We start from the raw sequence: 57671 nt of genomic DNA, 5'->3' as shown, positions 1-57671 counted from the left end.
CGTGAACTTTAATGAAGTTCGTCTGAATGGACTCCGCCTCAAGTGAGGAAGCAATAAAATCTCCAGTAAACCCTCCGATAAACCCTAACGCCTCACTCTTATGTCCGAGTCGCTGTAATACTCTAGATACATTAATTCCCTTACCGCCCGGAACTTTTCTTTCGGCGTTAGAACGGTTAACGGCTCCTGCTGTAAAATGATCAACCTCCAAGAAATAATCAACTGCAGGATTAAGTGTAATCGTATAAATCATGATGGAAATACCTCTACTTTCGTTGCTTGGCTTATCTGGTTACGCAGTTCAGAATCAATTTGGGCACTTGTTAGAATGACGACTTCTTTCACATCGGCAAATTTTGAAAAGGATACTTCACCAAACTTCGTATGATCAGCTAACACAAAACTTTCGGCAGCAAGCTTGATCGCTTCTTCTTTAATAAAGGCCTCTTCTGGATCGGGCGTTGTACAGCCATCTTTCAAGCTTATACCATTCGTACCAATGAACGCTTTGTCAAAACGAAACCCTCTTAATGATTGAATCGCACCACGGCCAACAAATGCTCTCGTTCCTTTTTTCACATATCCTCCGACCACATGGGTTTCAATTTCTGCTTCAAGCAGCTCTGCAATATTATTCAACCCATTTGTGACAACGACGATATCCTTGCCTTTAAGAAAAGGAATCATTTCAACCGTACTCGTACCAGCATCTAGAAAGAGACAATCTCCTTCTTCAACTAAGTCTGCCGCTTTTTTAGCGATCATCTGCTTTTCTTGACGGTTTTTGACTGTTTTTTCTGCTACAGTCGGCTCAACCAGCTTCTTTTGAAATAATGTTGCTCCGCCATGTATGCGCTTTAATTTCTTTGATTGCTCTAGTTCCTTTAAATCTCTTCTAATAGTGGACTCAGAAGACCCTGTTATTTCAATGATTTCTTGAATTTTTATTGTTTCTTTTTCTTTCAGCAATGAAAGAATCGTTTCTTGACGTTCGATCGTAAGCATCATTAAACACCTCTTACGTTATTAATTACTATGAGTATACAACCAAATTCATTTATAATCAATCAAAAACATTCAATTATTCGTTCAAAATCAATCAACTCAATCAAAAAAAGCAACCATCTTTGGTTGCTTTTGTATTATTTGTTATAAACCAGTACTTGATTCCGGCCTTTTTTCTTCGCTTGATACATTGCTTGGTCCGCCCAGTCAAAGAGCATTTTACTGTCCCTGCAATGTTCAGTTCCTTCTCACTACATTGTATCGTATTACGTCGATTATGCGAGGGCTTTGTACAACTTCTTTATACCTTTTTTCTAACCTTGAAGCTCTTCAATGAGTATAGAGAGTTCTTCCCAGCGTTCCATCGTATGATTCAGCTCAGTTTCAACCTTTTCTTTCTCACTCATCAATTCACTTATTTTCCCGTAGTCACTTCCTGCTTTAGTAATCGCTTCTTCTAGCTCTGCTGTTTTCATTTCGAGCTTCTCAATTTTCTCTTCAATACCGTCCCACTCTTTTTGCTCGTGGTAAGACAATTTACGTTTTGTTTTTTCTACTTTAGGTGCTTCTGTTTTCTCTTTCACTTTTTGAAGAGCTGCATCTTCTTCTTGTGATTGAAGAAAGTCGCTATAATGTCCTTGGAAACGCTCTATGCTGCCTTCTCCTTTAAAGACAAGCAAATGATCAACCACCCGATCGAGAAAATAGCGGTCATGCGAAACGGTGACAACGACACCCGGGAACTGATCTAGGTAATCTTCAAGGACAGAAAGAGTTTGTGTATCAAGATCATTTGTCGGCTCATCAAGGAATAACACATTCGGCTCTCCCATCAGGATTTTCAAAAGATACAATCGACGCTTCTCACCGCCTGATAAACGTCTTACATACGTATACTGCATCGAACGAGGAAATAAGAAACGCTCAAGCATTTGCTCGGCTGTAATGACCTCATGATTAACAGTATGAACAACCTCCGCCACTTCTTTTATATAGTCAATAACACGAAGGCCTCCATCAATCTCTTCATCCTCTTGAGTGTAATATCCAATTTTGACTGTTTCACCAACAAGAACCTCGCCGCTTGTTGGTTTTACTCTGCCTGCGAGCAGTTGAAGCAGCGTCGTTTTCCCGCTTCCATTAGGGCCGACAATTCCAAGTCGTTCACCTTTTACGATCAAATAATTCAAATTTGTTATTAACTGTTTATCCCCAAAATGCTTTGTTAAACCTTTTACTTCAAGCACTTGCTTGCCGAGTCTCGTTGAACCGATAGCAAAATCAAACTCACGATTCAAAAACTCAGGTGTATCTTCTTTCAGCTCATCTACCCGCTGAATTCTTGCCTTCTGTTTTGTCGTTCTTGCCTTCGCCCCGCGGTGCAGCCAAGCAAGCTCTCTTCTTAAGAGATTTTGGCGCTTTCTTTCCTGCGTATGCTCTTGTTCTTCTCGTTCCGCTTTCAATGAAAGATATTCTTCATAATTCCCCTCATATGTATGAAGCCTGCCACGGTCAAGTTCAATCATCTTATTTGTGACGCGCGTTAAGAAATAACGATCATGCGTAATGACGATAAATGCCCCGCGGTACTGAGCGAGGAACCCTTCAAGCCATTCAATCACTGCATGGTCTAAGTGGTTAGTCGGCTCATCTAATAATAGAAGGTCCGCTGGCTGAATTAGTGCTTTCGCAATCGCAACCCGTTTTTTCTGTCCGCCAGAAAGGGAATCTACTTTTTCCGTGTAATCCGTTATACCAAGCTTCGATAAAATTGTCTTAGCAGTCGTATTCGCTTCCCAAGCATCAAGCTCGTCCATTTTCTGCTGCAGCTTCATTAAGGAAGCTAATTTCTTTTCATTAGCCGGATCACGTTCAAGCTCTAAGACCATTTCTTCATATGCTCTCATCGTCTTCATAATTGGTGAGTCTCCGTAATAGATCTGCTCAAGCACAGTTAACCCTGCTTCAAGCTCCGGCTGCTGCGGCAAATATTCAATCTGAAAATCATTCGCATGAATTAATTCGCCTGAATCCATTCCCTCAATTTTAGCAAGCACCTTCAATAGAGTTGATTTTCCAGTGCCGTTTATTCCGATCAATCCAATTCTCTCTTTTTGATTAATTGTAAATGAAAGATCATCGAAAAGAGTTTTATCCCCATATGTTTTGGTTAAATGCTCTACTTGTAAAATGCTCATTCTATCCGTCCTTTTCTGCGTAACTTCACAATATATTTATGCTGTCTAACATTTTATCTTTTACTGCTTCTTAATTGTATCGTAACGACCAATCCCTTGCACCATCATATAAAAAAGCATCCTTTCTCATTGCCGGACACTTTTGCCAGACACAATAAGAAAGCATACTTTTACTTGTAAGGCTGCTCTTGATAAAAATAATTCGGACTTACTACTTTATTATCGTAATCTTTATGGAAAATATGAGTTGCTGCAGGAGACATTGGCGGGATCAGCCAGCTCCACATCCCAGTAACCGGTCTGCCAGCATCCTCTTCTCTTTCCTCAAATCGCTTGAACTGCTTGGCTGCTGTGTGGTGATCCACAATGCTCACTCCTGCTTCTTTAAAAGAATAAAGCACCGCACGATTTAATTCAACCAGCGCTTCATCCCTCCATAAATAAGCTTCTCTCTCAGAATTGAGCCCAAGAATCCCCGCCACTTTTGGCAGCATATGATATCTTGTTTCATCTGCCAAATTCCTTGCTCCAATTTCAGTTCCCATATACCAGCCATTAAAAGGGGCTGCGACATAATCAATGCCCCCGATCTCAAGCCGCATATCTGAAATAAACGGCACACCATACCATTTTAAGTTCAACCCCTTAAATTGGGGCTTTGCCGGGTGAGTAATCGGCACTTCCATGATGCAATCTTTTGGAATCTCAAACCACTTTGGCGTCCGCTTGCCGCATTGAATGACTAGAGGCAGCACATCAAAAGGGGTCCCTTCTCCCTTCCAGCCAAGTTCCTCACATTGCTTCGTAAAGGCAATAGAAGCAGGGTCTCCAATAGTTCCACTCTCTGTTTCATACCCTGCATAACGAATTAATTGATGGTTCCAGATGCGGACCGGTACCTGATTGTTCGATGCAGGCTTAAAAACCGTTATAGTTGGGATGACTTTGCCTTCATTTGTCGCATAGGTTAAATGATAAAAAAGAGCGTCAGCAATCTCTTCCTCCTTACTCAAGCCTCTCTCATCAAGAACATGCATTGATTCCCAAAATAAACGTCCGATGCAGCGGTTACTGTTTCTCCATGCCATTTTTGCACCGTGCCTGAGCTCTTCTCTCGTGTGTGTATATGTACCCGTTTGCTCAATTTCTTGATTTACTTCATCTATCCGATCGTTTAATTGTATACTAGATAAGCCCAGTTCTGAGTAACATTGAGTTAAAAAGGAAGCCGCTTCACTCTTTAAATTAGTTGGATGATTACTCACATTCATTCCCTCGCCACCTTTATGATTCCTTTCTTAATATGATCCCGTTTTCTTATGATATCTATTTTACAGACAAAAAAGCTATTTGAATCATTAAAATGTATCCAAATAGCTACGATTTATTATTCGCCTAATAGTTCCTTAATTTCATCTTCCATTTTCTCAGGAGAAGTATTCGGTCCAAACCGTTTGACGACTTCACCATCTTTATCAACTAAGAATTTAGTAAAGTTCCATTTAATTTCTGAACTGAGCAGACCTTTTTGTTCTTTTTTAAGATGTTTGTAAAGTGGATGAGCATCCGATCCGTTCACATTAATTTTGGCAAATAACGGGAAAGTCACTCCAAAATTGATCTCACAAGCTTCTGTCATTTGTTCATCACTAACAGGCTCTTGGTTCATAAACTGGTTGCACGGAAAGCCAAGCACTGCCAATCCTTTGTCTTTGTACTGCTGGTGCAGCTTTTCTAACCCTTTAAATTGTGGAGCAAGGCCGCATTTTGTCGCTGTATTTACAATTAGCATTATTTGACCTTTGTAAATCGATAAAGAGACTTCTTCCCCTTTAGTCGACTGAACAGTAAAGTCATGTACGCTTGACATGGTTGTGTTCCTCCTTATAAAAACATTTGCATGAAATGTACAAATACATTATACAAAAACCATACACAACTACCTAATATATTGCTCGGATCAGATACAAACTGTCTAGGTGCTTAATTTTTGGCTAAGCTGCTGCTATTGTATATTTTCAAACCGTTTATGCGTCTGTCAGACAGCCGATTGCGCTTGTTCCCGGAGCAATTGCGTCATTAGCTGGCACAATTGCTCCGATCCCACGTTATTGCGCCTATCACGTCTTATTGCCCTGTTTCATCAGCATATTTCATCCACTTTACCCGGAATTTTATTCTTGTAGAGCGGAATTGCGTCAATCAATCATTACTCATTCCCTCACCCCAAAAACATGAAAAGAGCTGTCCCTATTAGGAAACAGCTCCTTCTCCTTATTTTGCACGTCTAGCAAAATCGACAAAGCGAAATTTATCTGGTCTATGTCGTGATTCGGTATACTGAAAAAGTTTGGCATCATCAAGATAGACATGACTTTTGACGACTACGACATTTGAATAGCCTTCAAGGTCAAGCAGCTCCATATCTTCCTCCGTCGGCTCTTCTACGGTAATTTCTTTTTTAGCAAAGCTGACGACAAGTCCAAGTTCTTCTTCAATATGAGCATAGATCGACTCTTCACAATCTTTCTTGGTTAAAACAGGCACCAAGTCAACTCGTAAGAAATCTTTGTCTAAAATAATTTTCTCCCCATCGATCTCACGGACACGAGCAACCGACCAAACCTCTTCACCATCCACGGCTTGAAGATGTTCGCGTAGAAAATCATTTACACGGTCACGACTAAAGGTTACAACTGTTGTTTTTGCACGCTTTCCCATTTTATCAGCCAGCTCCTTAAAGCTGACAAGTCCTGAAATAGGAAAGTCAATTTTACTAATATCTAAAACAATCGAGCCTTTCCCTTGAACCTTTTGAATGTAACCATGCTCAGATAAAAGCTTTAATGCTTTACGGATTGTTTCCCTGGAAGCCTGATACGTATCAGCTAACTCATTTTCTGATGGAAGCAGTTCACCAGCTTGAATCATTCCTTTTTGAATCTCTGTTGCTAATTGATCATAGATTAACCTAAACTTGTTCTTTGTCATGATTTACCACCCAACAGTATTTTATCACGATTTCTGTAAGTGATAAACGAGTGATTCGTAAGGACGGAGTGCTGTTAATTCAGATACTTCGGATGAATCATCATAATTGGATATCAGTAATTTCGATTGGTCATAACCCTCTATGATGGAATCTAATTTTACCGACGCTTCCTTCCCGTAGAAATTATTAACGACAAGCAGAAGCTCACCTTCGTATTCACGTACGTAAGCAAAGATCTGATCATCATCTTCTAAGATTAACTTATAGTTTCCATAAGTAATCACATCGTACTCTTTACGCAGCTGAATTAAGTTTTTGTAGTGATAAAAAATGGATGAAGGGTCAGCAACAGCATTTTCAGCGTTAATTTGCTTATAGTTATCACTTACGCCAATCCACGGAGTTCCTGTTGTAAATCCGGCATGCTCATCAGTATTCCATTGTACCGGAGTTCTTGAATTATCACGGGATTTGCGCTTAATGATCTCCATAATTTCCGCTTCATCAATGCCTTTTTCTTTCATGATTTTGTAGTAATTTAGTGTTTCTACATCACGATACTGATCGATGGATGTAAACTTAGGGTCAGTCATTCCAAACTCTTCGCCTTGATACACATAAGGTGTTCCTTGCATCATATGAACGGTTGTAGCAAGCATTTTGGCAGACTCTTTATGAAATTCTTGATCATTTCCATAGCGAGTCACAACGCGCGGCTGATCATGGTTGCACCAGAACAATGCATTCCAGCCTCCACCTTTGTGCATTTCCACTTGCCATTTAGTTAAGATCTGCTTTAGTGCCTGAAAATCAAAATCAGCAATAGCCCATTTCTCCCCATTTGGATAATCAACTTTCAAATGGTGGAAATTAAAGGTCATGCTAAGTTCATTTCGGTCTGGATTTGAGTATTTAATACAATGATCAATTGAAGTAGATGACATTTCACCTACAGTCATACTATCGTATTTTGAGAGCACTTCACGATTCATCTCCTGTAAATATTCATGCACACGCGGACCATCTGTATAAAATTTTCGTCCATCACCAGGTGCGACAGATCCATCATCATTAGGGAAAGACTGGTCTTTGGAAATTAAGTTAATTACATCTAATCTAAATCCATCAATTCCTTTATCAAACCAGAAGTGCATCATATCATATACATGCTTGCGAAGCTCTTCATTTTCCCAGTTTAAGTCAGCTTGAGTAACATCAAACAGGTGCAAGTAATATTGCTCTGTTTCAGGATCCCACTTCCAAGCATTCCCTCCAAACTTAGACTGCCAATTCGTCGGCTCAGCACCATCTACAGGATCCTTCCAAATATAAAAATCACGATATTTATTGTCTTTTGATTGCTGAGATTCCTTAAACCATTGGTGCTCTGTTGATGTATGGTTTACTACTAAATCCATAATTAGTTTCATTCCACGATTATGTGTTTCACTTAATAATCGATCAAAGTCTTCCATCGTCCCATACTCACCATGAATGGAATAGTAATCACTAATATCATATCCATTATCTTTTTGAGGAGACGCATATACCGGAGTTAACCACAGAACGTCTACTCCTAAATCTTTTAGATAATCTAGCTTTTCAATAATACCTTGTAAGTCACCTACACCATTTCCAGTTGTATCATTAAAGCTCTTAGGATAGATTTGGTAAACGACTGATTTTCTCCACCATTCATTCATGTTATCTACACACCTTTCTAATCATCAATAACTTGTATATACAAGTTTACCTTTATTGCGTTTAAAAAACAAGAAAGCCATTTGTACTCAGCCTTTATTCACTTTGAATAAGCTGATCTACAAATGGCTTCACGTACAATGCAACCCTTTACTTACAGGTTTGGCTTGCGGATTTTTGCAAATAAGAACGTTAATACAATCGGTACAATAAATGCGATCGCCATACCAATGGAGAAGACCATCCATTTTCCGCTTGTAATCGAGAATACTGCTGGCAGTCCGCCGACACCAATAGCTGGGGCAGTCACCGCATTAAGAGTAATCCATACTGCTGCAAGGGCCGAGCCGATAATTGCACAGATGAATGGGAAACGGTAACGAAGGTTTACCCCAAACATCGCTGGTTCTGTAATACCAAGATAGGCTGACACTGCAGATGTAAATGATAGTCCTTTAACTTTGTCATCACGTAGCACAAAGTACATCGCTAGCGCTGCAGAACCTTGAGCAATATTTGATAAGGCCACAATCGGCCATAAGAATGTTGCACCTGTACTTCCGATTAACTGTAGATCAACCGCAAGGAATGTGTGGTGCATACCTGTAATAACCAGCGGCGCATAAATCGCACCATATAACAAGCCGCCAATCGCAGCGAAGTTATCAAAAATACCTACAAATAAATCTGTAATCCCATTACCGATCGCAAAAGTAATTGGACCAATAACAATGAAGGATAAGAAGCCAGTAACAAGAAGAGCAATAGGTGCTACAACTAATAGCTGAAATCCATCAGGAATACGTTTTTTAAGGGCAATTTCAATTTTTGCAAGGACAAATGATGCAATTAAGATCGGAAGAACCTGACCTTGGTATCCAACTTGCGCTATATCAAGTCCAAACAAGTTCCAATAAGGAATTTCTCCTGCTTCTAGTGCTTCCCCGTAAGCCCAAGCATTCAATAAATCTGGGTGAACGAGCATTAAACCGAGTACAACCCCGAGGAGTTCATTCCCGCCAAACCGCTTGACCGCTGACCAACCGATTAGTGCCGGCAAGAAGACAAAGGCGGTATTAGCAATTAGGTGAATGATGTTCGCGAAATCTGCCCATTGCGGGAACATCTCAACAACCGATTCACTTCCAAAGATCCCAGGTGCTGTCAGAATGTTGTTGATCCCCATTAACAAACCAGCTGTAACAATCGCAGGAAGGATTGGGATAAACACATCAGCTAGTACTTTTATAGCACGCTGTATGGGATTTAGATTCTTAGCTGCTGCTGTCTTAGTTTCTTCTTTAGACGCTTCAGAAATACCAGCAAGGACAACTAATTCTTTAAATACCTTATCGACTAAGCCTTGTCCAATAATGACTTGGAACTGCCCATTTGTTGAAAATGAACCTTTAACAATGTCGATATTTTCTAGTTTTTCTTTGTCCACTTTCCCTTCATCATGTAAAGCAAAACGCAGACGAGTTACACAATGTGTAGCTGAAGCAATATTCTCTTTACCACCGATAGCCTCAAGTATTTGCTTAGCAGCTTCTTTGTTAGCACTCATTTTCCTTCCCCCTCTGTTAACGTTTTCATTTCCTTCGTAAAAATGAAAAATGACATCGTTTTTTCCTATAGTGTTTCTTAACTACAAATAAATATGTGTCTTGTCTATATTTGTATATACATGTCTTGATTACGTTTTCATTTTATCTTGTATATACAACTTCGTCAATCTTTTTTTTCGACAAATTTTTCACTTTCTTCTCTTTACCCTGAATAAAAAAAGATGAACACGAATGTGCTCATCAAGGTTAAAAATATTTTAAGCTTGTTTTCTAAGCAATATGCTTAAGTGAATTTTCTTGGTGATGGTCATATAGTGCATTAAGGTGAGCAATACTGCCCCTAGATTCATCCCGATAATGATCCCGCCCATTCCAAATTCCGGACGGGAACCTAGGACAAACATCAAAATAAAAGATAAAGTGGTAGACCACACAGCGTGCCAGAATGCATCTTTAACAAGTCCGAGTCCAATTAAGTACGCCTGCATCGGCATCACAAAGTAATGGAATAGAAAATAAGGAACGAGCAGCTGCAAATACCCTGCAGCAGGAGAATCTTCAAAAAAGAGACTTGTCAGCGGTTCTGCATAGAAATAAAATACGTAGACAGCAGGAATGCCATACAGAAAAGTCGTCAGCATCACTCGTCTAAGTAATTTCTGAAGCCTCTCTATGTCTCCTTTAGAATAGGCTTCGGACACAGCGGGAATAAGGACAATTAATAATGAATGAGCAATGAAAGCTGGGAAAAAGCCAATCGTAAAGGCAACGCCTGCAAGCTTGCCGTACTGAACCATCGCCATGGTATCTATCATCCCAGCTCTAACTAAAGCTTCTTTAATGAGAAACGGTTTAACAGCAAAAGAAGCGGCGTGAAATATTCTCAATCCTGTGGTCGGCAAGGACACCTGGAGCAGTGATCTGCGTACAGAACTCCCTGAGAGCTTAGCTTGCGGCTGCTTTTTTAATGTGTTCATCTGTAAGTAAAAAGATATAAGTAAGTAGGTAAGTACAATCATTTCGGTGGCAATAAGCGCACATAATGAAACAAATATCGCCGTACCCACTTCAAATGAAAACAAAGAAAAAACTAGAACTAACAACACAAGCTGGCCAGCTCGCCTTAAAAAGTTGGCCGCAGCCACTTTTCTCATATTCTGAGCACCCATAAAATATCCTCTAGCAACGGAGGAAAAGGCAATAATCGGGATTAAAGTAATAAAAAGCATCGGTGTAGCTGGATGATAGTGGTTAAATAAAGGAATCATCGGCAAAATTACAAAAGCTAGTACAACAAAAACGACAGTACATACCGATGCAAAACGCAGGGCATGAGAAAGCATGCTTCGGTGGTAAATGGCTTCTTTTTCCGCTACAAATTTTGAAATAGATATAGGCAGCTCTAAACTGGCAATGACGACGACAAATAAAACGGTAGGAAGGATCGACATATATAACCCTAGTCCTTCTTCCCCTAATTCTCTTGCAAGTACCATATTGATCAAAAACTCTAAGCACTCACCAACAAACGCGACAATAATCAGTAAAACAGCACCTTTAACAAACGTATTCATACAAGCCCCACTCCCTCACCTTCTTATATATGAGACAAGTAGAGAGAATATGGGTCCTTTTTACAATCAAAAAAACACCTACGGATAAGTAGGTGTCTAAAGGGAATTACTGGCGGTCTCTCTCCGCTTGTTCATCCCAGCATTCTGTATTTTTCAAACCAGTAATATTTCTTGCATAAAACACAGGATTTTTCCCTGCCTTGCGCTGAGATGTGTAATCTTTCAACACATCAAGCGCTACCTTACCAATGAGGAAGATCACGACTAAGTTTAATACAGCCATTAATCCCATAAATAAATCTGCCATGTTCCACACAAGAATAATTTCTGCAACAGAGCCGAACAGAACCATTAGTAATACAGCTACACGATAAACGGTTTTCCACGCAGAGCTCTCGCGAATGAATTCAATATTTGTTTCACCATAATAGTAGTTACCGATGATTGAACTAAAGGCAAACAATAAGATAGCAATCGCTACAAAGCTTGGTGCCCACGAGCCAATATGCTGTGTTAGCGCACTTTGCGTTAATACAATTCCATTTGATTCACCTGTTTGATACACATCTGTAAGAAGGATCATGAAAGCCGTTGCCGAACAAATGATCATCGTATCAACAAATACTCCAAGGGATTGTACTAATCCTTGTTTAGCCGGGTGGCTTACATTTGCCGTTGCTGCAGCATTCGGCACACTACCCATACCGGCTTCATTCGAGAATAAACCACGGCGTACCCCTTGCATAATGGCAGCACCGATTCCTCCTCCAATGATTTCATTAATTCCAAATGCATTAGTGATAATTAAGTTGAAAACAGCTGGAATTTGCGTGAAGTTTGTAATAACGATAAAGAAGGCAATCACTAAATAAATAATAGCCATCACTGGAACAACAATCTGTGTCACACTTGCAATTCGTTTAACGCCGCCAAAAATAACTAAGCCTGCTAATCCCGCAACAATAATACCTATCACAAAACGATCAAAATTAAATGCGTTTTCAAAAGCCAGCGTAATTGTGTTAGCTTGTACCGCATTAAAGATCAAGCCAAAACATAGAGTAATTAAAACAGCAAAAATAATTCCTAAGCCACGTTTATTTAAAGCCTTCTCCATGTAATAAGCCGGCCCGCCGCGGAACTGCTCACCGTCTCTAACTTTATACACTTGTGCTAACGTACTTTCAATAAAAGCTGTTGCCATACCAATAAGTGCTACTACCCACATCCAAAAAATCGCACCAGGTCCCCCAAGCGCAATTGCAATGGCAACCCCTGCTAAGTTACCAGTACCTACACGGGAAGCCGTACTGATCGTAAACGCTTGGAAAGCAGATATTCCTTTGTTACCATCTTTTTTCTCTGTGATCACTCGGAACATCTCACCAAAAAGTCTTACTTGTACAAACTTCGTAACAATGGTGAAGTATACGCCAAGCCCAAGCAGCAATGCAATTAAGACGTACGTCCACAGCAGGTTATTTCCGCCATCAACGATCCAGTTTAACCCGTTTAAAATACTCTCCAAATTTACTCACCTCTTTAATTTAGTATCTTGTCTATTATAAACAAGCATTCTGTAAAACGATATTTTTCTGAAATTTCAAAATACACAACCCTTATATTGACAGGTCTCTCTTCCCCTCTTACAATAAAATTAACAGATGAACACATAAGACAATCATTTTTATATCAAAACCTAGTTTATAGGAAGTGGATTTTTCTAAGAGAATCATCTCTTATTTTCGCCACACAACTGCTTTTTGGCAGCTGTGTGGCTTTTTTATTTTGAAGGGAGAGTTTCGAGATATGAAATCATGGATATACCCCATCCTTATCTTAATCGGCGGATGCTGTTTAGGAATCTTATCAACGTTCGTTAAGCTGGCATATGGTGCAGGATACACTCTTAGTATTGTGACACTAAGTCAATTTGCTTTCGGCATTGTTTTCCTCTGGATTATTTTCCTCTTTTCTCCAAAAGTTAAACTGCCTATTACATCCATTTTGACGATGTTTGCAGCAGGTATACCGATGGCTTTAACAGGCTTATTTTATTATCAAGCTCTAGAAACACTGGATGCTTCCCTTGCTATCATCTTTCTTTTTCAATTTGTCTGGGTAGGGTCCTTACTTGAATGGCTCTTACAAAAGAAGCGTCCGAGCAAAGTAAAGCTGGTCTCGATTGCTGTCTTGTTAGGTGGATCTGTTCTTGCAGCTGGGATTGGGACGAACGGAGGCTCATCTTTTACTTGGATCGGAGCCTTTTGGGGATTTCTATCATCCATCACCTTTTCTTTATTTGTGTACTTAAGCAGTTCAGCAGGCACACATCTTCCTGCTATTCAGCGCAGTACACTATTTGCTACAGGAAGCTTTATTTTAGTTCTCTTTATTTTTCCGCCGACGGTCGTTCTTCACACACCGTTATCAAGTGATATTGTGTTCTATGGATTAATGTTAGGTTTATTCGGAGTCGCCCTGCCTCCATTATTATTTTCCATTGGCATGCCGCATGTCGGCTCGGGTCTTGGAACAATACTGACGTCGGCCGAACTGCCTGTCGCTGTTATGATGTCCTATTTCGTACTTGGCGAAGCGGTTTCCATTTTTCAATGGCTCGGTGTCATCATTATTTTTCTAGGAATTATGGTTGGAAACCAAAAAACCGTCTCTGGCAAGATTCAAGCAAACGAAAAGGCTGCGAGTTAATTCGCAGCCTTTTTAGTCGCCCATATTAAATTTCCATAAGTCTTCTCTAGAGGTTGTAATGGCTACCGCTCCTGCCTCAAACGCTCTCGTGGCATCCTCTTCTGTTTCAATTAACCCTCCCGTTATGACTTCAGTCTTCGTGTCCTTTCTGACCTTCTCGATATAGTGAGGAATCACGCCTGGAAGGACTTCAATAAAATCCGGCTCTATCTGTTCAACCAGCTTATAGCTTGTCTCTAGGGCAATCGTATCTAATAAAAATAAACGCTGGATAGCTAATACGTTATTTTTCTTAGCTGTTCTAAGCACATCGCCTCTCGTTGAAATAAGACCGGCCGGTTTAATTTGCTGACATAAAAACTCAGTGGAATATTTATCATTTCTCAGCCCTTGAATCATATCAGCGTGAAGAATCACTTTTTTATTAGCCCTTTTCGTTTGATTCATGACTGCACCAAGCTGAGCAATATGAAGATCTAACATGACCATATATTCGTCATTATTAGATAACACCTTTTCAAAATCTTTCATCCGCTTGATGGCGGGCAGCACTTTTTGACCGTTAAAGTTCATATGGTTCACCCTTACTTTACGTAATAATTAATGGAAGCAAGATAAAAAAGGACCACAACTAAACTTGATCAATTCATTAACGTATCACTTAACGAAAATCATTAATCAAAAAAGTTGCAGTCCTCTCCTCATAGACTCTTTATTAACTTACCCCAAGTATAGCAAGTCTTATTTATCTCGTAAATAATAACCGGCTTTATGGGCGTCAGAGTGCAGGAACTATTTTGCTTTTGGTTTAAATCCCATTGTTGATTTAACAGCTTGCTTCCAGCCATCATATAAAGGCTGCCGCACGTCATCGTCCATCTCTACTTCAAACGAGCGATCGATCTTCCAATTATCAGCAATTTCTTGTTTATCTTCCCAGAAGCCTACAGCAAGTCCAGCAAGATAAGCAGCACCTAGAGCAGTCGTTTCATTTACCACCGGACGCTCAACCGGCACATTTAGAATATCACTTTGGAACTGCATTAAGAAATTATTTTTAACAGCACCGCCATCTGCACGAAGCTTCCTTAGGTTAATTCCTGAATCAGTTTCCATTGCCTGTAGCACGTCCTTTGTTTGATAAGCCAATGACTCAAGCGTCGCACGAATGAAGTGCTCTTTTGTAGTGCCTCGAGTCAACCCAAACACTGCCCCGCGAGCTTCACTATCCCAGTATGGCGTTCCAAGACCAACGAAAGCCGGAACCATATACACTCCGTCAGTAGAGTCTACTTTTGCTGCATATCCTTCTGTATCCGATGCTTGATTAACCATGCGCATCCCATCACGCAGCCATTGAATAGCAGAACCTGCAACAAAAATACTTCCTTCTAGCGCATATTCAACTTTTCCATCTAGTCCCCAAGCGATCGTTGTTAAAAGACCGCTCTTAGATGGTACGGCTTTATCTCCTGTATTCATTAACATAAAGCAGCCTGTACCATACGTGTTTTTAGCCATTCCTTTTTCAAAGCAAGCCTGTCCAAAGAGTGCCGCTTGTTGGTCGCCGGCAGCACCTGCAATCGGAATTTGTTCTCCAAAGAAATGATAATCAACCGTTTCCCCGTATACTTCAGAAGAAGAGCGAACATCAGGCAGCATCGTTTTTGGAATCGTTAATATCTCAAGCAGCTCATCATCCCATTTTAAGTCATAGATGTTGTACATTAGTGTTCGAGATGCGTTTGTGTAATCTGTAACATGCGCCTTGCCGCCGCTTAATTTCCAAATCAACCACGTATCAATCGTACCGAATAGTAAATCTCCAGCTTCCGCCTTCTCTCTTGCCCCGTCCACGTTATCAAGAATCCATTTTACTTTCGTACCGGAGAAGTACGCATCAATTAACAATCCAGTTTTGCTGCGGAATAACTCATTATGCCCGCTTGCTTTCAATTCTTCACAAATGTCTGCTGTCTGCCTTGATTGCCAAACCACTGCATTATACACAGGCTTTCCAGTATGCTTGTCCCACACAACGGTCGTCTCGCGCTGATTTGTAATGCCGATCGCAGCAATCTCACCAGGTGTCACATCCGCTTCAGATAAAACGCTTGCAATAACCGAGAGTACCGAACCCCAAATTTCATTCGCATCATGCTCTACCCAGCCTGGCTTTGGAAAGTGCTGTGTAAATTCCTTTTGTGCAGAATGAACAATTCCTCCTTTTTTATCAAATAGGATAGCACGCGAGCTTGTTGTTCCTTGGTCGATTGATAGAATATATGTTTTCTCCATGTCTTCCCTCTCCTTTAAATGTTATGAAACGTTTTCTGCGTTATTTTGATAATGTGTTGTTACCTTTGATTCAGATGGCATCCATTTTGACGCTGCACTAATAGTGATAAGAAGTGCAATAAGAATAAATAACGGTACAACTGATCCACCGTTAAACATAATGTGATAGAACTGTGCTCCTAACACACCTCCAATTGCAGGTCCTGCAATCGGCACCCATGCATACTTCCAGTTCGATGAGCCTTTTCCTGCTATCGGAAGAAAGAAATGTGCTATACGCGGCCCAAGATCCCTTGCCGGGTTAATAGCATAACCAGTAGTGCCTCCTAGTGACAACCCAATGGCTACGATAAGGAACCCGACAATTAAAGGATTTAACCCTTCTGTAAATTGATTCGCTCCAATAGCAAGCAGCCCAAACAATAATACAGCCGTTCCAATCGCCTCACTAATTAAGTTAGATGGCGTATGCGCAATTGCTGGATCTGTTGAGAAAACCGCTAATTTTGCCCCTTGATCCTTTGTTTCTCTCCAATGTGGCAGATAATGAATAAAGACAATGCACGCACCAATAAATGCACCAATAATTTGAGCGATGATATACCCTGGAACTAAACTCCAAGAAAATTCTCCTACCGAAGCGAGTCCTAGCGTTACAGCAGGGTTTAAATGTGCTCCGCTGATTCCACCGACCGCATATACAGCAAAAGCTACGGCAAATCCCCATCCAAATGTAATGACAATCCAGCCAGAGTTTTCAGCTTTTGACTTTTTAAGTACGACGCCGGCTACAACCCCTCCACCAAAAATAATTAAAACCATTGTACCAATTAATTCAGCTAAATAGACACTCATACATCTCTCCCCTTTCTTGGAAGCGGTTACCGATGGGTACAAAAAAAGAGACAACTTTTTGCGAGGTACGATCTTAGTAGATCGCATCTCGCAAAAAGCTGCCTCTCAATTGAACTCATCAGCTTCAATATAAACTTGCCTATAATATACATGACTCTATGAATCTTGTAAAGAGGTCTTTAAAAAAAGGGATATATTTTCAGAAAAATAAAATAATATTCGACTTTTTTATGAATCTCTAGTACACTACTATTTATAGGAGGTGGTACGAACAACTTCTAATCCCTCATCTAAGATCCTTCATCAAGACATTAAGTTCTTCATCTGTTAATTCACGCCATTGTCCATATGGCAGTCTATCTATTGAAAGGTTCATAATTCGAACGCGCCGAAGTCTTGTCACATAGTATCCGAACTCTTTTGTCATGCGTCTAATTTGACGATTTAAGCCCTGCTTTAAGATAATTCGAAACGTCATTTCATCGATTCTCGTAACAGTACATGGCTCTGTCATCTGATCTAGAATCTCAACACCACTCGCCATACCCTTTAAAAATGAATCAGGATAAGGACGGTCAACGGTTACAATATATTCTTTTTCATGGCCATTTTCGACTCGCATGATTTTGTTTACAATATCACCATCATTCGTTAAGAGAAGCAGGCCTTCAGAATCTTTATCGAGACGTCCAACAGCAAAAATCCGTTCAGGATAATTCATGTAATCAATCAGATTATTTTTGACCTGCCTTTGGGCCGTACATACAATGCCCGTTGGTTTATGTAACAAAAGGTAAATATTTCGTTCCTTCATCGGAACCGGCGAACCATCTAATAAAATACAGTCATCTGTATCAACAAATGTATCTTTTGTCGCTGTTTTACCATTAACCGTTATTCGACCAGCAGCCAATAGTCTTTCTGTTTCTCTTCTTGAGCAATAACCAGTGTTGCTCATATATAATTGAATTCTCACATTTACAGGTCCTCTCTTATAAAGGGTCTCAATCTATTTTATCATGTGGATGTGATCTCTGTTTATACGTCTATTATTGCAACCGCTTTCATAAATTAAATCTTGGACAAGTGATGTTCAACACATTTATATCAACTTACTTAGGAGGAGTTTACATGGTCTACAAAAACCCAAACACTGAAGGCGCACTTATTCACTTTAAGGATCGTTACGAAAACTATATCAACGGAGAATGGACACCTCCTGCAGGTGGGAAATACTTCGAAAATATTACTCCTGTAACCGGACAGGTGTTTTGCGAGGTTGCTAGATCTTCTGCTGAAGATATTGAGCTTGCACTTGATGCAGCGCACGCCGCAAAGGACAGCTGGGGGAAAACGTCTCCTGCAGAACGCGCGAATATTTTAAATAAAATTGCTGATCGTATGGAAGAAAACCTTGAAATGCTTGCTGTAAGTGAAACATGGGAAAACGGTAAAGCTGTCCGTGAAACCTTAAATGCGGATATCCCGCTTGCTGTTGATCATTTCCGCTATTTCGCTGGTGTCCTACGTGCTGAGGAAGGAAGTATTTCGCAAATTGATGAGAATACAGTCGCTTACCATTTCCAAGAGCCTTTAGGCGTTGTCGGACAGATCATCCCGTGGAACTTCCCTCTTCTTATGGCAACTTGGAAATTGGCACCGGCCCTTGCTGCAGGAAACTGCGTCGTATTAAAGCCAGCCGAGCAGACTCCTGTCTCAATCTTTGTTTTATTAGAGCTGATTGAAGATCTGCTTCCAAAAGGGGTATTAAACGTAGTTAACGGTTTTGGTGTTGAGGCAGGTAAGCCGCTTGCTCAAAGCAACCGTATTGCTAAAGTAGCATTTACTGGAGAGACAACAACCGGCCGCTTAATTATGCAGTATGCTTCTGAAAATATTATTCCGGTCACTTTAGAGCTTGGCGGCAAGTCTCCAAATATTTTCTTCGCCGATATTATGGATAAGGATGATGCGTTCTTAAATAAAGCGGTAGAAGGCTTTGTCATGTTTGCCCTAAATCAAGGTGAAGTATGTACATGCCCGTCCCGCGCCCTCGTTCACGAATCCATTTATGATGAATTTATGGAGCGTGTCATTGCTCGTGTTAAAGAAATCAAAACCGGAAACCCGCTAGACCCAGATACTATGATGGGTGCACAAGCTTCACAAGAGCAGCTTGAAAAAATCCTTTCTTACTTGGATATTGGAAAACAAGAAGGCGCCACTTGCCTTGCCGGCGGCGGACGCAACCAGCTTGAAGGCGATCTAGCTAACGGTTATTATGTTCAGCCAACTGTCTTTGCTGGAACAAATAATATGCGTATTTTCCAAGAAGAAATTTTCGGCCCTGTCGTTTCAGTTACTACATTTAAAGATGATGCAGAAGCTTTAGCCATTGCTAACGATACGTTATATGGCCTTGGAGCAGGTGTATGGTCACGAAATATAAACACAGCATACCGCTTCGGACGTGAAATCCAAGCTGGACGTGTCTGGACGAACTGCTACCACGCCTACCCAGCTCATGCTGCATTTGGCGGATACAAAAAGTCAGGTATTGGTCGTGAGAATCATAAAATGATGCTAAGCCACTATCAGCAAACGAAGAACCTGCTCGTTAGCTACAGCGAAGATGCACTTGGATTCTTTTAAATCTAGAACGGAGGGATGCTGATGGTTGAGCGTGTTGTAGCAACCGACGCGACTCTAGAATTCATACACTACCTAAAAGACATTCACGGACCTTTGATGTTTCATCAATCGGGGGGATGCTGCGATGGCAGCTCCCCGATGTGCTACCAACAAGGAGAATTGAATATTGGCGATCAAGATGTACTGCTCGGCCATATCGCCGATTGTCCTTTCTACATTGCCAAAGATCAATATCAATATTGGAAGCATACGCAGCTTATTATTGATGTCGTAGCAGGCCGCGGCGGCATGTTTTCATTAGAAGGACCTGAAGGTAAACGGTTTTTAACGCGGTCACGAGTGTTCACAAACGAAGAAAGAGCCGAATTAGGATTAACATAATACAAACAGGAGATTTGGTTTTTATCACCAATTCTCCTGTTTTCCATAACAACATTTTCGCTTCACTACATTGCTTCTTTTTTCTTATCATTAATCGAATGAATCGTTGCTAGCTCTTTTTGAACAGGTAGAGAAACAGAGACTGTGGTACCTACTAATTCTTTACTTTTAAAGGTAACCATCCCGGCCATCGCCTCAATAATGCGAATCGATACCATTGTCCCGAGACCAGTTCCTTTGTCTTTCGTAGTGTAAAATAGAGAACCAATCCTGCTAAGCTCTTCTTTATTCATTCCCTTTCCTGTATCAGAGATATGAACAGTCACCATGTTACCAGCCTGTTGAACAATCAAACTGACATTCCCGCCATTAGGGGTCGCTTCAATAGCATTTTTGACAAAATTAATTAAAGCCTGCTTTAATTGATTTCTGTCAGCCTTAACTAAAAGCCCTTCTTCAATATCATGCAGTTCATTTAAATGTACTCCCTCTTTAATCGCATACGGCTGAAGCAGCGCCTGGATTTCTTGTACAGTCTCTAGCAGCTTCACATTTTCAACACTTTTTAATTCTGGCTTCGCAAAGCTCAAGTAGTCATTAATAATGTTTTCTGCCCGACCTAATTCATTGAGTACTAAAGAAAAATACTGCTGATTCGTGCTCTTGTCATCTTCTTTCATTAACTGCAGAAATCCTTTCACTACCGTTAGAGGATTTCTCACTTCATGAGCAATCGATGCGGCGAGTCCCGCTAATGTGTTAAATTTCTCCGCACGAATAATTTCTTCTTGCATTCGTCTTCGTTCATTAACGGCTTCATGCAAGAGTGTGATGAATCCTGCCGCAATGATTATCACAAATACATAATAAAATAAGTAGGTTGCTAAGACCGATTCGTCCATAACCGGCAACGCATGCTGACTAACTAAGATCATTGTAATCGTCACCTGTATAACTACCGGGACAAGTGAGAGCGCTATCGTAAATAATACCTTTTTCCATTTTGTCACCACTTGCTGATACTTGGCTTGAAAAAAATAGGCGGCTAGTGCAGCAGATGTAATACAAAGATAGGCAAATGGTAAATGGTCTCCGCCGTAAATGGTTCTTGTCAGCATTAAAACAGCGAATACCACCCAGCCTGTCCTCACTCCTCCATACAAAAAAGCACAGACGACAATCACATAGCGCAGGTCCCAATACAAACCGAATGTTTGGTAGGAAAACACGATGCATAATACTCCAGCCAGCATGTAAAATATCATCAAAAAAGGAAAGCGAGGTTCTTTTTTTCCATTTGAAATGACACTATATATTAGAACAGGAGATAAAACAATTAGAACTTGTAGTAATAACTTCTCTATGATCATCTCTCAATACCCCTAGTTTATATTTTTCTTTTTCGTACATTCGACATAGAGTGAGTGATTCCTTTAACTTTCCTCACACAATTTTCGACAAATTCCGAAACTAAGGTCCTAAAATAAAGAGCTGCCCCTAAAGGACAGCTCTATCGATCATAGTATATGGACTCTATTTATTATGAAGTAGTAAGCGTACAGCCTTACTCCTAATCCCCTTCGTATAATTTCTGGTAGTAGCCTCTTTGATGGCTAAGTTCTTCATGTGTTCCTTGTTCAATAATCTTCCCCTCTACTAAGACAAAAATTTTATCTGCCTTCTCTATTGTATTCAATCTGTGCGCAATGACAAAGCTCGTTCTTCCCCTCATTAACCTAAAGAGTGCTTCTTGTATCTTCAACTCTGTGACAGTGTCAATACTGCTTGTTGCTTCATCTAAAATCAGGATAGAGGGATCAGCTAATAAAGCACGAGCAATCGATATAAGCTGCTTTTGACCTTGACTGATTCCTCCCCCGTCTTGAGAAAGGATCGTGTCATATTGTTCCTCTAGGTGTGAAATAAAGGAGTGGGCATTTGCTTCTTTGGCTGCTTGTTCGACTTCATCATCAGTCGCACTTAATCTCCCATACCGAATGTTCTCTCTAATCGTTCCCTCAAATAAAAACGGGTCTTGAAGAACATAACCCAGCTGCCTCCTTACTTCTTCTCTGTCATACTTGTTCACCTGTTCTCCATCAAACAAGATCTCTCCTGAATCCGGGTCATAAAAACGAGAGATCATATTAATAATGGTTGTTTTCCCTGCTCCGGTCGGCCCTACGAACGCAGCGGTTTCACCTGATTTCACAGTAAAGCTAATGTGATCGATGATTCTTTCACCTTTTTCATAAGAAAACGAGACATCCCTAAAGTCTACATTCCCTTTAAATCTCGGGACAGGCAGGCTGTCTTTTTGATCTTTTTCTACCGGCTCATCAATGATTTGAAAGACTCTCTCAGCCCCTGCAACTGCCGAGAGAAGCGTGTTGAACTGGTTAGCTAAATCATTTAACGGCCTAGTAAACTGTCTAGCATATTCAGCAAAAATAACGATGACCCCTATAGTAATTGCATCTTGAAGAACGAGCACACCGCCAACACCTGCAATGACTGCAAAGCTCAAATTATTAAGTACATTCATTACCTTTGGAATAAATCCAGAATACGTTTGAGCCCAAAACCCAGATTGCTTTAATTTCTGGTTCTTCTCTTCAAACTCGCTAATAACCCTCTCCTCTTGAGAGAACACCTTCACCATGGACTGCCCTGATACAGTTTCCTCAATAAATCCATTTACATCTCCTATATTTCGCTGCTGCTCTTTAAAAAAGACACTTGTTCTTCTTGTGATCCATTTCAGCCCAAGTACCATTATTGGAATAATTAGAAGTGTCAAGACTGTCATTAAAGGACTTAAGTAAATCATCACTCCTAGGATGCCAATAAACGTTAATACACTTGAGAGAATTTGGATCACAGAACTATTTAAAGTAGAACTGACATTTTCCATATCATTTGTGACACGACTCATTAATTCCCCGTGCTGCCTCTTATCAAAGAACGGGATCGGCAGCTTTTGAAGATGTGTGAATAGGTGCATCCTTATTTCGTACACAGACTTCTGTGCTACCTCGACCATCCAGTAATTTTGCAGCCAAATGCTCACTGAATGCCCAATATAGATAAGAAATAAAAATACCAGCAGTGTCGTTAGACCGTTTAATTCATTTGTCACAATAAATCGATCAATCGAAACTCCAACTAGAAAAGGACCAAGCAAGCTCAGTACCGAACTTGCTACCACCATAAGCACAACAAGGAAAAGCTTGCCCTTATATACGGCTAAATAAGACCAAAGCCTAGACAATGTGCCTGACCAATCCTTCGCTCTTTCCTTTTTCTTACCCTTTGTTGCTGGTTCACTCGCTCTCCAATCAATTGGTTGATACTTAAATGGACGAGTCAAAGGATCAAACATGGTGTGTCTCCTCCTTTCCTAGCTGAGATTGAGCGATCTGCTGGTAAAGATCTGAGTACTTTAACAGTTCTTCATGCGATCCCTCAGCAAGCATCCGGCCTTGATCTAAAAGGAAAATCCGGTCAGCTGCCATCGCGGTCTTTATTTTTTGTGTAATAATAAGGGTCGTACAAGGGTATTCTTCTAATGCTTTCAAAAACTTTCTTTCTGTTTTCATATCAAGCGCGCTCGTACTATCATCGAGCAGCAGGATATGCGGCTGCCGGATAAGAGCTCTGGCAATCGAAATCCTTTGCTTTTGCCCTCCAGAGAGATTGACACCCTTTTGCCCAATTCTTGTTTCATATTGTTTTGGTAGAGCAGCAATCGTATCGTGAATTTGAGCCGCTTTCGCAGATGCCTCCATCTCTCTTTCTGTGCTTTCTTTTCTTCCCCAGCTTAGATTCTCTTTTATAGAACCTGTAAACAAAAGGGATTCTTGCGGCACATAACCCATCACCTGGCGCAGCTTACCCATTTCCCATTCCCGCAAGTCGATCCCATCAATAGAAATGGAGCCTTTTTGCGGATCATACAACCTAGGAATGAGCTGGAATAAGCTCGACTTCCCTGAACCCGTTGCCCCTAATATAGCGACTGTTTCCCCTCTTTTCACATAGAAGGAAAGATCCTTTAAGACATCTTTTTGGCTTCTTGGATAGTTAAACGTTACATGATTAAATTCGATATGTTTGTCACTCTGTTTACTTTGTTCAATAGCTGTCTCAATGCTTCCGTCTTCCATTCCTGTTTCAGTTGAGAGAACCTCATCAATACGGGCCGCTGAAGCTCTTGCTCTTGAAAAGACGATGATGATCATTGAAAATACCGTCAAAGCTGAAGTGATTCTTGTTGCATAATTAATAATTGCCACTACTTCACCGACTTGAGCTTGATTAGCCCCAACATCGATCGCTCCAAACCAGAGCACCCCAATAATCGCACCGTTCATTAACAATAAAAGGACAGGCATGGTCACTTCCATTAACCGCAGCGCTTTTATCGTCTGATCTTTTAATCGTTCATTGTCCTTGTTAAATCGTTTTCCTTCATGGTTTCTACGTACAAAAGCTTTTATAATGCGTATTCCTTTTAAATTTTCGCGCATGACATGATTCAGTTGATCAAGCTTATTTTGTACTTCACGAAACATGCTGCCGCCCTTTTTCATCATCCAAATAAGAAAGAAGATAAGAATTGGGATTGTGACCACAAGAAATAACGCAAGCTTTGCATTCACCACAAAAGCCATAATGGTCCCCCCAATGACCAGCAACGGGGCTCGCATCATAATTCGCAAACTCATAAATATCGTATTTTGAATTTGTGTCACATCATTTGTCATTCTTGTAATAAGAGACGAGGTTTCAAAATTTTGCAGTTTAGAATAGGCAAATGACTGTACTCTTGTATACATGCTCTGCCTTAAATCATACCCTGTACTTTGCGACACATGGGCAGCATAAAAAGAATTAATCACTCCTGATAGAAAAGCCAATAATGACATCCCTATCATGATAAGCCCCCACCTTATAACTATATCTATATCTCCAGCAACAACACCTTCATCAATAATCCTTGCTAATAGAAGGGGATGAAAAAGTTCAACTGCTAGCTCTACTAACATTAATACAATGGCAATCCACATCGGAAATCGATATGGCTTAATAAACGAAAAAATCTTTCTCATAATCTAGACACCCCGGCTTTTTCTTAGTAAAACGAAAGATTACTTTCTATCATACCTCAAAATAAAGATTTCAACTAATTTGAATACACAGAAAAGTGATCAGGCAATTGGAGCCTGATCACCTTGCTTACATATACAAAGAAGCGAGTATGATCGCTTGTGCACCTTCATATAACTTCGGATAATCGGAAAAAGGAAGCGGGTTTTCCCCTAAACCGAGTTCCACTGTATACCCAGGTCTTCTCCACTGTTCAATAAACCAATCCTTGTACCCAGCATAACTATCAACATACTGAATCGGTCTAAATCCGCTCACTCTAGCAAACTCTTCTACTATCACTTCAGACTCTGGCGGTTCAAACCCTTGAAAGCCCCAAAATATGACCTCTCCTTGTGTATGAAAAGCGAGAACCCGGCTAAAATCACTATCTATTGTAAGTTCTGCAATAGCTATTGATTCCGGTTCTGTTAATGGAGCATACCCAGGAAAATCTCTAGATGCAGGCTGAGCAGGTTTTGTCGCAGCTTCTTCTTCCCAATTAGCTGGATACTGATTATTCAAATCAACTCCCTGAATATTGGCTCTCCAGCCGGAAAAATCGGTACTCCCATTATTTATTTCAAGCACAACGCTTCTATATGGCTCCTCATCTGGAAGCCCATCAATGACTAAATCGACTCCATCAGGATTAACCATTGCGACAATCGATAATTCTACTTCATTGTAAAATGGCAGAACAGGTATCTCTCTTATGGTTTGCTGATTCGTCATGGCAAGCAGGTACTCATTTAAGAAATCTACTAATACAGGCGTTGTAATCCATTCATGGGCATGGAAAGAGCCATTCAAATGAACTCGTTTTGGACCATTACCCACCTTAATTTCTTCGATCGGTTTTCCCATGACACTCCTTCCTATCACTCTTCTTCGGATAAAGGGGTAGATCTCAGTTAATTGATCCAAGTCTGCAGTCATTTTAGAAAATCGATAGTCATCTGTTATATCAGCTATTTTAGCTGTGACTCTTCTTGGGAGATGTAAATTAGTTCCAACTTGAAGCATAGTAGGGTTCGTTTGCTGATTTAGCAAAAAGATAGAATCGATTGGCAGACCAAACTCTCTCGAAAGCGTCCAAAATGTATCTCCTGATTGAATGGTGTAAGATTGTATCGTATATCCTGGGATTCTTGCCAGTGCTCCAACCTGCAAGGCATTAGGGTTTACCCCACCATTTGAATCAATCACTAATTGGAGCGGAAGCCGAAACAACTGGCTGTAGTACCACAAATTATCTCCTCGTCTAACCCGAACAAGCATAGGTCTCCCTCCATCCCGCCAATAGTCGATATAACAGAATATGAGGCCGTGCGCTAATTCATGAGTTATGTTTTCAGCTAGCTCCTATACAGACCATTCATATAAAGCTCTGTCAGTTGTTCGCTTAACTGTTTAATTGAATGACGACATTCTCCTGTGACACATTCCCACATGAACATCTCATTGGCATAAAACCATCCCCTTGCAATAAGCGCTGCGTCAAGACGCGGCGAAGCTAATCCATTTGTCTGAGCAAAGGTGATATCTTTTGTAATGCTTTTAATAAAACGCTCACGGATCTCATTCCACTTTTCATCAATGACTTCAGATGAGCCTCTTGCCTCTTTTAATACGCTCATTAAACGGCTTTCTTTTTGGGCAAGCGTTAGAAACAATTCAACCTGTTCTCTAATACTACCTGCTGCTTCTTTAGTTGAAGCGGGGGTAAAAGAACGTTCCCCCACTTCATAAAAGGCATCCATTAATTCATCAACAAGCTCTATAAATAATTCGTCTTTATTCCGAAAATAAACATACGCAGTGCCATATCCTAATCCGGCATGTTTAATAATTTGAGAAATGGTCGTTTTCACAAATCCTTGTTCAATAAAAACGTCTTCGGCAGCTTGAAGCAGGCGCCCTCGTGTCTGAATCGCCTTCTCTTCCCTAACAGATCGTTTCTTCATTGCAGCCTTCCTCCTAATAACTCTCTCATTCATTTCACTGACATAATGTCATTGACGTCATGTCAGTTTCTCTTATACAATAATATCAAAAGTATTCTTACTTTTCACTCGATAAGTTTATCAGTGAAATAAGGAGGACCATAATGACAAAACAATTAACATCCGACAACGCGCTAGAGCTTGATCAACAAGATCTACTTGGACGTTTCAGAGAAGAATTTTATTTAAATAAAAACAGCATTTACTTAGATGGAAACTCGTTAGGACTACTATCTAAGCGGGCAGAAAAAAGCCTGCTGGACCTGTTAGATTCATGGAAGACACTTGGAATAGACGGATGGACTGATGGGGATAATCCTTGGTTCTATTTATCAGAAACAGTAGGAGATAAGATGGCTCCATTAGTCGGAGCAGCACCTGAAGAAGTGATTGTAACCGGTTCCACGACAACCAATCTGCATCAATTAGTTTCTACCTTTTATAAGCCGGTTGAAGGACGCACAAAAATTTTGGCTGATGAATTGAACTTCCCAAGTGATATTTATGCGCTGCAAAGTCAAATTACGTTAAAGGGTCTAGACTACCACGATCATTTAATTGAAGTGAAGAGTAAAGACGGGCACACTTTAAATGAAGACGACATTATTGAAGCGATGACTGAGGACATAGCGTTAATTTTGCTTCCAAGTATTCTTTATCGGAGCGGGCAGATTCTAGACATGAAACGTTTGACCAAAGAGGCTCATAAGCGCAACATCCTTATTGGATTCGACCTTTGCCACTCGATTGGTTCGATCCCTCATAAATTAAGCGAATGGGATGTAGATTTTGCTTTTTGGTGCAACTATAAACACTTAAATGGCGGCCCCGGCTCTGTTGGAGCACTATATGTGAATAAGAAGCATTTCGGTACAATGCCAGGGTTAGCAGGCTGGTTCAGCTCACATAAAGAAAAGCAGTTTGATATGGAGCACACACTTACACCAGCTGATGATGCAGGTGCTTTCCAAATTGGAACTCCTCACGTATTAAGTGTTGCTCCGATCCTCGGCTCTCTTGAAATATTTGAAGAAGCAGGCATTGAAAAAATTAGAGAAAAATCACTAAAGATGACTCGATTTATGAAAGATGTCATGATCCAAGAGCTTGATGGGTACGGCTTTGTATTTAGAAACCCGGATGAAGACGAGCGCCGCGGAGGCCACTTATATATTGAACATCCAGAAGCCGCTCGTATTTGTAAGGCATTGAAAGATAAAGGAGTAATCCCTGATTTCCGTTCGCCTAACGGAATTCGTTTAGCACCTGTAGCCCTCTACAATTCCTATATGGATGTATGGAACAGCGTGCAGATCTTAAAAGAAATTATGGACAATGAACTCTATAAAAAGTATGAAAACAAGCGAGGTGTCGTGGCCTGATGAAGGATAATCAATGGATTGATATTTCACAGCCATTAGATGAGAAACTGGCCCATTGGCCTGGCGATACCCCTTTTCACTATGTGACCGAATATACAAAAGAGCAAACAGGTTCAGTGAATATTGGTAAGCTGACAATGAGCTTACACTCTGGTACACATATTGATGCCCCATTCCATTTTGATAATGACGGGGCTCGCGTACTTGACCTTGATATTAACCGGTATACAGGCTCAGCTCGTGTTATTGATGCGTCTGCTTTTGAGAAATTAGACGAGCATGCCTTCAGCCAATTTGATTTATCAGGTGTCACAAGAGTCCTTGTTAAAACATCGGTTCCAAATAATCCTGCTCATTTTCCGGAAGACTTTCCGTACGTGACTCCGTGCGGGGCCGACCACCTGAAGCAATGCGGGATCCAATTAATCGGAGTAGATGTGCCGTCAGTGGACCATCCGGTTAGTAAGGAGTTAGAAGGACATCATGCCTTGCTTAAAAATGATATTGCGATTTTAGAAAATATTATGCTCGATCATGCAGAAGACGGTGATTATGAATTAATTGCCCTTCCTCTGCCTATTAGAGAAGGGGATGGAAGTCCAGTCCGGGCGGTTATTCGCAAACAATCTTAGATTCTAAAGGAGAATGAACATGACAAAAGAGTCTTATTCAACAAAAACGACAGCCAATGAAAAAGGCATTCATACTGATTTCATTAATAATATGACGTATGGCGAATATCTTAAGCTCGATCAAATCTTATCTGGACAAGAGCGATTATCTGATCATCATGATGAAATGTTATTTATTGTCATTCATCAGGTCAGTGAACTTTGGATGAAGCTTATTTTGCATGAGACAAATGCAGCGATTCACTCTATCCAATCAGGTGATATGCAGACGTCCTTTAAACAGCTTGCTCGTGTATCTAAAATTCAATCACAAATTATCCAAGCGTGGGATGTATTATCTACTCTGACACCAGCTGAATATATGGAATTCAGAGATTCACTTGGTCAAGCTTCAGGCTTCCAGTCGTATCAATACCGTTTAATTGAGTTTGCTCTTGGCTACAAGACTCCTCATATCTTGAAGATTTATGAAAAAGATGCTGAGCTTCACAAGCAATTAAAAGAGGCTTACGAAGGTCCTGGACTTTATGATGTAGCTATTGATGCGCTAGCTGAAGCTGGATTTAAAATTAATCCTGAAGTGTTGAATCGTGATTACTCAAAACCATATGAAGAAGACGACAGCGTAAGAGAAGCTTGGCTTACTGTCTATCGTGATGTAGAAAATTATTGGGATTTATATCAGCTTGCTGAGAAGTTAGTAGACATTGAAGATTGGCTGCAGCAATGGCGTTTCCGTCACATGAAGACCGTAGAACGTATCATTGGCTTTAAAGTAGGAACAGGTGGATCTTCCGGGGTTAATTACTTGAAAAAAGTTCTTGATCAACGTTTCTTCCCTGAGTTATGGAGTTTACGAACTGAAATCTAAAAACATACTAAGGGGGAAATAAGATGGGAGAACATCGAGAGCAATGGTCATCTAAACTAGGGTTTATTCTCGCATCAGCCGGGGCCGCGATCGGTCTTGGCGCCATATGGAAGTTCCCTTATGTAACAGGCACAAATGGCGGAGGAGCGTTTTTCCTCCTCTTTATTGCCTTTACACTTCTGATTGGACTTCCTATGCTGATTGCGGAATTTGTAATTGGACGCGGTTCAAAAAAGGAAGCGGTTACAGCGTACAAAAAGCTTGCACCAAACAGCGGCTGGACATGGATTGGTAAGTTCGGTGTACTAGGCTGCTTTCTCCTTCTTTCGTTTTATAGTGTGGTGGGAGGATGGGTATTAACCTATACAGTCCTAGCCGTTACAGGGCAGATTATCGGCAATACACCTGATTACGGGGCTTTATTCGGGATGGTTACCAGTACAGCGTGGATAGGACTACTCGGGCTCTTTGCTTTCATGCTTATTAATGTACTCGTTTTGTCTTTAGGTATTAAAAACGGAATTGAGAAAGCAAATAAATTTCTTATGCCTTTGCTGTTTGTATTCTTTCTTATTTTAGTTGCACGTTCACTGACCCTTGAAGGCGCAGGTGAGGGTGTTCGTTTCTTCTTACAGCCAGACTTCTCTAAAATAACAAGCGAAGGCGTGCTTTATGCACTAGGACAATCCTTTTTTGCCTTAGCTGTCGGGTTTTCATGTTTAGTTACATATAGTTCGTACCTTGATAAAAAAGAAAGCATCCCATCAGCAGCTACGTCTGTTGTCGGAATGAACCTATTTGTCTCCTTACTTGCAGGACTTGCTATTTTCCCGGCTATCTTTGCCTTAGGGTTTGAGCCTACAGAAGGACCTGGTCTATTGTTCATTGTCCTGCCTGCAGTCTTTGCTGAAATGATTCTAGGTGAACTTTTCTTAGCCTTATTTTTGCTGTTATTTCTCTTTGCTACACTTACTTCCTCTTTTAGCTTACTTGAGATCATCATTTCTGCTTTTACAGAAAGCAATCAGCGCAGTCGAAAGAAAGTAACTGGCTATACTGGACTGGTTGTATTTCTAGCAGGGATTCCAACAATTCTCGGATTTGGCTTGCTATCAAATGTCACGTTCTTTGGAAGACCGATTTTTGATGCGACCGACTTTTTAGTAAGTAATATCATGCTGCCGCTTGGCTGCTTATTCATCGCTTTATTCATTTCCTTTAAAATGGAGAAGCGTTTAATGGAACAGGAATTTTTGAGCGGCAATGGTTTAGCTAAAGGGTTCTTTTCTCTTTGGATTTTCTTAATGAAATATATTGTTCCTATCGTGATTATTATTGTATTTATTAATACGTTAGGAATTGTTTAATCGAAAAAGCTCATAAAAAAGCCCGGTCACTCTTGTGATCGGGCTAATTCCATCAATACCTCTGTACATACTTCAAGCTGATCAATTTCTACGTATTCGTCCACAGCGTGTGCTTGATCTAAATCCCCTGGACCAAAGACAATAATGTCCTTATTTCCATTTCGTAAACTGATCATGCTGACATCTGTATAAGCAGGGAATCCCGTTTCCTTAATGCGCTCGCCTTTAACTTTTTCATAGCTCTGAGCAAGCATTTTAACAAGCGGACTATCAGCATCCGTCTCAATAGGAGGCCTTTGCCAGCCGTAGTGCTTGATGAGTGCTTTCGTTCCTGGTACAGACTCGCACCCTTCCCTTACACATGCTTTCATAATGGCATTTGCTTCTTCCTTTGTCATCGGTGGGACGAGGCGGAAATCCAGCTCGACCCGGCATGATCCTGCCACCATATTTGTTTTATGTCCTCCCCTAATACTTCCTACTGATATCGCAGGCTTACCGAATATCGGATGATCATAAGGAAGTGCTGCGACCTGCTGCTTTAAGCGGCTGATCACTTCAGAAGCGGCATGTACAGCATCTGCCCCTAAGTGTGCGTTTCCGCCGTGCGCACTCTTTCCCTCAACATTCAGTTCATACCAAATCGTTCCTTTATGTGAAGTCGACATGGTGAGGCTCGTTGGCTCCATTGCTACTAATAGAGCATCCTCTGGAATGAGATGTTCTTTTTCTAAAGCGACAGCCCCCTTCATATAAGGACCTTCTTCATCAATACTTGCGATAACAACGACATCCCGTTCTAATTCAACCTTCGCCTCAGCTAGATTTTTTAAAGCTATTAAGGCACAAGCTAAACCGCTTTTCATATCACAGGCGCCTCTTCCATAAAGCTTTCCATCCACAATTTGTCCGCCAAAAGGATGGTACGTCCAATCTCCTTCAACCGGCACCGTATCCATGTGACCGATGAAGACGAGGGGACGACTCGTCTTCATCGAAGAATGATAAGCAGCGATTATATTACACCGTCCCTCTTCTACCTCGTGAACACTCACTTCAATTCCATTGATTCTTCTCAACCACGATTCAATATATCTCGCACAAGCCAATTCATTTCCGGTTGGGTTTTCTGAAGGAATTTGAATGAGTTCCCTTGTTAAGTTTACGACTTCTGTTACGCTCACACTTATCACCACTCCATTTTGTATTTCCTATAGAGCTTCTCTTTTTGTATCGATTTCACCATCTACAAGCTCAGGATGATACAATTTGTTGTATTCGTTTCTAGCCGTATCAAATCGACTGACTACCTCTTTGTCTGTTCGCTTAAGCATTAAACTAATTCCTATAAAGAGAACCGTATTAATTAGTAATCCCCACACACCGGCATGGAACCCGAGAGGATTTTTTAATACTGGAACAAATGTGAACAAGAGAACGACTGCAATACTGACTACAAGCCCCCAGATCGCCGCTGTAGGATGAGCACGACGCCAGCTGATTGCTCCAATGGTAGGTACTAAGAGCTGAGCCGTTCCTGCAAGTGCTGCAATCCCAATTGTGACAAGAACTCCCGGTACAACAAGAGCCATGACATATGCAATCAGTGAGAAGACAATTAATGACCAGCGGCCTACTTTAATGATGCTTTCTTGGCTCGCTTTAGGATTTTGATAACGTTTATAAATATCCATTGTTACAATAGTTGAGATTGCATGGATTTGTGAGTTCGCTGTCGACATCGCCGCTGCTGCACCTGCTGCTAAAATAAGAGAGGCCAAGGCAAATGGCGCATATTCCATTAACATGACCGGAAGAATTTGGTCTGGATTTGCCAGCCCCGGCTCGAGCAGCACCCCTGTAAAGCCCGCAAGCAGTGATCCCATATAGGCAATGGCCGCAAACCCTAGTAAAAACGGCATCAGGTTAAACAGCTTCCCGCTTTTTACCGAATACATTCTAAGCCAAATCTGCGGTCCCATAAATGCCCCAATTGCTGTCACTGCGAATAAACTGAACCACATCGGATAGCCCATCGCACCTTGCGGGCCAGGAAGTGTGAGGTGTTCTGGACTTGTTGCTAGCAATCCCTCAAATAATCCGCTCGGTCCGCCGACATGCTGAGAAATATAATACCCTGCATACATCATTCCAAAGAATAGCAGCGCTCCGTAAATAATATCGGTCCAAGCAACGGCACGGATTCCCCCTACCCATACATACGTTACAATAATAAAATAGAACATTAATGCTGCTAACCAAAAAGGTATAACTCCGCCTGAAGCTACCTCAATCAAGTAGGCGCCCCCGGTTAATTGAATTTGCAAATAAGGAATCGTAAATACGAGCAAGATTCCAGCGACGATCATCCGCAGCTTTTCATTATTGTAGAAATCCCCTAATAAATCTGATGCAGTGATGTAATTAAATCGTTTCCCTAAGAACCAGACCCGTTTTCCCACCCAATAGTACATAAACCCAAAGAGTAAGTTCCATGCAAGAGCGGTTAAATAAACAGGACCATTCGTATAAAACGTAGCATTTGAACCTAAAAACGCAAAGGAGCTCCACCAAGTTGCTGCTACGGTAAAGAAGACTGCAATCGCACCCATTCCCCTGCCTTGAATAAAGAAATCCTCACTTGTCTTGGTCGATTTCGTTGCAGCGAAGAACCCAATGACAAGCGGAATAATCATAAATGCCGCAATAATTAATACGCCTATAGTCAACTTGCATCCCCCCTACATCTTAACTGATATCAGCCTCTTTACTTTCAGCACTTCCCCAATTGATCATATAGCCAATGAAAAATAATCCAGTGAGGACAAACCACCAAACTAAATTCCAAAACAAGAAAAATGGCATTCCTAAAACAAATGGTTCAGTCGTATTCGCTAATAAGATAAGAGGAGTTTCAAGTACGATAAAGCATAGGATGATCAAGCTGTACAAAATTTTCTTCTTTTTCGGATATCGTTTAAACATCAACCTTCCCCCCTCATATGAAGTGCTCTACTTTGCAGCTCTTTTTACAACCGTCTGATACAAAAGCTCTGTACCAAGTGTAATATCATCGAACTCTGCACTCTCTTTTGGGTTATGACTGATCCCATCTTTACAACGGACAAAGATCATGCCGTAATCACATACGGTCGACATCGCTAAGGCATCATGGAATGGTCCGCTCATTAATTCAGGGACAGCATTTCCAAACATCTCAATCGCAGAAGCACGCATATCATTCATAATCTCTTCTGCACAATATCTAGGGTCACTCTCTGTATCAATACGGATCGTATGGGTTACTTGATGTTTCTCACAAATATGATCAATCGATTGATAAAGAGCCGCTTCAATATCTCTCCTTCTCTCGAGGTCAATATCACGCAGATCAATGGTCATCCGTACTCGTTCTGGTATGATGTTTCTCGAGTTAGGGAATACCTCCATTTTTCCAACCGTCGCTACAGTCGGTGCTTCCGGGTCCATTGTGGCCAGCTCATTTAACGTAAGCGTAACCTCAGCTGCCGCAACGAGCGCATCTTGACGATAAGACATCGGAACAGAGCCCGCATGTCCGGCAAACCCTTGAATGTCTAACGTCAGCCAGAGCGGACCAGATATACCTGTCACAATTCCAACCGGCACCTCGCTGCGATCAAGGATTGGTCCTTGTTCAATATGCAGCTCCAGAAATTCACCAATCCGCCCCTCTGGGTAAACAGATTTTGCTAATTCATCTGGATTGCACCCAAACTCAATTAAGGCTTCTCTGCGTGAAATCCCGTCCTTATCCACCCGATCAAGCTCTCCCTTTTCTAGCTGATTCAAGATACCTCTTACTCCGAACAAGCCTTTATCAAAGCGGCATCCTTCTTCATCACTAAATGCGATAACCTCTATTGTACGATTAGGCTGAACCCCTTTCTCTCTCATTGTTTGTACAACTTCAAGAGCACCAAGAACTCCAATGACTCCATCAAATCTGCCGCCATACGGCTGACTATCTATATGAGAGCCTACGACTAGGATCGGAAGGCTGTCATCAGCGCCTGCCCATTGCCCGATTAAGTTTCCACAATCATCTATTTTCGTCTCGAGACCAGCTTCTTCCATCCAGCCTTTTACTTTTAAGACAGCTTCTTTATCTTCTTTTGATAATGTCAGTCTGCATACTCCAGTTTCTGCAATCTTCCCAATTTCAGCGAGCTCCTCAATACGTGACTGCAGTCGTTCCTTATTTACGGTTAAGCTTGAAGCGGTGTATGTGGTTTTCATTCTGATCCCCCCAATAAAAGTGTTACCTTTATTCTATTCTAAATATTCAAATATTTAATTGTACAAGATGTTTCTAAAATAACGAGAATGATTTGACACTTTGTAAAAATGACTGCTTTAGATAGCGTCTGTGGTGTCAGATCATTTAACAATTAGTCCGATTTGGTTCAAACAGACTAAAAAATACCCTATCATCACCTGATAGAGTATTTTCGCTTAGCCTAATGTCTTCATATAATCATGCAGCTGATAGATAATGGTTGATAGAGTATCAAGCGTTTGGGCAGCATTCTTAACAAGCTCAGTCTGCTCAGTTGTCAGCCCTCTTATCGTGGATAAACTATCAATCATCTGTTCTAAGTTTCCTTTAATGAGCGTAATGGATTCATTAATTTTATCTGATGAAGCTGCTGTCTCCTTAGAGATCGTACGAACTTCATTTGCAACAACAGAGAATCCATTCCCAGCATCACCAGCTCGTGCCGCTTCAATATTAGCGTTTAAACCTAAAATATTCGTCTGTCTTGAGATCTTATTCATCAATTCAAGAATATGATTAACCTCTTCAGAATTCTCTTTTGATCTCTCAGACAGCTGATATAATTCATTATTCGTCTCTTGAAGCTGATCAGCTTGAGAAATGATCTGTTCAATTAACTTCTGAATGCTCCCTGTTATGTCATTGAGCTTCTCTACATTTTTCTCCATTTTCATTAATACTTCAATATTATAAGCCATCCCTATGGCCCCAATCACTCTGCCATTGTTCATGATCGGCGTCGTTTTCCCAAAGAAATGAATGCCGTAAACCTCAAACGGAGGCCGCCCCATCTCGCTCTTTCCATTTAAAGCACTTTGAATGACTGGATCTTCTTTAGATACAGGGTCACCGGTTTTATTACCAAGAACTAGATTAGGGTGATCTAGCTGCAACAGCCATGTTTCATGGTCACATATAGATATGGCAATTTCTTCTTTAGCCGCCTTTTGAATAAATGGAGCTGCTGTTACAATGGAATCTAATATTTCTTGATCTGTTTTACCCGTACTCATTCTTCCACCTCATCCACTTTTACACCATACAATAGATATAGGTAAATAGTTTTATATTCTATTGATATCATGTCTTTGCGGTAAGTACAAGATAAAACAATTATTACTAGAAGGCAGGCCTTAAATGAATGGCTTACTAGAGGGATGCCGGCTGATGCGTTTCTTCTTTATACTTTACTAACGCGCGCTGAAGCATATCTAAGCCATCGTCAATTTGCTCTTTTGTCACGCTAAGCGGCGGGATCATTCGAATGACCTCTCCTTCATTGCCGCATAGATAAAATAAAACACCTTCCTGCAGGGCTAAATCTAATATCCTCAGCACTGCAGCTCCGTCCGACTTCTTTGTGTGTGGCTCAATGATTTCTATCCCAATCATCAACCCAACACTACGGATGCTTCCAATCATCTCATACTTCTCTTTTAATAAATTGAGCCTCTCTCTTGCATAGGCACCGACTTCTTTAGCATTCTCTAATAGGTTTTCTTCTTTTAGAACGTCTAAAGTGGCTAATGCGGCTGAACAAGCTATCGGGTTTCCTCCAAATGTTGTCCCGTGGCTACCGAGCGGCCATTGCTGCATCAGCTTGTGGTTAGCTACAGTAGCACTAAGCGGCAAACCTGATGCAATTCCTTTAGCAATTGCCATAATATCTGGAGTGACCCCGAATGTTTGAGCCGCAAACCATTCTCCTGTGCGGCCAAACCCTGTTTGGACTTCATCAAATATCAGTAGTATACCGTGACGGTTACAAATCTCCCTTACCTTAGCTAACCAAGAGGCAGGCGGGATTATATATCCGCCTTCTCCAAGAACGGGCTCTAAGATCACCGCTGCTACTTCCTCAGGTGATACTTGATATTTAAATAGGTTCCTAAACTCTTCTTCTAGCAGCGCACACGCTGACGATTCTACCACTTCACCTTCCTCATCAAGAAATCTTGGATCAGACGGATTAAAATAAGGAACCTGGTAAGTTAACCCATTTGGCTGAAGGAATTTTCGATACTTACTTTTAGATGTGCTTACCCCAAGTGACCCTTGTGTCCGGCCGTGAAAACATCCTGTAAATGAAACGACATAAGGCCGCTTCGTTACAAATTTAGCTAACTTTAAAGCCCCTTCAATCGCTTCAGTCCCGCTGTTTGCAAAGAAGAAACAATCCAGATCACCCGGCAGGATATCAGCGAGCTCATCTGCTAATTTTAAAATGGATTCATATTGAATGACACCAATCGGTCCATGGGTTAAATGATCAGCCGCTTCCTTAATGGCCTGAACAACTTTCGGGTGGCGGTGTCCCACATTCGTCACTGCAATTCCTGATGTGAAATCTAAATATTTCACCCCATCTACCCCGTAGTAATAACAGCCCTCTTCCTTTACAACAGGCAAATTAGGATGATCTTTTGCCATGCTTGGTGCTAATCGTTCAGCTGATTTTTCTCGCAGGTAACTCCAATCCGCTGTACTCATATGCCTCGCTCCCTTTTACAAATAATTGATGATCCGTTCACTTAGAAGAAAAAGACGTGTGCCATGAACACAATAATCGGCAATGTAATAATCGTACGCTGGAAAAATACAATGACTAGATCAAGCAGGCTCAGAGGAATCTTTGAGCGAAGCAGTAAAATACCAATCTCGGACATATAGATAAGCTGAGTCATTGAAACTGCCGCAATAACAAAGCGAGTTAATTCACTTTCAATTCCGCTCCCGACCACTGCAGGTAAAAACATGTCTGCAAAGCCTACAAGTAACGCCGGGGCAGCAGCTTGCGCCTCTGGGATTCTAAGTAATTCTAGGATCGGTACAAAAGGATAGGATAAATAAGTAAAGACAGATGTGTATTCGGCAACAATTAAAGCAATCGTTCCTAATGCCATAACAAGCGGAATGAGCCCAAACCAAATATCTAAGACATTTTGAAAACCTTTTGTTGCTACACCTTTCACACTTTTCACTTTTGAAGCTGTAGCTACAGCTCTTTCTAACGCCCACTGTCTGCTCGTTTTCCCCTCAGGCACTTCTTCTGAAATTTGTTTTCCAGCCCCCTCATAGTACGTATCCGCTTTTCTTGAGAGCGGCGGAATTCTAGGACAGATAATGGCTGCAATCAACCCTGCCACGATAACCGTCAAATAAAATGGAATAAACATATAATCAAGACCGATAAAACTAATGACGACTAAGCTAAACGCGATTGATGCAACAGAGAAATTCGTCGCAATGACCGCTGCTTCGCGTTTTGTATAGAATCCTTCCTCATACTGCTTTGTGGTTATAAGCACCCCTACCGTACCGCTTCCCATCCAAGAAGCAACCGCATCAATGGAGGATCTGCCCGGAAGACGGAATAAAGGGCGCATCACTTTTCTAAGTGAAGTTCCAATAAAGTCCATTAATCCAAACTCCAGCAATAAAGGCATAAGAAGGCCGGCAAATAGAAACCACATCGTGAGTACAGGAACTAATTCATACAGAACTGTCCCTCCTGTATAAGCATCCCAGATAAAGGCAGGTCCTATTTCAAAAATGACCATAACGGCAAACAATGCCCCTGCTGCTCGCATCACCAGCCAAAAGCCGCTGACATGAAACAAGCCTTTAAGAAAAGCAGAGTTCATGATCCATTGAGGCTTGGCTACGTTTGCTGCGATTGTTAATACAACCGATAACAAGAGCACTGCTACCATAAAGGCTGGGAGATAATCAGCAGTTATTCCCTGAGCAGTTTCAGCTAAAATTCCGACTCCAATGGTCCATTTCCCACCATAATTTAATGGAATAAGGAATAGAAACAAACCCACTATTGATGGGATAATGAATTTCAACTTGTTGGTTGTGGTCATCGTTTCTTCTCGTTCAAACTCTGAAACTAAAATCTCCTTTTTCTCTAACTCCATAAAAGCACCTCACCTTACCCTTTAGTTTTAGACCTACATGCTTCTCTAGATGTGTAACTTTTTATAATGCAATAAATGTACCAATTAATCATTTTATTTTATATTTGCTTAATTTTCTGACTATTGTAGGTTGACTGACACCTAAATATTTTGCCATCTCAACAGTGGTTCTATATTGAGTTTTAGCTTTTTGGAGAACCTCTCTCTCGACTCCTTCAAGGATCTCAGGGAGCGTCTTCTCTTCTAGCTTTAAAGCTTGTCCATACGGAAGATAATAAGATTCAGGCAAATCATTAATTGTAATGATTTCTGAAGTAGAAACAACTACGAGCCTCTCAATTAAATTAATGAGTTCTCGAATATTTCCTGGCCACGGCTGCTTAAATAATTGCTGTTTCACCGCATCATCAAGCAGCCTGCTGCGGTTATATTTCTTTGAGAACTGTTCAACAAAATGGTCTAGCAGGGGGAGAATATCGGTTGTTCGCTGCCTTAGCGGCGGTATACGGATTGGAACAACATTCAATCTAAAATAAAGATCTTCTCTAAACTTCTTTTCTTGAACTAACTGCTCTAACGGCTGGTTTGTTGCAGCAATCAGCCTGAAATCAACCGTTCTTGGTTTCGTACCTCCTACCCGGTAAAACTGTTTTTCTTGGATAAAACGTAAGACCTTTACTTGTAATGGAAGGGACAACTCTCCTATTTCATCTAAAAAAAGCGTTCCCCCTTCGGCTAGCTCTGCTAAACCAAGCTTTCCTTTTTTATTTGCACTGGTAAAAGACCCTGCTTCATACCCAAAGAACTCTGATTCAAAAAGACTTTCAGGAATAGCTCCGCAGTTCACTTCAATAAACGGCTTATCACAACGCCCGCTCTCCCTGTGAATGAGCTTTGCTAAATGAGTCTTCCCTACACCCGACTCTCCTAGAATGAGAACGTTCACATCAACTTCCGCCACCTGTTTTGCGACGGATAAACATTTTTTCATTTCATAAGAGCTCCCAACAAAGCCAGTGTTTTTCATCTGTTGATTACGCAGTACCTCGATTTCATTTTTTACCCTTTCCATCTCATCTTGCATCTCAGCTAAAAAATGCTTCATATTCACCATTTCAGTAATGTCATGAGAATACGATGCAATTCTGTATACCTCGCCTTCTTCATCGAAAACAGGCACTCCGGTTATTAACAGCTTTCTGCCTTTATTTGTCGTTTGAATGATATTGACTCGATCCTTCTTTTTTAGCACAAGAGGCGTCACGATTGGAGTAAAAACCCCTTGTCTTTCTAGGTCATATACAGAAGCCCCTACAATCTCTCTCTCCTCTATTCCATATAATGCTTTTGTTTCTTCGCTCACCCTTAAGATTTGACCATTTTTGTCTGTTACTAGTAAATCATCTTTTAGTGCATTTAATATTTCTTCACTCTCTTCCGCTTTGCTCATCCTCATGTCATATCCTCCTGAGTATTATTCATCTATGAATAAAATACTTATTTTATTTTTATGTATTTTCAGAATTTATCTTATTGTACACTGGCTTTATTCATTTTTGAATAGATAATACATTTTTGCATAAAAAGAGAACTTCTCGTTAAAACGAGAGAGTTCAACCCTTTGCTTAGTTTGCCAATGATATGGCCCTATCATCATCAGCGGATTTTATTTAAATACTGTCCGTTAGTCTATGCAAATCTGCTGAATCTACGTACACTGTATTATTCTTGATGAATGTGAGAAACATCAAGGGTCAGCAAACGCTCTATTATTCTTTTATTTTGACTTATGCGTTGCTGCATAAAAACTTTCTCCGCCAAACCTCCGTCATGACCTCCTATTTTTGAGCGCCTTCATCAGGGCGCTTTTTTGTTCTGAAAAGCCAGAAGGACACCGCTGGACACGCGCACATTGAAAGAGTCCCTCCTGCCATAAGTGTTGATCTCCGCTGCAAGCGCACGCTTTCCGCGGGCGGTCCGGGAGCCTACACGTCGTCTCTACTCATAACAGATATAAGTCCACTGAAAAATGGGTCCCCCTGCAGTAATTGTTGATCTCCGCTGCAGGCACACGCTTTCCGCGGGCGGTCCGGAAGCCTCCTCGGGCTTACGCCCTGTGGGGTCTTCCCTGGCCACGCACATCCCGCAGGAGTCGGTGCCTTCCACTCCAATCAACGGAGCGAGAAGGTTGTACAGTGCTCCCTCAATATAAGTAGCACTTAGTAAATAGAACCGAATCTATTAACTACATCATCCACTCGATTCAGGGAGAAAGCAACAACCCAGCGGATGAAATATGCGAATGCTCCTGCGGTGCCTAGAGCAGGGCTGAGATCCCACAGGGTCAAAGCCCGAGGAAGCTCAGCAGCTCATGGCGGAAAGCGAAGCATAGTTCAGGAGCGGCGATACAACTCTAACATACTAGAGTTGTATTCTAAAAAAGCAATTTAAAACTAAACAAGACGACACCCATTTAATGAATGTCGCCTTGTTTTACATTATTTATCAGGTCGTTTTACATGCACTCTCCATCACTCTAATCCAAGTCTTCTTGCTACTGATTAAATAAACTTAAATTCCAGCGTTCTGATATATTTCTTAATAAGCGTATACCGGCAATACTATTGCGGTGTTCATTTAAATCTGGCCCAAGTACTCCTATGCCCATTCTGCCTGGTATGGCTGCCATGATTCCTCCAGAGATTCCGCTTTTAGCTGGAATTCCTACATCTACAGCAAACGCACCGGATTGATCATACATCCCGCAAGTAACCATAAATGTCTTTAATACTCTCACAACATCTCTTGGAATCAGTTCCTCACCCGTTTCAATATCTACGCCGTAATTAGCAATGACAGCAGCAATCCTTGATAATTCCTTAATATTCATTTCAATCGATGTCATCCGCCAGTAGACAGGAAGCACATCTTCAAGGTCATGCTTCTCATTTATATATCCCCCGTAGCGATTATAATAGAATAAGGCACGATTAAGGTCATGTCCTTCTGCTTTTACAATCTCGGGGTTATAATCAATTTTGTCGTTGCCAGCGAGTTTACGAGTCAGGTCAAGGATCCTGCCAAATTTCTCATCCACGGAACTTCCTTTTACTTGACCGACAACAGCAATCGCCCCCGCATTTACCATCGGATTCAACGGCCCGCCGTCTTCTTGCAGCTCCATCTTGCTTAGTGAATGATAAGGGTCTCCAGTCGGCTCTTTGCCGACATGCTTAAATACTTCTTCTTCTCCTTGATCCATTAAAGCCACAGCGAGTGATATGATTTTAGATATACTCTGGATTGAAAAGGTCCCTTCATCATCACCAGCTTGTACGTATCTGCCATCTAGTCCCATCATGGCCATAGATACTGCTCCGTGATCCTCATTGTCTACTTTTTCAATGTATTCAGGGATCTTGCCGTCCCTTGCTGCTTGCTTTTCTTCTTTTATGATCTTTTCTAAATAATCCTTAATATCTTCTTTTATTTGATTCATCTTTATTCCTCCCCTGTATACTTCATTGATTCCCTGAAAACACCTTGCTTAACCAACTTTTTCACCAGAAAGATAAGACCATCTTCCGTTGAGATAACCTTCTCCTAATCCGCTCATAAGACTATTTACTCATTTATAGATTGATAGGTTTATAGAAAAGAGAAACTGGCAAATATATAGGTAACAAAACAAAAAACAAATACTAAATATAAAAACACTACATACACAAGGAGGAGTTATCATGAGTTTAAAAGAGTATATCCAATCAATTAACAATATGTTAGAGGAAGCTAAGAAAGAGGTTGTATCTACACAGAAGTAATCATGTAGAACTAAAAAAAGCCAAGAGGTCTGCTTTTGATAAAAGTCGACCTCTTGGCTTTTTTTGTGCGCATGTCTTGACCAGGCTAGTAATTGGTGCAATACTTTTTCTGGTAGATTTTTAATTGGGTGGGAGGCGTTCATTATAAAACAAGCATTTATGAAAATATTATTATTTGCAGGCATGTTCTTGTCAGCTTTCTTCATTATATTTATCGCCTACATCACAGCGAGCGAATTTTTCGTGGAAAAAGCAGCTGACATAAGTACACTTCTCGGCTATATATTTTTCATTTTAATTATTAGCTATCTATTTGCAGCAGCGTTAAAGAGGTTAACTTCTTATACGCTCAATTTTCTTGACAGCTTAATTATACGCGTGGTTCATGGATTAACTATTTTTCTCTCACTCACCATTCCTATCACGATTGCTTATAACTCACTTGCTTCTATTATTCCGTTTTCTTTCCACTTGTACATTTTATTCTTCATTGGCTTCCTGCTGCTTCATATTTGGCTATTTACAAAGTGGGACATTATTATTTTCACGAGAGATATCCACCATTCAGAGATGACTTTATCAGATGATGATTGGTATAAGCTTTATGTAGAAAGAAAAAAGGATTATGAAAAGCATAAAAAAGCAGAACAAGAAGAACCACAGTTTCACCTTAATGATGGTGAAACCATAATTGTGACGTACAGCCGGATAAAGGGAGTCTTAAATCTATTGTTTCAATTTGCGATTCTTGCTCTATTTGGTTTCATAATGTACATATTAGTGGTAGTTGATTTTAATTTATTTATTTCCTTAACCTTTGGATATTTAGTGTTACTTGGAATCTACCGTTTTTTGATACGTATCTTCTACACTACTATTTGGCTGTTCAGAAAAGATACGGTTCTTTTTAGGTATGATCAGCACAAATTGATTTACAACGATCAAACCTTCTATTTTCATGACATGACTTACTTCTCATTTGGAGCACAGCCACCGTTTTCGCTAAACCTCCATTTAAAGAAGGATGAAGAGATCCGCATTCCTACTTGGAATCTACTTTTCACTAAACGATTAAATGATCATCTAGGTGTGATGGCAAATTGTATTAGGAGAAACAAAAGAAAGCATTCACCTAAAAAATAGATGAATGCTTTTTATCTTTATTCACTTACTTGTTTAGCAACAATGGCTACACCTTCTGCCATTACATTCCACTCTTCCGTTGATTCAAGCGTCACTCGAACAGGAAGTTTTTCGCCTTCTTGATAACTTATGACCCAGATCCCTTCACTACCCGGCAAGAAGAACGTGATGTTCTCTAGATAGGGATCCTCATCAATCGAAGGAATATGAAAGAATGAGATATTATGAAGAGTCCATGCATGGTTATCTAAATCTGTCAAAAACGCTTGGAAGTGTATTTCCTCTTCTGGCGAGAGATCTGCAAGCATCTGCACCTTCCTTACATTATCTCGCACACTCAGTAAGTCAAACGCTTCATCAGATAGGGCAAACGTTCTTTGTACATCCGGCCGCTTCTCGCTAAATGCATAATAATCTTTGATCATCTGAGGCATTTCATCTACAGTCATATAAGCAAATTCATGAATGATATCGCGGTCGATTGAGTGAAGCAGCCATGTTTGTCCTTCGATATGATGCAGCATTGCCGCATGTTGATTTGGCGCATCAGGAATACGAATCATATAATTTGACTCAACATAGGATTTGATAAACATCTGCATTTCCTCGCTTAATGGAATCCCTCCGTTACGTTCAGCTTCTTCAACCCAAAGGTCTTTTACCATTAATTGATGAGCTGTCGCCTTCATCACAGCATCCCACTCTTGTTGAGTTTTCGTCCCTAGCCCTGTCTCTAGAATTCCTTTTGCTACATTCGGAAATCCCGTTAACGATACGAGCAGCGCCAGCTCCTCAGTCGAACACTTCATTACAAAATTCATTTGCCTATAACACATCCTTCGGTATTGCTCATCGTTTAGGTATCAACAAGCTTATTTATAAAAAAATCGTTCTACACTACTGTTAATGTATTAAAATATACTTATTCACCAGACCCATTCTTATTTCAAAAAGATCATCTCTAATACTCCGAATAAAATATAATAAAAAAAGATTGCTAAAATTCCTGCTAAAAAATACGTAATAATGTATATAAGTTTTGCTATAAACCAATTATGTTTCTTAAAACGATTAAAGAAATAAGGGCCTCCTCCAACCGTTGCTTTCATAAAAAAATTAGTGGATTTTTGAAATCGCGTTTCTGGCGGTTCGAAAATACCCCACTCATAATATTCCACCAAAAACTTTCCTAACAATAGCACACCGAAACCAAAACCGAATTGAGAAGCTATCATAAGTCCATATAAATTTTCGAAAAATGTAATTACACTCTCTGCATTCAAAACAAATACTCACCTACACTCAACTTTAATTAAACCAACTTTGAACATACTTCAAACCTTTTCCAACAGGAGTATTTGATATTTTCTCCATTGAATTTTTTCCAATTTCCCCGCCAATATCTTTGATTTTTTCACCAGCTGCAGTACTCACAATTCCTCCTACTAGGCCTCCTAAAGCACCTCCTACTACAATACCAACAGGACCACCAACACTTCCAATCGTAGCACCAACTTTAGCTCCGGCAGCTATTGCTACAGCATCGGTGCCAATCCCCGCAAATGCTCTACCAATGCTTTCTCCAAGGCTTCTATCTGCACCTTGACTTCCAAAAATCTCTGCTCCATTCGCTACAAACGAAACCGCTGTCCCTACAATCGGAACCCTTCTCCCCACAGTCTGCAAACCTTTCACATCAAACACTTGCTTTACAATTTCTTTCGTTCCTGTTGTCATCCTTGATTGGAACGTGGTTTGTAAAGTTGAACCTACGACAGAGCCTGTGTGGTTTTTAGGGAATCCCGCCAAATGGCTCAGCATATGGGACGGGCTGTTGTAGCTTGCTGCAAATCGCTGCAGTCCTTGTGCCATTGGATTGGTTTGCTGGGATCTTGAGAAGTCTAGTAAGAACTTTGCTGTTTTTGAGCTGTGCTTGCTTTTGCTCGTCCACGACTCATGAGCACCCACCGAAAAACGATAGTCTCCTCTTAATCTTTGCATAATACTCGGTGTTTTATCAGGTAGATACTTAACTTTTAATTTTCTCGTTAAATAGATGGTAGAAGTCGTCATTGCAGCTTGGGACCCTACTACAGCTAAATCAGAGAACCCGATCGTTTGGTTCGCTCTATTGAAATAGTCTAGCACTCTTCCTACCCAAGATGGTGATTCTTCTTTATTTTGTGTACTTTGTTCTATACTTTGACCCGTTTTTGATAGAAGCGTTTCATTTACCATTTTATAGCTAACATCTTCCTTTAATTGACCCGATATAAAGGATGAGATCGCAAATCCTTGCTGGGCAAACATATTGGAGATCGTTGTCAGGTATTGACTCATGATTCGTAAACTTTCTTCTACCGTATGCAAGGAATTTGTTTGTTCATAGTCGAAGTGCATAATGTTCTCACTTGTCTCAATCACATGCTTTTTCGCTTGATCAATATGCATCAGTACGTCGTCATCGCTAACACGCGGCAGATGTAGAATATCTGATACACGCTGCATAATTGAATTCGCCTGATCAGTCAGATACATGGTTGTATTTCTTGCCTGCTCTAATCCTTGGTTTAAGTCATCGTCTAAAAATTGTTGATGAATAAAACCATTCGGTGCTGGCTCAAACGAATACATTGCCCCTTTGATCTGATCAAGAATCGAGGAATACTCATCAATGACGGCTTGGAATAACAATAAAAATGGCTGGTGGCATTCTTCGTAAAACGAACGAATAGCATCAGCCCCGCTCCCTTTAAAGGAATCTTGAAGTGATGTGAATGATTTTATTGCTTGTTCAATTTGCTGGATCTGTTCGCTTTGTTTTGTGAGAGTGCGTTTTGTTTCATCAATGGCAAAATCAAGAGCACTCACATCTAATACTTTCATTTCCCCCATCACCCACTTTAGATTTTTTAAAGAGACGTTTCTGTTTAAAATCGCTTATTATATTTAAGCAGTTTACGATTTATTTTTAGATTTTCCCTTATATTCCACTTCTTTAGAAATCGTTATTTATTCACCATAATTAGCATCTTTTTAACTATAGCACGCTCATTTTATAAACCAATGGGATAAATGGATTAAATTGCCTTAATCAGTTAAGACCTTAGCACCAATTCGAGTTTTGACCGTCTTTATTGTTAAAAAATAGACAGATTATAACCAATATTTGCTACGATTTAAGCACTGGATGAAGGTTCTAGGAGTGATAAATGTTGATTACGTTTACCCGTCAATTTGCAAGCAAGGAAGCCGCTTCTTTTCTTGCAAGATTAAATGGTTTAAAGGAACATCATGTCGGCTATTGTGGAGAATCTGCTGATGAAATTGCCCATACTTTGGAACAAGAATTCTCAGACCTGCCATTAGAACGTTCCTGCATCGCGGCTTTTGAAGATGGTGAAATGGTTGGCTTTCTAGGTCTAGATATTGACCTGAATGAAAATGAAGCAGAAATTTGGGGACCTTTCGTATCTGTTCAAGATTGGGAAGGAGTTGCTTATGCGATGTGGGAACAGCTAGCAGCTGACCTCCCTCCGCTAACCTATAATGGCTTCTACAACCAGGCTCATAACTATGCTCATCCTTTTATGACCCATATCGGTGCTAGAAAAACTGGACAGCATACGATTTTGACTGTACGTAAAAATGAAGCTGCTCTAGGTAATAGGAGTGTTGTATATCATAAGCCCGCTGAGCATCATTTTGCCTCTTTTAAAGCACTGCACGATAAAACGTTTCCTAACACTTACTTCAGCGCTGAAGAGATGTGGAAGGCCCAATCTAGCACCAACCAGCTTCTGGCTGCAGAAGAAAAAGATCAGACCATTGGGTATATTTATGTGACGGCGAGCCCCTCTTTTAAGGAAGGGGATATCCACTTCTTAGCTGTTGATGAGGCTTATCGAAGAAAAGGAATCGGCGCACAATTGCTGCAAAGCGGGATACGAGCATTATTTTCTTACAAGGAGATCGAGGAGATTACTCTATGTGTCAATAATAATCAAAAAGCTGCACTTCATTCTTATCTAAAAGCGGGATTTACTGAAGTTCATCAGTTAACTGCTTATAAATTAAAGCAATAATCACCTATAACTATTTCATGTAACACAAAAAGAGAGTCTCCGGACTCTCTTTTTTACGTGCTATTTTACAGGAGCGATCGTAATCCCTTCGTTTGTGAGGACCTCTCGTAAGGTTTGCGCAAAAGATAATGCATTCTCACCATCTCCGTGGATGCATACCGTGTCTGCTTTAATCTTAACGATAGAACCGTCAACTGCTGTAACGGTGCCTTCTTTCACCATCTGCAGTACCTGCTCTACCGCTGCATTTGTATCATGGATTAATGCATTCGCTTCTGTGCGCGGTGTTAAAGAGCCATCCGGCTGATAGGTACGATCAGCGAATACTTCATTTGCCACCGTTAATCCCAATTCTTCTCCTGCCTTTGTAAGCTCACTTCCTGATAGGCCAAATAACACAAGCGACGGATCCGTATCATGGACAGCCTGTGCGATCGCCTTCGCCATCACAGGATCCTTTGCCGCCATATTAAATAGTGCACCATGTGGTTTAACATGCTTCATTGAGACATTATTTAAGTGACAAAAACCTTTCAGGGCATTAATTTGATAGATAACAAAGTGATAAATATCCTCTGAACTCGTTTGGATCTGCCGTCTGCCAAAGCCCATTAAATCTTGAAAGCCAGGGTGAGCTCCGATGCTCACTCCTCTTTCTTTAGCCATCTTAACTGTTTGTGCCATCACATTATGATCACCAGCATGGTAGCCGCAAGCCACATTTGCCGAGCTGATATGATCTAAAATAAATTCATCCTGCCCTATTTTATAAGCTCCAAAACTTTCCCCTAAATCACAGTTTAGATCTACTCTCGTCATCCTCTCACTCCCTCAAAAAAGTTCATTTTTTCTCTATCATTAGAATAGCTGTGGAATCATTTGAGTCAACGTGTGAATACCTAAGTATGTTGTTAAAATAACAATGATCGCACCAAAGATCGTCATCCAAATAGGGTGCTTATAATCGCCGACAATTCGTGAACGGTGTGCCGCAAGAAGCACACATGATAACGTTAATGGAAGAATTAATCCATTGAATGCCCCCGCTAAAATTAACAAGGTAACAGGGCGGCCGATAAAGGCAAAGACAGCTGTTGAGAAGACAATGAAGCCGATCGTCCAATAATTTTTATTTTTCTCAATGCTTTTATGGAATGTTGTTAAGAAGGATACAGATGTATAAGCTGCACCAATAACAGACGTAATCCCAGCAAACCATAACACTAAACCAAAAATACGGTAACCAACCTCACCTGCAGCTATTTGGAATACAGAAGCAGTAGGGTTCTCTGCATTTAAAGCAAAGCCTGCTGAAACCACCCCAAGGACGGCAAGGAATAAAATAAAACGCATAATAGAAGCAACAACAATGCCTGAAATCGCTGTATTTGTAACGTGACGGATATTTTCTTTACCAGAAATACCTGCCTCAAGCAAGCGGTGACCACCGGCAAACGTAATATAGCCTCCAACCGTACCACCTACGACTGTAATTAACGCCAGAAAATCAATTTCAAGCGGTGCCACTGTACGGATAGCAGCCTCTGCATAAGGAGGATTACTTACAAACATTACATAAAGAGTTAGTAAAATCATAACAGCGCCTAAATAACGCACAATTTTATCCATTGCTACATTCGCTTCTTTAAGCGTAAAAATAACGATACAAATCACACCGGTCATTACAGCACCGATTCTTGGATCAAGCCCCATTAACGCATTGACCCCAAGTCCGCCCCCAGCGACATTCCCGATATTAAAAGCAAGACCTCCTAGCACTATAAAGAAAGCAACAACGTAGCCAAGGCCCGGCAGAACCGCATTCGCGATCTCTTGTCCGCGCATTTTTGAAACAGCAATAATACGCCAGATGTTCATTTGAGCACCAATATCTAAAATAATTGAAGCTAAAATAATAAAAGCAAAACTAGCTAACAGCTGCTCGGTGAATACAGCTGTCTGCGTTAAAAAGCCAGGCCCTATAGCTGAGGTGGCCATTAAGAAAGCCGCTCCCATCGTGGCGCTTAAACGCTGCTTCGCTGTCATTTTTCCTTGCTGTTCATCAATTGGATTTTGATTCATATGTATCACCCTTTCACCTTAGTTGTTTATGTAGTGACTTCACCTCTATGATGTAGACAGCTACGAACACGTTTAATACAATAAAGAGGAACTACTCATACATAAAAAGGAGCGTTTCTCTTGCAAAACACGAATAAAACAGTCATTAAATCGATGAAGCTCCTACATTTATTCCGTACAAATCCGACCCTTACTTTAAATGAAATGGTCGATGCAGCAGGACTTCCAAAAACGTCTGTGCACAGAATGGTTACCTCATTAGAAGAAGCCGGCCTTCTGCAAAGAGACGGGGCAGGTTCGTATAAATTAGGGCTTCTTTTTCTAGAATTCGGACAGCTCGTTACGGAACGAATGGATTTGAGAAAGATCGCCCTGCCTTATATGAAAGAGCTTCGTGATCAAATCGGAGAAGCCGTTAACCTTACCATAAAAGATCAATCAGAGGCCCTCTATATCGAAAAGCTTGATACGACCCATCCGGTGAGGCTATTTACGAAAGTAGGCAGACGTTCTCCTTTATATGCCGGAGCTTGCTCACGAATCATTTTAGCTCACATGGCAGAAGAAGACGTAGAGACGTATCTACAAGAGCAAAAGCTAACAGCATACGGAAATGGAACAATAACCGATGCTGCAAAACTCCGTGATATTCTATCTGACTCACGAAAGAAAGGAATAGCAATCAGCCGCTCTGAACTTGAGAACGGTACCACCTCTGTTGCTGCTCCTATCTTTGATTTCAAGAGCGAAATCGCTGGCGGCCTGAGCATTGCCGGTCCCTCTGAGCGATTTAGCGATGATAAGATCCAACAGATGATCGATCAACTCAAACAAGCATCCTATGAGATATCGAAAGAACTCGGCTACAAAGAGCCCCATCTTTAAGAAGGGGTTTTTTCATGCCTTTTTACATAGAGTCCCATCTTTATCTCTTTTAATTCGCTTTCTCGTTCCATATATAATTGTTGTGCTTCCTCTAGCGTCACTTCACTAAACTGAATCGAATCGCCAGGTTTCATTTGAGCAAGTTTCGGAATATCCACCGAAATTACCTGCGCGATCCTCGGATAACCGCCTGTCGTTTGACGGTCTGCAAGTAAGATAATCGGGTTTCCATCTGCAGGCACTTGAACCGTACCTAACGCAACCGCTTCAGAGACAACTTCAGAAGCCTCACTCCGTGCAAGCTCTGATCCATCTAGCCGGTACCCCATGCGATCAGACTGCGGCGAGATTTGAAACGCATCATTGTAGAAACGCTCTTTTGACTCCTCTGTAAATGTATCGTAATGCGTGCCAGGCAGAATCCGTATCACTGATTCTTTTTTCGGAAGATTATTGGACGTTCTTACCCGCCAATCTGGAATGTAAAAAGACTTCTCGGCTTTTTCTTTAAAAAGGTTCATGAAATATTTGGCGTGATCAGAGAGTTCTTTTGAAACGGGCAGAACATCGCCTTCTTGCAGCGCTCTTCCATCCAGCCCGCCAATTTTGGCCCGTAAGTATGTACTTTGACTTCCCATCACAGGCAATATGTCAAATCCTCCCGCCACTGCAACATACGTCCGGCATCCACTAGCACAGTTTCCAAATCGAATGACGCTTCCACGTTTAACGAAAACAGGTCTCCATAAAGGAATCTGGTAATTCCCGATGCTTGGTGTTAACTGCCCGCCTGTAATGGCAATCAGTGTATCTTGTTCTACTTCAAGTGTCGCTCCTTGCATCGTCATCTCTAGGCACGCTGTATCTTCTCGGTTACCAACTAATAGATTGGCGATACGCAAGGAATAGGGATCCATCGCCCCGCTGACGATGACACCATATTTCTGATATCCAACTCTTCCTAGATCTTGTAGAGTGGTGAGCAGTCCAGGGCGAAGTACTTTTATACTCATGTAATCTTCTCCTTGTACTTGTGATATTCTGCTTCCGTTATCGGTTTAAATTGAACTCTATCTCCCGGTTGCAGCAAACTAGGCGTATCATCTTCAGGACGAAACAGATCGAGCGGAGTTTTCCCGATAATCTGCCAGCCGCCAGGTGTGTCTAGAGAGTAAACCCCAGTCTGTTCTCCAGCAATACCGACAGATCCCTTTGGAATAGATGTTCTCGGATTTAACCTTCTTGGAGTAGCAATAGACTTTGACATCCCTCCTAAATAAGGGAATCCTGGTGCAAATCCAATCATATAAACGAGATAATCACCGCTAGAGTGAATCTCAATGACTTGATCTGTAGTCAAATTATTATGATCAGCTACAACTTCTAAATCCTCACCAAACTCGCCTCCATAACAAACAGGAATGTCGATCTTTCTTGAAGAATGACCAACCTCTGTCTGCAGTTTTCCCAGTGCACTAGTAATGGTTTGGTGTACGATTTGATAAGGCGAGTACTCATTGTTACTTCCTTCTAGAACTTCTAGCGGATCATAAAAAACAGTCACACTTGTAAAGGCAGAAACATATTCCACAAACCCTTTAAAAGGATTTTGTTCAAGGTACTTGCTTAACGATTGTACCTGCAGGTGAATCTTCTCATCAATTTCATTTCCAAACGTAATAATAATCGATGTATCACTTAGCGGTTGAATAAAAATCTGTTCGTTTCTCATATCTCCCCTCCTCATTCCATTATTCGGAACAGATATTCCACTTTTTATCATTAAAATTATTATAATTGTTAGACAATATAAAAGCAAATAGAGGATGAACCATTACATTATCCCCTGATTATGATTTTTAAAAACAAGAAAAAAGCCTGCCCGCATACGGAAGGCCCTTACTAATGGTCTTTATTGCTCCCTATATAGTTATTAATTAAATAAAAGACCAGCTCTCGCACCTCGCTTGTTTCATTCATTAATTGATGATCCGCTTCATTAACTAAAATGATATTTGCACTTGGAAATTTATAATTGATAAAACGACAGTTATATTTCCAATCTACCGTCCTGTCTAGATCGCCTTGAATGATTAACAGCTTCTCCTTGCATGGGCCTTTTACATGTACTTTTTTATTCCACGAAATTAAAGCATCTACCCAACTTAAAGAGAGGCGGTTGTGCTGAAGAGGATCTTCAATAACTTTCTTTTGAAATCCAGCTAAAGAGGTGTTTTTACGGTACACTCGCTTAGCCGTTTGAAAAAATGCAGGTGATATCATACGGCCTAGTACCGAGAGCTTCCATCTATAGGAACGCACTAGTGGTGCGAGCAGTATTGTTTTTTCAAAAGAAGATCGAAAATGTAACAGATGGTCCAGTACAATCGCTGCTCCTGTGCTGTGTGCAATGACATAGGCAGGCAAAGAATCAGCTGTAACATACCCGCTCACTTCTTTAAAGACAGAGAGGTAATCTGAAAAGTCTTCAATTGCTGCTCTTTCTCCTGAAGACAACCCATGACCAGTTAAATCATAGCTCCATACTCTGCACCGGGCTTTTAATAGGGAATGGATTAAATGACTCATGGAACCAGTATGATCGAAATATCCATGGACAACGAGCACGTCAGCAATCGGCTCTTCTGGATTAAACGATTGGAGAAAAATCTTTTCTCCTTTAATGTCGAGATAGCCATATGTATGATCAGCCATGCCCCGTGGGAGCCCGTAATAATCAAGGTAGGTGTTGACCTCCGACTGCAGATCAGACTTTGGCTCATTAAAAGCATATTCAGCTGTTTTTATACGCTCTATTGCCGTCGTGATCACACTCTTCCCTCCTATTTAATCTAGATCATTTAATCTCTCAAGGCTGATTAAGATATGCTCTATAAATTCTGGCAGCTGCTCCATCTGGTCTTCATTAATTTTTCGAGGAAAAAGAATAGTAACCGTGTTCTCATACGCTTGTCCTTCTTCACATGGATAGTGGCAGGCGACCTTTTGAGAAATAGCTAATTCAGGCTGCCATATATCTTTAAGCAGTTCGTTAATCATCATGCACTTTATGTCAGGATCTTTAACCATTAGCTGAAATGAAACTCTCAACACGCAGCCAATCTGCTGAACCTCTTCTTCTAGAATTTCTGCCGCTAAATCTTCTATAGCTGCATCTAAGTGAATCGTTGCTTCTACTTGGGTCTGGCTTTTCATATGAAAGGACAGCTCAAGCATCCTTGACATAACAGCCATATCCATTAAGTCTTTTCTGCCGCTGACCTCAATTAGTTGATCGATATTATCTAAGTCATAAACCGTATTTTCTATTGCTACTTTAAGATTTTCAAATATTGTTGGATCATACATGAGTTTTCCTCTGCTTCTAAAGTTTATACAAATCTTACCATAGTTAGAAACCGAATTCATCTCGTTAAACAAACGTTTAATTAAGACGAAAAAACGGCTGGGAAAATAGTATTTTAAACTTATTTAAACACCTCTAAAATGATGGAACTGAAAAACTAATAGATATGGGTGGAGTGCAAGATCGCCGCTCCTGAAATATACTTCGCTTTTCGCGGGGAGCTAGTGAGCTTCCTCGGGCTTTTTGCCCTGTGGGATCTCACTCCTGCTCTACTCCCTGCAGAAGTCTACATATATTTCATCCGTTAGGTTATATGCTTTGTAATGGATTTACTAGATGATTTCTTTTGGGGTCAGACCAATCGAAACATCAATTAAACAACTTTACTAAAAGCCAAGCCATTGACGACCAGCTTTCAATGAGGGAGATACTTAACTACCTATTTGCTCCGTTGATTGAAGCGGAAGGGACTCGACTCCTGCGGGATGTGCGTGGCCATGGAAGACCCCACAGGAGCGTGCGACGAGGAGGCTTCCGGACCGCCCGCGGAAAGCGAGTCCCTGTAGCGGAAAGCGACAACTACTGTAGGGAGATACTTTTCAAGTGACTTTCTTTAACTCCCACAGTCTATAGTAAATCCGCTAGAGCTTCATTTTTATTCTTAGTAAACCACTAGTTATATCCCAGTCCTGCTCATTATTTAGATATATGTTGATTGAATTCGTGTAACAGATCTTCTTTTATTTGATCAACTTTACTAAAGTCCATTGCCTGTATATAAATGGCCTCGAGTTGATCTCTTAACACTTTTGCATCAGCTAAATACGTGATCGCTTCTTTCATTTTGTCTTTATACGATTTAGTGGTACGGGCAATGTCATCAGCAAATTTCTCATCCGTTCCAGGTGTGATACAACGCTCATACACATCAACGATATGATCACCTGACCGTTCAGGGAAATATTCATGAGGGGCCGTGCTGTCAAAGATGGCAATGCCCTTCTCTCTAATAATTACCATATCAAGGCTGTTAGGATCAAAGCCGCAGTGATAGACCTCTACATCAAAACCTTTATCCTCTCCCGCTTTTGCAATCTTCTTCAGCATGGTCGATTTCCCAGATCCGGCACGACCTTTAATAAAGTAGCGGTCAGTGATATCTGCGGTTAAATTTTGAATATGATCAACGGCTCCTACTGGTGTTGCTGCCCCTAAAAACCGGTGCTTCACACAAGCCGTTTTCTCTAGCGTCAAATCCCCGTAAAATAAATCAATTAGCTCCTCTGCCAATTGATCTGCTTTCGCAAAGTCCATATTGCTTATATAAATGTCTTCGATGTCATCATGAGCACTCAGCGCTTCACTAAACGTATCATACGCAGTGTGAAAAGCATGAGAGATTTTCTTCGAAAGGGCTAAAATCTCCTCTTTATGTGGCATTAATTTCTCAGTATCCCAAGCCACTCCTAAGTTTACATATTCCTCTATGACACCTGGGGCCTTCGGTTCAATGACATGCGGAGCCGTTCCATCCACAATTCCAATTTTATAAGCGGGAACAATAATTCCATCAATTGAATTCGTATCCGACGAGCAGTGAAGAAATTCAATATCCATCCCTTTATCAACCATCTCTTGGCCAATTGCCTTCATTAATGTTGATTTACCGGTACCAGGACCGCCCTTTAAAATAAATAAACGATCTAATCCATCAATGGCTGAATCGTACAGACTGTAAAAACCTTTAGCTGTATTTCCCCCTGCATAGTAGTTCCGAATTGTTCCTTTCACTCAATCACCCTCCCCAACCCTTTTAATGCAACATATGTAGGTGATCTCCCAATGGTTAATGCCTATTTTCGAAACAGCCATAAAGGCACAAAAAAGATCCGCATAAAAAGACTATGCGGATCAAACCATTACATTTTAATCTTCGACCGGGAACCAGCCCGGTGTATTCGTGATAGCACTCCATAATACATCTGGAATGACTAATGTTTCTTGGTCTTTTCTTGATAATGTCGTAGCGATATCAGACTCTTGCCCTGCCTGAACTTTTTCAATCCATTTCGGTTCCATAATGAGTTCTCTTCCTAAGCTAACAAAAGGAACACCTGTATCCAATGCTTTTTTCACATCATCCGGCGTATGAAGCGATCCTACGCCAATGATTGGCACCTTATTCCCTACACGTTCTTGGATCATCGTAACTCTTGACTCTTTATCTTGATCATCTCTAATAGATCCTTGCCAGAAGTCTTGGACGGAGACATGCAGGTAATCGAGGTCCTGCTCTGATAGAACATCTACAAAGGACAAGGTATCCTCCATTGTAATCCCTGGATTTTCAATTTCTTCAGGTGAAATTCGATATCCGACAATAAACGGGTTACTTGCATATGCATTGACCGCCTCTTTTACTTTATCAATGACGGCAAGAGGAAACGTCATGCGTTTTTCTAATGTGCCTCCCCATTTATCTGTGCGGCGGTTAGAATGCGGCGAGAAGAATTGTTGGATAAGATACGTATTCGCACCGTGGATCTCCACACCATCAAACCCTGCTTCAATCGCACGTCTTGTAGCTGCGCCGAATGCGTCAATGATGTTCTCAATCTCTCTTTCTGTAAGCTCTCTTGGAGTAATTGAACCTGGTCTTAGTGCTGCTACTTCACTTGCACTAACCGGACGATCTTCGACTAGTT

49 protein-coding genes (2 of these 49 running past the window's edge) are annotated in these 57671 nt (G+C 40.9%); 10 read left to right on the top strand and 39 right to left on the bottom strand.

The features are described 5' to 3' along the window. The 10 genes from pfkB to A33I_RS18410 all read right to left on the bottom strand — a co-directional run. Positions 1 to 253 carry the 5' portion of a 1-phosphofructokinase gene (pfkB, locus tag A33I_RS18455; protein ID WP_022629798.1) on the bottom strand. 662 nt of this gene lie to the left of the window's left edge, so only the first 253 of its 915 coding nucleotides appear in the window; it begins with the start codon at positions 251 to 253; its stop codon lies beyond the left edge, outside the window. Further along, positions 250 to 1005 carry a DeoR/GlpR family DNA-binding transcription regulator gene (locus A33I_RS18450; protein WP_041203620.1) on the bottom strand — a complete coding sequence of 252 codons (756 nt, stop codon included), beginning with the start codon at positions 1003 to 1005 and terminating at the stop codon, positions 250 to 252. Before A33I_RS18450 ends, pfkB begins: the two co-directional genes overlap by 4 nt. Positions 1006 to 1319: 314 nt before the next feature. Beyond that, complete coding sequence (locus A33I_RS18445) at positions 1320 to 3203, bottom strand: ABC-F family ATP-binding cassette domain-containing protein (RefSeq protein WP_022629796.1); 1884 nt, start codon at positions 3201 to 3203, stop codon at positions 1320 to 1322. 170 nt (positions 3204 to 3373) lie between these two features. After that, positions 3374 to 4474: a nitric oxide synthase oxygenase gene (locus A33I_RS18440; RefSeq protein WP_022629795.1), complete on the bottom strand. Its 1101-nt coding sequence runs from the start codon at positions 4472 to 4474 to the stop codon at positions 3374 to 3376. A 116-nt stretch (positions 4475 to 4590) separates the two neighbouring features. Further along, positions 4591 to 5073, bottom strand: coding sequence for a glutathione peroxidase (locus A33I_RS18435; protein ID WP_022629794.1), 483 nt, complete (start codon positions 5071 to 5073; stop codon positions 4591 to 4593). 404 nt (positions 5074 to 5477) lie between these two features. Further along, positions 5478 to 6194, bottom strand: coding sequence for a trehalose operon repressor (treR, locus tag A33I_RS18430; RefSeq protein ID WP_022629793.1), 717 nt, complete (start codon positions 6192 to 6194; stop codon positions 5478 to 5480). Between the two features lie 24 nt (positions 6195 to 6218). Then, positions 6219 to 7898: an alpha,alpha-phosphotrehalase gene (treC, locus tag A33I_RS18425; RefSeq protein WP_022629792.1), complete on the bottom strand. Its 1680-nt coding sequence runs from the start codon at positions 7896 to 7898 to the stop codon at positions 6219 to 6221. 152 nt (positions 7899 to 8050) lie between these two features. Continuing rightward, a complete protein-coding gene (treP, locus tag A33I_RS18420; RefSeq protein WP_012957488.1) occupies positions 8051 to 9463 on the bottom strand; it encodes a PTS system trehalose-specific EIIBC component in 1413 nt (470 codons plus the stop codon). Between the two features lie 258 nt (positions 9464 to 9721). Then, complete coding sequence (locus A33I_RS18415) at positions 9722 to 11038, bottom strand: polysaccharide biosynthesis protein (protein WP_022629791.1); 1317 nt, start codon at positions 11036 to 11038, stop codon at positions 9722 to 9724. Positions 11039 to 11144: 106 nt separating this feature from the next. Continuing rightward, a complete protein-coding gene (locus A33I_RS18410) occupies positions 11145 to 12566 on the bottom strand; it encodes an alanine/glycine:cation symporter family protein (RefSeq protein WP_022629790.1) in 1422 nt (473 codons plus the stop codon). 281 nt (positions 12567 to 12847) lie between these two features. On the opposite strand from A33I_RS18410, the gene A33I_RS18405 reads away from it, so the two are divergent. Next, entirely contained in the window at positions 12848 to 13750 is a 903-nt protein-coding gene (locus A33I_RS18405) for an EamA family transporter (protein WP_022629789.1), read from the top strand. 12 nt (positions 13751 to 13762) lie between these two features. Here A33I_RS18405 and A33I_RS18400 read toward each other — a convergent pair whose 3' ends face one another. The 4 genes from A33I_RS18400 to A33I_RS18385 all read right to left on the bottom strand — a co-directional run bounded on the left by A33I_RS18400 (position 13763) and on the right by A33I_RS18385 (position 17879). Then, complete coding sequence (locus tag A33I_RS18400; protein ID WP_022629788.1) at positions 13763 to 14323, bottom strand: glycerol-3-phosphate responsive antiterminator; 561 nt, start codon at positions 14321 to 14323, stop codon at positions 13763 to 13765. A 219-nt stretch (positions 14324 to 14542) separates the two neighbouring features. Continuing rightward, positions 14543 to 16048: a glycerol kinase GlpK gene (gene glpK, locus A33I_RS18395; protein ID WP_022629787.1), complete on the bottom strand. Its 1506-nt coding sequence runs from the start codon at positions 16046 to 16048 to the stop codon at positions 14543 to 14545. Positions 16049 to 16069: 21 nt separating this feature from the next. Further along, positions 16070 to 16903, bottom strand: coding sequence for an MIP/aquaporin family protein (locus A33I_RS18390; RefSeq protein ID WP_022629786.1), 834 nt, complete (start codon positions 16901 to 16903; stop codon positions 16070 to 16072). Between the two features lie 286 nt (positions 16904 to 17189). Next, the gene (locus tag A33I_RS18385) at positions 17190 to 17879 is read right to left on the bottom strand and encodes a pseudouridine synthase (RefSeq protein ID WP_022629785.1); all 690 of its coding nucleotides are present in this window, start codon (positions 17877 to 17879) and stop codon (positions 17190 to 17192) included. A 155-nt stretch (positions 17880 to 18034) separates the two neighbouring features. On the opposite strand from A33I_RS18385, the gene adh reads away from it, so the two are divergent. Both adh and A33I_RS18375 read left to right on the top strand, forming a co-directional pair. Continuing rightward, positions 18035 to 19555, top strand: a complete 1521-nt coding sequence (gene adh, locus A33I_RS18380; RefSeq protein WP_012957480.1) for an aldehyde dehydrogenase — start codon at positions 18035 to 18037, stop codon at positions 19553 to 19555. A gap of 21 nt (positions 19556 to 19576) precedes the next feature. Next, a complete protein-coding gene (locus tag A33I_RS18375; RefSeq protein WP_022629784.1) occupies positions 19577 to 19936 on the top strand; it encodes a DUF779 domain-containing protein in 360 nt (119 codons plus the stop codon). A gap of 65 nt (positions 19937 to 20001) precedes the next feature. On the opposite strand, the gene A33I_RS18370 is transcribed toward A33I_RS18375, so the two are convergent. From A33I_RS18370 to A33I_RS18350, 5 genes are all read right to left on the bottom strand, one after another. Then, positions 20002 to 21306: an ATP-binding protein gene (locus A33I_RS18370; protein WP_022629783.1), complete on the bottom strand. Its 1305-nt coding sequence runs from the start codon at positions 21304 to 21306 to the stop codon at positions 20002 to 20004. 200 nt (positions 21307 to 21506) lie between these two features. Then, positions 21507 to 23318: an ABC transporter ATP-binding protein gene (locus tag A33I_RS18365; protein WP_022629782.1), complete on the bottom strand. Its 1812-nt coding sequence runs from the start codon at positions 23316 to 23318 to the stop codon at positions 21507 to 21509. Continuing rightward, on the bottom strand, positions 23311 to 25047 hold the full coding sequence (locus tag A33I_RS18360; RefSeq protein ID WP_022629781.1) for an ABC transporter ATP-binding protein: 1737 nt from the start codon (positions 25045 to 25047) through the stop codon (positions 23311 to 23313). Before A33I_RS18360 ends, A33I_RS18365 begins: the two co-directional genes overlap by 8 nt. 127 nt (positions 25048 to 25174) lie before the next feature. After that, positions 25175 to 26365, bottom strand: a complete 1191-nt coding sequence (locus A33I_RS18355) for a M14 family metallopeptidase (protein ID WP_022629780.1) — start codon at positions 26363 to 26365, stop codon at positions 25175 to 25177. A gap of 77 nt (positions 26366 to 26442) precedes the next feature. Next, on the bottom strand, positions 26443 to 27051 hold the full coding sequence (locus A33I_RS18350) for a TetR/AcrR family transcriptional regulator (protein WP_022629779.1): 609 nt from the start codon (positions 27049 to 27051) through the stop codon (positions 26443 to 26445). Between the two features lie 143 nt (positions 27052 to 27194). Between A33I_RS18350 and kynU the strand changes: the two genes are divergently transcribed. From kynU to A33I_RS18330, 4 genes are read left to right on the top strand one after another with little or no spacing between them, the layout of a single operon-like run. After that, entirely contained in the window at positions 27195 to 28472 is a 1278-nt protein-coding gene (kynU, locus tag A33I_RS18345) for a kynureninase (protein WP_022629778.1), read from the top strand. Next, on the top strand, positions 28472 to 29104 hold the full coding sequence (kynB, locus tag A33I_RS18340) for an arylformamidase (RefSeq protein ID WP_022629777.1): 633 nt from the start codon (positions 28472 to 28474) through the stop codon (positions 29102 to 29104). Before kynU ends, kynB begins: the two co-directional genes overlap by 1 nt. Before the next feature lie 19 nt (positions 29105 to 29123). Then, positions 29124 to 29975, top strand: a complete 852-nt coding sequence (kynA, locus tag A33I_RS18335; protein ID WP_022629776.1) for a tryptophan 2,3-dioxygenase — start codon at positions 29124 to 29126, stop codon at positions 29973 to 29975. A gap of 23 nt (positions 29976 to 29998) precedes the next feature. Next, positions 29999 to 31342, top strand: a complete 1344-nt coding sequence (locus tag A33I_RS18330) for a sodium-dependent transporter (protein ID WP_022629775.1) — start codon at positions 29999 to 30001, stop codon at positions 31340 to 31342. A 26-nt stretch (positions 31343 to 31368) separates the two neighbouring features. On the opposite strand, the gene A33I_RS18325 is transcribed toward A33I_RS18330, so the two are convergent. The 9 genes from A33I_RS18325 to glsA all read right to left on the bottom strand — a co-directional run bounded on the left by A33I_RS18325 (position 31369) and on the right by glsA (position 43082). Next, complete coding sequence (locus tag A33I_RS18325; protein WP_022629774.1) at positions 31369 to 32526, bottom strand: M20 family metallopeptidase; 1158 nt, start codon at positions 32524 to 32526, stop codon at positions 31369 to 31371. Positions 32527 to 32553: 27 nt separating this feature from the next. Continuing rightward, the gene (locus tag A33I_RS18320) at positions 32554 to 34071 is read right to left on the bottom strand and encodes a sodium:solute symporter family protein (RefSeq protein WP_022629773.1); all 1518 of its coding nucleotides are present in this window, start codon (positions 34069 to 34071) and stop codon (positions 32554 to 32556) included. 19 nt (positions 34072 to 34090) lie between these two features. Beyond that, positions 34091 to 34327 carry a DUF3311 domain-containing protein gene (locus tag A33I_RS18315; RefSeq protein ID WP_022629772.1) on the bottom strand — a complete coding sequence of 79 codons (237 nt, stop codon included), beginning with the start codon at positions 34325 to 34327 and terminating at the stop codon, positions 34091 to 34093. A gap of 27 nt (positions 34328 to 34354) precedes the next feature. Continuing rightward, positions 34355 to 35620: a M20 family metallo-hydrolase gene (locus A33I_RS18310; protein ID WP_022629771.1), complete on the bottom strand. Its 1266-nt coding sequence runs from the start codon at positions 35618 to 35620 to the stop codon at positions 34355 to 34357. A 216-nt stretch (positions 35621 to 35836) separates the two neighbouring features. Beyond that, a complete protein-coding gene (locus tag A33I_RS18305) occupies positions 35837 to 36673 on the bottom strand; it encodes a methyl-accepting chemotaxis protein (protein WP_022629770.1) in 837 nt (278 codons plus the stop codon). A 136-nt stretch (positions 36674 to 36809) separates the two neighbouring features. Further along, positions 36810 to 38150: an aspartate aminotransferase family protein gene (locus A33I_RS18300; RefSeq protein ID WP_022629769.1), complete on the bottom strand. Its 1341-nt coding sequence runs from the start codon at positions 38148 to 38150 to the stop codon at positions 36810 to 36812. Between the two features lie 41 nt (positions 38151 to 38191). Next, a complete protein-coding gene (locus A33I_RS18295) occupies positions 38192 to 39583 on the bottom strand; it encodes a YjiH family protein (protein ID WP_022629768.1) in 1392 nt (463 codons plus the stop codon). Positions 39584 to 39671: 88 nt separating this feature from the next. Continuing rightward, the gene (locus A33I_RS18290) at positions 39672 to 41039 is read right to left on the bottom strand and encodes a sigma-54 interaction domain-containing protein (protein WP_022629767.1); all 1368 of its coding nucleotides are present in this window, start codon (positions 41037 to 41039) and stop codon (positions 39672 to 39674) included. Positions 41040 to 42137: 1098 nt separating this feature from the next. Then, complete coding sequence (gene glsA, locus A33I_RS18285) at positions 42138 to 43082, bottom strand: glutaminase A (RefSeq protein ID WP_012957461.1); 945 nt, start codon at positions 43080 to 43082, stop codon at positions 42138 to 42140. A 511-nt stretch (positions 43083 to 43593) separates the two neighbouring features. Between glsA and A33I_RS18280 the strand changes: the two genes are divergently transcribed. Beyond that, positions 43594 to 44547 carry a hypothetical protein gene (locus A33I_RS18280; RefSeq protein ID WP_152976496.1) on the top strand — a complete coding sequence of 318 codons (954 nt, stop codon included), beginning with the start codon at positions 43594 to 43596 and terminating at the stop codon, positions 44545 to 44547. A 17-nt stretch (positions 44548 to 44564) separates the two neighbouring features. Here A33I_RS18280 and A33I_RS18275 read toward each other — a convergent pair whose 3' ends face one another. The 3 genes from A33I_RS18275 to A33I_RS18265 form a co-directional block, all read right to left on the bottom strand. Next, positions 44565 to 45368: a hypothetical protein gene (locus tag A33I_RS18275; protein ID WP_022629765.1), complete on the bottom strand. Its 804-nt coding sequence runs from the start codon at positions 45366 to 45368 to the stop codon at positions 44565 to 44567. Positions 45369 to 45488: 120 nt separating this feature from the next. After that, the gene (locus A33I_RS18270) at positions 45489 to 45830 is read right to left on the bottom strand and encodes a hypothetical protein (RefSeq protein WP_022629764.1); all 342 of its coding nucleotides are present in this window, start codon (positions 45828 to 45830) and stop codon (positions 45489 to 45491) included. A gap of 25 nt (positions 45831 to 45855) precedes the next feature. Then, complete coding sequence (locus A33I_RS18265) at positions 45856 to 47433, bottom strand: LXG domain-containing protein (RefSeq protein ID WP_022629763.1); 1578 nt, start codon at positions 47431 to 47433, stop codon at positions 45856 to 45858. Between the two features lie 326 nt (positions 47434 to 47759). On the opposite strand from A33I_RS18265, the gene A33I_RS18260 reads away from it, so the two are divergent. Beyond that, on the top strand, positions 47760 to 48632 hold the full coding sequence (locus tag A33I_RS18260; protein ID WP_022629762.1) for a GNAT family N-acetyltransferase: 873 nt from the start codon (positions 47760 to 47762) through the stop codon (positions 48630 to 48632). 60 nt (positions 48633 to 48692) lie between these two features. Here A33I_RS18260 and A33I_RS18255 read toward each other — a convergent pair whose 3' ends face one another. Beyond that, complete coding sequence (locus tag A33I_RS18255) at positions 48693 to 49451, bottom strand: 5-oxoprolinase subunit PxpA (RefSeq protein WP_022629761.1); 759 nt, start codon at positions 49449 to 49451, stop codon at positions 48693 to 48695. A gap of 39 nt (positions 49452 to 49490) precedes the next feature. Beyond that, the gene (locus A33I_RS18250; protein WP_022629760.1) at positions 49491 to 50714 is read right to left on the bottom strand and encodes an NRAMP family divalent metal transporter; all 1224 of its coding nucleotides are present in this window, start codon (positions 50712 to 50714) and stop codon (positions 49491 to 49493) included. Between the two features lie 120 nt (positions 50715 to 50834). Between A33I_RS18250 and A33I_RS18245 the strand changes: the two genes are divergently transcribed. Continuing rightward, on the top strand, positions 50835 to 51599 hold the full coding sequence (locus A33I_RS18245; protein WP_022629759.1) for an IclR family transcriptional regulator: 765 nt from the start codon (positions 50835 to 50837) through the stop codon (positions 51597 to 51599). Here A33I_RS18245 and A33I_RS18240 read toward each other — a convergent pair. From A33I_RS18240 to A33I_RS18215, 6 genes are all read right to left on the bottom strand, one after another. Next, positions 51596 to 52612: a 5-oxoprolinase subunit C family protein gene (locus A33I_RS18240; protein WP_022629758.1), complete on the bottom strand. Its 1017-nt coding sequence runs from the start codon at positions 52610 to 52612 to the stop codon at positions 51596 to 51598. The genes A33I_RS18245 and A33I_RS18240 overlap by 4 nt on opposite strands. Beyond that, positions 52609 to 53331, bottom strand: coding sequence for a 5-oxoprolinase subunit PxpB (gene pxpB / locus A33I_RS18235; protein WP_022629757.1), 723 nt, complete (start codon positions 53329 to 53331; stop codon positions 52609 to 52611). The genes A33I_RS18240 and pxpB overlap by 4 nt, the downstream gene beginning before the upstream one ends. A gap of 170 nt (positions 53332 to 53501) precedes the next feature. Further along, positions 53502 to 54431: an alpha/beta hydrolase gene (locus A33I_RS18230; RefSeq protein WP_022629756.1), complete on the bottom strand. Its 930-nt coding sequence runs from the start codon at positions 54429 to 54431 to the stop codon at positions 53502 to 53504. A 15-nt stretch (positions 54432 to 54446) separates the two neighbouring features. Continuing rightward, on the bottom strand, positions 54447 to 54968 hold the full coding sequence (locus tag A33I_RS18225) for a hypothetical protein (protein ID WP_022629755.1): 522 nt from the start codon (positions 54966 to 54968) through the stop codon (positions 54447 to 54449). Between the two features lie 694 nt (positions 54969 to 55662). Continuing rightward, entirely contained in the window at positions 55663 to 56757 is a 1095-nt protein-coding gene (locus tag A33I_RS18220; protein WP_022629754.1) for a PRK06851 family protein, read from the bottom strand. Positions 56758 to 56892: 135 nt separating this feature from the next. Further along, positions 56893 to 57671: the 3' portion of an NADH-dependent flavin oxidoreductase gene (locus A33I_RS18215; RefSeq protein WP_022629753.1), read on the bottom strand. Its footprint extends 346 nt past the window's final position; only the last 779 of its 1125 coding nucleotides appear in the window; its start codon lies beyond the right edge, outside the window; it ends in the stop codon at positions 56893 to 56895.

This window comes from Alkalihalophilus marmarensis DSM 21297 (assembly GCF_000474275.2).
In the GTDB taxonomy this organism is placed as follows: domain Bacteria; phylum Bacillota; class Bacilli; order Bacillales; family Bacillaceae_D; genus Alkalihalophilus; species Alkalihalophilus marmarensis.
Note: the sequence above shows the minus strand (reverse complement) of the source record. Positions and strands in the feature narration are given on the sequence as shown.

What these genes read in the sequence shown, in the direction of transcription:
- A33I_RS18450 (WP_041203620.1), bottom strand. Translation starts at nt 1,005, where the DNA reads ATGCTTACGATCGAACGTCAAGAAACGATTCTTTCATTGCTGAAAGAA.
- A33I_RS18445 (WP_022629796.1), bottom strand. Translation starts at nt 3,203, where the DNA reads ATGAGCATTTTACAAGTAGAGCATTTAACCAAAACATATGGGGATAAA.
- A33I_RS18440 (WP_022629795.1), bottom strand. Translation starts at nt 4,474, where the DNA reads ATGAATGTGAGTAATCATCCAACTAATTTAAAGAGTGAAGCGGCTTCC.
- A33I_RS18435 (WP_022629794.1), bottom strand. Translation starts at nt 5,073, where the DNA reads ATGTCAAGCGTACATGACTTTACTGTTCAGTCGACTAAAGGGGAAGAA.
- treR (WP_022629793.1), bottom strand. Translation starts at nt 6,194, where the DNA reads ATGACAAAGAACAAGTTTAGGTTAATCTATGATCAATTAGCAACAGAG.
- treC (WP_022629792.1), bottom strand. Translation starts at nt 7,898, where the DNA reads ATGAATGAATGGTGGAGAAAATCAGTCGTTTACCAAATCTATCCTAAG.
- treP (WP_012957488.1), bottom strand. Translation starts at nt 9,463, where the DNA reads ATGAGTGCTAACAAAGAAGCTGCTAAGCAAATACTTGAGGCTATCGGT.
- A33I_RS18415 (WP_022629791.1), bottom strand. Translation starts at nt 11,038, where the DNA reads ATGAATACGTTTGTTAAAGGTGCTGTTTTACTGATTATTGTCGCGTTT.
- A33I_RS18405 (WP_022629789.1), top strand. Translation starts at nt 12,848, where the DNA reads ATGAAATCATGGATATACCCCATCCTTATCTTAATCGGCGGATGCTGT.
- A33I_RS18400 (WP_022629788.1), bottom strand. Translation starts at nt 14,323, where the DNA reads ATGAACTTTAACGGTCAAAAAGTGCTGCCCGCCATCAAGCGGATGAAA.
- glpK (WP_022629787.1), bottom strand. Translation starts at nt 16,048, where the DNA reads ATGGAGAAAACATATATTCTATCAATCGACCAAGGAACAACAAGCTCG.
- A33I_RS18390 (WP_022629786.1), bottom strand. Translation starts at nt 16,903, where the DNA reads ATGAGTGTCTATTTAGCTGAATTAATTGGTACAATGGTTTTAATTATT.
- adh (WP_012957480.1), top strand. Translation starts at nt 18,035, where the DNA reads ATGGTCTACAAAAACCCAAACACTGAAGGCGCACTTATTCACTTTAAG.
- A33I_RS18375 (WP_022629784.1), top strand. Translation starts at nt 19,577, where the DNA reads ATGGTTGAGCGTGTTGTAGCAACCGACGCGACTCTAGAATTCATACAC.
- A33I_RS18370 (WP_022629783.1), bottom strand. Translation starts at nt 21,306, where the DNA reads ATGATCATAGAGAAGTTATTACTACAAGTTCTAATTGTTTTATCTCCT.
- A33I_RS18365 (WP_022629782.1), bottom strand. Translation starts at nt 23,318, where the DNA reads ATGTTTGATCCTTTGACTCGTCCATTTAAGTATCAACCAATTGATTGG.
- A33I_RS18360 (WP_022629781.1), bottom strand. Translation starts at nt 25,047, where the DNA reads ATGAGAAAGATTTTTTCGTTTATTAAGCCATATCGATTTCCGATGTGG.
- A33I_RS18355 (WP_022629780.1), bottom strand. Translation starts at nt 26,365, where the DNA reads ATGCTTGTTCGGGTTAGACGAGGAGATAATTTGTGGTACTACAGCCAG.
- A33I_RS18350 (WP_022629779.1), bottom strand. Translation starts at nt 27,051, where the DNA reads ATGAAGAAACGATCTGTTAGGGAAGAGAAGGCGATTCAGACACGAGGG.
- kynU (WP_022629778.1), top strand. Translation starts at nt 27,195, where the DNA reads ATGACAAAACAATTAACATCCGACAACGCGCTAGAGCTTGATCAACAA.
- kynB (WP_022629777.1), top strand. Translation starts at nt 28,472, where the DNA reads ATGAAGGATAATCAATGGATTGATATTTCACAGCCATTAGATGAGAAA.
- kynA (WP_022629776.1), top strand. Translation starts at nt 29,124, where the DNA reads ATGACAAAAGAGTCTTATTCAACAAAAACGACAGCCAATGAAAAAGGC.
- A33I_RS18330 (WP_022629775.1), top strand. Translation starts at nt 29,999, where the DNA reads ATGGGAGAACATCGAGAGCAATGGTCATCTAAACTAGGGTTTATTCTC.
- A33I_RS18315 (WP_022629772.1), bottom strand. Translation starts at nt 34,327, where the DNA reads ATGTTTAAACGATATCCGAAAAAGAAGAAAATTTTGTACAGCTTGATC.
- A33I_RS18310 (WP_022629771.1), bottom strand. Translation starts at nt 35,620, where the DNA reads ATGAAAACCACATACACCGCTTCAAGCTTAACCGTAAATAAGGAACGA.
- A33I_RS18305 (WP_022629770.1), bottom strand. Translation starts at nt 36,673, where the DNA reads ATGAGTACGGGTAAAACAGATCAAGAAATATTAGATTCCATTGTAACA.
- A33I_RS18300 (WP_022629769.1), bottom strand. Translation starts at nt 38,150, where the DNA reads ATGAGTACAGCGGATTGGAGTTACCTGCGAGAAAAATCAGCTGAACGA.
- A33I_RS18295 (WP_022629768.1), bottom strand. Translation starts at nt 39,583, where the DNA reads ATGGAGTTAGAGAAAAAGGAGATTTTAGTTTCAGAGTTTGAACGAGAA.
- A33I_RS18290 (WP_022629767.1), bottom strand. Translation starts at nt 41,039, where the DNA reads ATGAGGATGAGCAAAGCGGAAGAGAGTGAAGAAATATTAAATGCACTA.
- glsA (WP_012957461.1), bottom strand. Translation starts at nt 43,082, where the DNA reads ATGAATCAAATAAAAGAAGATATTAAGGATTATTTAGAAAAGATCATA.
- A33I_RS18275 (WP_022629765.1), bottom strand. Translation starts at nt 45,368, where the DNA reads ATGAATTTTGTAATGAAGTGTTCGACTGAGGAGCTGGCGCTGCTCGTA.
- A33I_RS18265 (WP_022629763.1), bottom strand. Translation starts at nt 47,433, where the DNA reads ATGAAAGTATTAGATGTGAGTGCTCTTGATTTTGCCATTGATGAAACA.
- A33I_RS18260 (WP_022629762.1), top strand. Translation starts at nt 47,760, where the DNA reads ATGTTGATTACGTTTACCCGTCAATTTGCAAGCAAGGAAGCCGCTTCT.
- A33I_RS18255 (WP_022629761.1), bottom strand. Translation starts at nt 49,451, where the DNA reads ATGACGAGAGTAGATCTAAACTGTGATTTAGGGGAAAGTTTTGGAGCT.
- A33I_RS18250 (WP_022629760.1), bottom strand. Translation starts at nt 50,714, where the DNA reads ATGAATCAAAATCCAATTGATGAACAGCAAGGAAAAATGACAGCGAAG.
- A33I_RS18240 (WP_022629758.1), bottom strand. Translation starts at nt 52,612, where the DNA reads ATGAGTATAAAAGTACTTCGCCCTGGACTGCTCACCACTCTACAAGAT.
- pxpB (WP_022629757.1), bottom strand. Translation starts at nt 53,331, where the DNA reads ATGAGAAACGAACAGATTTTTATTCAACCGCTAAGTGATACATCGATT.
- A33I_RS18225 (WP_022629755.1), bottom strand. Translation starts at nt 54,968, where the DNA reads ATGTATGATCCAACAATATTTGAAAATCTTAAAGTAGCAATAGAAAAT.